Raw genomic sequence first — 56,919 nt, forward strand, 5'->3', positions numbered from 1 at the left:
GCTCCGCTGCGACGGACTGGCCGCCGTCGCCCGCGTCGAGAAGGCGCTGGAACCGCTGCGCGAGCGCGGTGACTTCGATCCGGACAGCACCCGCGACGTGCTCACCGGCCTCGGCTACCCGGCCGGGAAGGTGCGGTCCTACCAGAACGGCGACACCGGGGTCGGCTTCCTCGTCGACGCGGCGACGATGTGCCTGGAGGGCACGATGAACCGCACGGCCACCAAGGCGGACGCCTTCGGCGGCTATCCCGACGGCAGCGACTGCGAACCGCCCAGCGGCGGCCACTGACCCATGGCGGCGACGCGGTCCGGCCGGCGGCGCGGGCCCGCGGGGTGGGCTCCGCGGGGTGATGACGGTCAACGCACCGGGTGAACCGGCCCGGGTGCGGGCGGAGTCGAGACCCGCGGCGTCCCCGCGGGCGGGGGCGGTCCGTGCGCGGGGCGCCGCCGGTTTCCCGGCGGGTGGCGGCCGCCTCCCCCGGACTCCGTGCCGTCCGCCGGAGGGGAGTGAAAGGGCGTGCGGGCCGGCCCTGACGGGCCGGCCCGCACGCCGTGACGGTCAGACCAGGTCGAACCGGTCGAGGTTCATGACCTTCACCCAGGCGGCGACGAAGTCCGTCACGAACTTCTCCTTGGCGTCGTCGCTCGCGTAGACCTCGGCGAGCGCGCGCAGTTCGGAGTTCGACCCGAAGACGAGGTCGGCACGGCTGCCGGCCCACTTGACCTCGCCCGTGGCGGCGTCGCGCCCCTCGAAACCGGTCGCGTCCTCGGACGTCGCCTTCCACGTCGTGCCCATGTCGAGCAGGTTGACGAAGAAGTCGTTGGTCAGCACGCCGGGCGTCGCGGTGAGGACACCGAGCTGCGACTGCTGGTGGGTCGCGCCCAGGACGCGCAGACCACCGACGAGGACCGTCATCTCGGGAGCGCTGAGGGTCAGCAGGTTGGCGCGGTCGATCAGCAGGTACTCGGCCGGGAGCCGGCTGCCCTTGCCGAGGTAGTTGCGGAACCCGTCGGCGGCCGGCTCCAGCGCGGCGAACGACTCCACGTCCGTCTGCTCCTGGGCCGCGTCCACTCGGCCCGGCGTGAACGGCACCTCGACCTCGAAGCCCGCGTCCTTCGCGGCCCGCTCCACGCCCGCGCAGCCGGCGAGCACGATCAGATCGGCGAGCGAGACCCTCTTGCTCCCGCTCTGCGCGGAGTTGAACGCCTCCTGGACGCCCTCCAGGGTGCGCAGGACCGCCGCCAGCCGGTCGGGGTCGTTGACCTCCCAGCCGCGCTGCGGCTCCAGGCGGATCCGGGCGCCGTTGGCGCCGCCGCGCTTGTCGCTGCCGCGGAACGTCGAGGCGGACGCCCACGCGGTGGACACCAGCTCGGACACGGCGAGGCCGGAGTCGAGGACCTTGGCCTTGAGGGAGGCGACGTCCGCCGCGTCGACCAGCTCGTGCGTCACCTCGGGCAGCGGGTCCTGCCACAGCAGCGTCTCGCTGGGGACCTCCGGGCCGAGGTAGAGCGAGACGGGACCCATGTCACGGTGGGTCAGCTTGAACCAGGCCCGGGCGAAGGCGTCCGCGAACTGGTCGGGGTTCTCCAGGAAGCGCCGCGAGATCTGCTCGTACACCGGGTCGAAGCGGAGCGAGAGGTCGGTGGTGAGCATCGTCGGCGCGTGCCGCTTGGACGGGTCGTGGGCGTCGGGGACGGTCCCGGCGCCCGCGCCGTCCTTGGGCCGCCACTGGTTGGCGCCGGCCGGGCTCTTGAACAGCTCCCACTCGTAACCGAAGAGGATCTCGAAGAAGCTGTTGTCCCACGTCGTCGGGGTGGGCGTCCACGTCACCTCCAGACCACTGGTGATCGTGTCCCCGCCCTTGCCGGTGCCGAAGGTGTTCCGCCAGCCCAGGCCGCCCTCCTCCAGCGACGCGGCCTCGGGGTCGGGGCCGACGTGGTCCGCCGGACCGGCGCCGTGGGTCTTGCCGAAGGTGTGGCCGCCCGCGATCAGCGCGACCGTCTCCTCGTCGTTCATCGCCATCCGGCGGAACGTCTCGCGGATGTCGCGGGCCGCGGCGACCGGGTCCGGATTGCCGTTCGGGCCCTCGGGGTTGACGTAGATGAGGCCCATCTGGACGGCGCCGAGCGGATTCTCCAGCTCCCGGTCGCCGGTGTAGCGCTCGTCGCCGAGCCAGGTGGTCTCGGGGCCCCAGTAGACGTCCTCCTCGGCCTCCCAGACGTCCTCGCGTCCGCCGGCGAAGCCGAAGGTGGTGAAGCCCATCGACTCCAGGGCGACGTTGCCCGACAGGATCAGCAGGTCGGCCCACGACAGGTTGCGGCCGTACTTCTTCTTGACCGGCCACAGCAGACGGCGGGCCTTGTCGAGGTTGGCGTTGTCCGGCCAGCTGTTGAGCGGCGCGAAGCGCTGCTGGCCGGCGCCCGCGCCGCCGCGGCCGTCGCTGATGCGGTAGGTGCCGGCGCTGTGCCACGCCATGCGGATGATCAGCGGACCGTAGTGGCCGAAGTCGGCGGGCCACCAGTCCTGCGAGGTCGTCAGCACCTCGGCTATGTCCCGTTTCACGGCCGGCAGATCCAGGGACCGGAACGCCTCGGCGTAGTCGAAGCCGTCACCGAAGGGGTTGGCCACCGCGGGGTTCTTGGCGAGTATCTTCAGGTTGAGGCGCTCCGGCCACCACTGGCGGTTCCCGCCGCCCTGGGTCGGATGCGGGGCGCGGCCGTGCGCGACCGGGCAGCCGCCTGTCTCCTCCGTCTTGGCGTCGGTGACGATTGCGTCGTGGTTCTCGGACATGCGCATCCTTCCAAGCTGGGTGGATCACGGTGCTCAGGAACTGCGGGCGGTGGCACAGCCGGGGCACAGGCCCCAGTAGATGACCTCGGCCTCGTCGATCGCGAAGCCCCGGTCGTCGGCGGCGGTGAGGCAGGGCGCCCCGCCGGCCGCGCAGTCCACGTCGGCGACGGCGCCGCACGACCGGCACACGACGTGGTGGTGGTTGTCCCCGACGCGCCCCTCGAACCGGGCCGGGCTGCCGGCCGGTTCGATCCGGCGGACGAGTCCCGCCGCGGTGAGCGCGTGCAGGGCCTCGTACACGGCTTGCAGGGAAACGTGGCCGACACGGTCGCGCACCCCCGCGGCGATGGCCTCGGCACCGAGGTGGTCACCCTGCCGGACGGTCTCCAGGAGAGCGACCCGGGCGGCCGTCACCCGGAGGCCGGCACCACGCAACTCCTGTGCGGTGGTGGGTGGCTGGGCTGCCGTCATGACCGGCAACCTACCGTCACAAACACGAGCGGTTCAAGAAAACGAACGATGAAGGTCTGTGGCGGGCGGGGGCGGCGCCGACGGAGCGGGGGCGAGGTCCCGTTCGAGGTCGTCCAGGGCCCGGCGGGCCGCCGTGATCCGTTCGAGCAGCAGCCGCCGGTCCTCGGCGGCCGGCTCACGCGGTTCGCCCGGTCCGTCGCGCTCAGCCGGCTCGGACGGCTTGTCGCGCTCCATCTCGCGGGCCTCCTCGAGGGAGGTGAGGACCACGCCGATCAGTACGTTGACCAGGACGAAGGAGGCCAGCAGGACGTAGGAGGCGTAGTAGAGGAGGCTCCAGCGCGACACCTCCAGACCGCCGTGCACGGCGTCGCCGATGCCGTCCAGGGTCATCAGCAGGAAGAGGGTGAGCACGGCACGGCCGATGGAGCCGTAGTGTCCGGGATCCGCGCGGCCGAAGAAGACCCAGCCGACCATGGCGTACACGTACAGCAGGAGCGCGCCGACCAGGAGGAAGCTCAGCGTGCCGGGCAGGCTGCGGGCCACCGCGACCAGCACGATGCGCAGTTGGGGCAGGAAGCGGGCGGTGCGCAGCACGCGTGCCAGGCGCAGCAGCCGCAGCACGGTGGCGTTCTCGCGGACGACGGGCAGGAAGGCGCAGAGCACCACGGCGAGGTCGAAGAGGTTCCAGGGGTCCTTCCAGAAGTCGCGGGGGCGGTCGGCGTGGGCCGCCAGGCGCAGCAGGATCTCCGCGGTGAACGCGGCCAGGCAGACGTGCTCGGCCAGCCGTAACCAACGGTGCCACTCGGCGACCAGTCCGGGATAGGTCTCGACGCCCAGCAGCCCGGCGTTGACGAGGATGACCGCGAAGACCGCCAGGGCGAACCAGCGGGCCTCGGTGACGGTACGGCAGCGCTCGGCCAGTTCCCGACGGGAGGACCGCGGTGCGATGTCGGCTCTCTGGTGGTGCTGCTCCGGCATCTGACGCACTTGCTCCTTCACGCGTGGGACCCGAAACGATCTTCTACAGCACTGTAGATTGCCACAGGTCGCCACTGCCCTCGCCGCCGGATCCCCGCAGCCGTCGGCACCGCGGCGGTTTCCGGGGGGGGGCCGAGGCCGGGCCGGGGCCGGAACCGGGAGCGGTCCGGTTCCGGCCCTGCTGCCGTCGTGCCCGCCGTGCCGCCGCCGTGCCCGGTGGTCGTCCACCCGGCGCCGACGGCGGGAGGACCGCGGTGGCGGGACGGCCGCGGCGGCAGCGATCCTCCGTCCCGACCGCGGCCCCGGTGTCCTCCGCCGCTCGCCGAGCCGCCCGCTCGCGCCCCTCGGCCGGGCCTCTTCCGCGCCTCGGCCGGGCCTCTTCCGCGCCTCGGCCGGGCCTCTTCCGCGCCTCAGCCGCCGAGCGCCGCCAGGACCACCTGCTTGGCCTCGTCCTGCACCTGGCCGAGGTGGTCGGGACCGCGGAAGGACTCGGCGTAGATCTTGTAGACGTCCTCGGTGCCCGAGGGACGGGCGGCGAACCAGGCGTTCTCGGTGGCCACCTTGATGCCGCCGATCGACGCGCCGTTGCCCGGCGCCTCGGTGAGCACGGCGGTGACGGGCTCTCCGGCGAGGGTGTCGGCGGTGACCTGGGCCGGGGACAGCCTGGCCAGGCGGGCCTTCTCCTCCCGGGACGCCGGCGCGTCGATGCGGGCGTAGGCGGGTTCGCCGAAGCGCGCGGTGAGTTCGGCGTAGTGCTGGGACGGCGTCTTCCCGGTGACGGCCGTGATCTCGGAGGCGAGCAGGGCCAGGATGATGCCGTCCTTGTCGGTGGTCCACACCGAGCCGTCCCGGCGCAGGAAGGACGCCCCGGCGGACTCCTCGCCGCCGAAGCCGAGCGAGCCGTCGACCAGCCCGTCCACGAACCACTTGAATCCCACCGGGACTTCGACGAGCCGGCGGCCGAGGTCCGCGGCCACCCGGTCGATCATGCCGGAGGAGACCAGCGTCTTGCCCACGCCGGCGTCGGCGGGCCACCGCGTGCGGTGGGCGTACAGGTAGGAGATGGCGGTGGCGAGGTAGTGGTTGGGGTTCATCAGCCCGCCGTCCGGGGTGACGATGCCGTGCCGGTCGGCGTCGGCGTCGTTGCCCGTGGCGATCTGGAAGCGGTCCCGCTGCTCGATGAGCGAGGCCATCGCGTACGGGGACGAGCAGTCCATGCGGATCTTTCCGTCCCAGTCCAGCGTCATGAACCGCCAGGTCGGGTCTGTGAGCGGGTTGACCACGGTCAGGTCGAGGCGGTGCTGCTCGGCGATCCGGCCCCAGTAGGCCACGGAGGCTCCGCCCAGCGGGTCGGCGCCGATCCGCAGGCCCGCGTCGCGGATCGCGTCCAGGTCGAGCACGCTCGGCAGGTCGGAGACGTAGGCGTCCAGGAAGTCGTGCCGCCCGGTGCCGGGAGCGGTGAGCGCCTGGGCGTAGGGGACGCGGCGTACGTCCTTCAGGCCGCCCGCGATGATCTCGTTGGCCCGGTCCTGGATCCAGGAGGTGGCGTCCGAGCCGGCCGGCCCGCCGTTCGGCGGGTTGTACTTGAAGCCCCCGTCGGCGGGCGGGTTGTGCGAGGGGGTGACCACCACTCCGTCGGCCAGGCCCGAGGCGCGGCCCCGGTTGTGGGTCAGGATGGCGTGCGAGACCGCCGGGGTGGGGGTGTAGCCGTCCGCGACGTCGATCAGGACGGTGATGTCGTTGGCGGCGAACACCTCCAGCGCGGTGACCTTGGCGGGCTCGGACAGGGCGTGCGTGTCCGCGCCGAGGAAGAGCGGCCCGTCGGTGCCCTGCCCGGAGCGGTACTCGCAGATGGCCTGGCTGGTCGCGGCGATGTGGTCCTCGTTGAAGGCCGCGGCCAGGGACGAGCCGCGGTGCCCGGACGTGCCGAACGCCACGCGCTGCCCCGGTTCGGCCGGATCGGGGTGCAGCGCGTAGTACGCGGTCACCAGCCGGGCCACGTCGACCAGGTCCTCGGGCCCGGCCGGCTTGCCCGCTCGTTCCTGCTGCATGACACCCACTCCTCGTGTTCGATCGGGTAACCGCTCGCGATCTCATCTTCCCCCGCCGGGGGACGGCAGGCGCACCGCCCGGCCCCTGGCGCGCCTCGGCAGACGGCACGCGCGCGACGGCGGGGCCGGGTACCGGCCGGCGGCCGTTCCCGCGGCCGGGCCGCGCCAACGGCGGCCCCGGTGCGTGGCGCGGCGGAGGGTGCCGGACCTCGGAGGGGTCCGGCGTCGGGCCCGGCGACGTCCGGCGTCGGGCCCGGCGACGTCCGACGTCGGGCCCGGCGACGTCCGACGTCGTCGACGGGCCGGCGCGGCGGGACGACGGGCGGCGGGGCCGGCGACGCGGCCCACCCGGTGCCGGGCCGTGTCGCCCGGCCGGTCCGGTCACCGTCCGGGGATGCCGTCGGACAGCGCACCGCCGCCCAGTTGCTCGAACCGCTGCTGGACATTGGCGGCGAAGGCCTGCGACTCTGCGCCGCCGTAAGCCTGCCCGGTGGTGTTCATGGCCACCGTGAGGACGCCCTTGAACGGCGCGCTGGGCGAGGTGCGCACCGGGGTGCACAGGAAGTCGAAGTCCTGCGGCGCCGGGGAGTCGTACGTCCTGAGCGAGGCCCGGGGCACCGTGGTGGTCCGGCCGGTGCGCAGGGCGTCGTCCATCGCCCGGAAGACGCCGATCCGGTCCAGGCCGGGCAGCACGTTCCGTCCCAGGCTGAACTGCGGGACCATGCCGAAGGCCTGGCCCTGCTTGCCGTTGGCGTAGCGCAGCAGGTGGTCGGGGCCTTCGGTGAGCATGATGGGGAACGGCGCGCCGTCGAAGACCGCGAACAGCTCCTGCTGCTGGGCGAGGAGGCTGTCGCGCAGCTTGAATTCGGACAGCAGGGTCTCGGTGAGCTGCTGCATGCCCTGCTTGAGCTGGCGGTCCCAGGTGCGCGGCTTGAAGTCCGCGACACACACGGTGCCGAGGATCATGCCGGTGTTGTCGCGCAGCGGAGTGCCCAGGTAGGAGCGCACACCGAGGTCGTTGACCAGGGCGTTGCCCTTGAAGCGCGGGTAGTCGAAGACGTCGTCCAGGGCGAGCTGGGACTGCTGGGCCACGACGTGCGGGCAGAAGCCGTAGTCGCCGGGCATCTCGCGGACGAGGTTGCTCAGGTCGAACGGGATTCCGCCCCCCGAGGCGTCCACGGGGTCCTCGGCGGAGCCGGTGGGCACGAACATGCCGCGGAACATCTGCCGCTCGTCGTTGATGAAGTTGACCATGGCCAGCGGAGCCTGGGTGAACGTGGCCGCGAGCCGCGCGACACGGTCGAACGTGGCTTCGGCCTCGGCCGTGTTGAGGCCGAGAATCCTCAGCCGGTGCGTCCGCTGCTCGCCGGCGGCACGCTGCTGTTCGGGTGACAGGGAATCCATGAGGTCCGATCAAAGCAGAGTTCCGGCCGCCATGGATCACCACTCCTGGTCATTCCGGTCCCGCCTGACTCATCGTCAACCCCGTTGTCAGGACGTCGCTTTGGCGTGCGGGCGATGACGGTCTGCCAGGTCCCGCAGGTCGGGGGGCCGCCGGCAGGTGCCCAATCAGGGAGCCTGTCCAAAGTTCTCGATGTTTCAACATGCGGCGATCAGTTCGCGTCAATCTCTGAACGCGAGTCGAACGGAAACGATTTTCCCCCCGACAATCGTGCGGTGGACTTGGTGCCGACACTGACGCATTCAGTCCGGTACGACACCAGATGCTCGAAGGTCGGTTCGGATTTGGGGTGGTGAGTCGGGTGCACGGTCCCCGGTCGGGGTCCGAGGGGTGGGAGCGTGCAGACCGTCGTCCCCGCTTTCCCGCATGGGTTTTACGCCTCGTTCCTCGCCGTCTGCCGTGACCGCGCGGTCCGGACGGGACGCCCGCCCGTTGACCTGAACGCGGCGAGTCCGCCCCGCGGCGCGCGCCGGCCGGGTTTGCGCCGCCGACCGTGGCGACACCCGGCCGGCCCGGATTCCTCCGCCTTCCACGTCGCTGCGCGGCGGCGCGTTCCGCCGCCTGTCAAGTGGCGCACGCGTGACCAAAGTTGCGTTTGGGCAAGGTCAACTACGCCCACGGCGTGGGGGCCGTGGCAACGTACGAACGGAGTTCTCTCATGAACAGGTCCGACGTGGACCCTCGGTCGGTCGCGGTGATCGGCATGGCCTGCCGGCTGCCCGGCGCGTCCGCGCCCGACGAACTGTGGGCCCTGCTGCGGGACGCCGTGGACGTCACGAGCGAGACGCCTCGTGACCGCTATGACGTCGACGCGCTGCACTCCCCCGAACCCAGACAGGGGCGGATGGCCGCCCGGCGCGGGGGCTATGTCGACCGGATCGCCGACTTCGACGCCGAGTTCTTCGGGATGTCCGCCACCGAGGCCACCGAACTCGACCCGCAACAGCGGCTGTTGCTGATGACCGCCTGGGACGCGCTGGAGGACGCCGGTCAGTGTCCCGACCGGCTGGCGGGCAGCCGCTCCGGCGTCTTCGTCGGCAATGCCCGTGCCGACCACCTCGAACTCGCCCTGCGGCGCGGCCCGGAGACGGTGACCGCCGCCCAGCTCAACAACTTCCGATCGCTGCTGCCCGCCCGCCTGTCCCACTTCTTCGACTTCCGCGGCCCCAGCGTCGTCGTGGACACGGCCTGCTCCTCCTCCCTGGTGGCCGTGCACCAGGCCGTGCAGAGCCTGCGCGCCGGGGAGAGCCCGCTGGCCCTGGCCGCGGGCGTCAACATCGCGCTCCGCCCGGACGAGGGCCTGGTCCTCACCCACGCCGGCGCGATGGCCGGCGACGGGCGCTGCAAGTTCGGCGACGCGGGCGCGGACGGCTACTCGCCGAGCGACGCGGTGGCGGTGGTCGTGCTCAAGCGGCTGACGGACGCACTGGCCGACGGCGACCGGATCCGTGCCGTCGTCCGGGGCAGCGCCGTGGGCAACGACGGCCGCACCAGCGACACGGTGCTCAACCCGTCGCTCCAGGGCCAGCTGGACGTGCTGCGCTGGGCGTACGAGGACGCCGGGGTGGACCCGGCCGACGTCGACTACGTCGAGGCGCACGGCTCCGGTTCGCCGGCCCTGGACCCGCTGGAACTGCGCGCGCTGGGCGAGGTGCTGGGCAAGGGACGGCCCGCCGACCGGCCGCTGCTGGTCGGCTCGGTCAAGACCAACATCGGTCACGCCGAGGCCGCCGGCGGCATGGCGGGGCTCGTCAAGGCGGTGCTGTGCCTGGAGCACGGCCAGGTGCCGGCCAGCCTCAACCTGGACACCCCCAACCCGGGCGTCCCCTGGGAGGACCTGCCGCTGGTCGTGCCGGGCAAGCTGCGGGACCTGCCCGACCTCGGCCGGCCGGCCGTCGTCGGGGTCGGCGGGCAGGGATCCTCCGCGCTCAACGCCCACGTGGTCCTCGGCCAGGCCGCGACCGCGGGCCGGCCGCCGGCCGACGCCCCGGACGGCACGCCGTACCTCCTGGCGATCTCCGCGCACAGCCCGGCCGCCCTGGCGGAGCTGGCCGCCGCGTACGCGCGTTACCTCCGGACCGGCGACGGGGCCCGCCTCCCGCTGCGCGACATCTGCCACAGCGCGGCCACCCGGCGCCGGCACCACGAGCACCGGATCGCGGTCGTCGGCCGCGACCACGAGGAACTGGCGGCGGCGCTCACCGGGGCGCCCGCGCCCGAGGGGCAGCCGCTGTCGGCCGTCGCCGAGCGCTACCGGACGGGCGAGGAGCCGGACTGGGATGCGCTGTTCGGCGAGCCGGGCCGCTGCGTGCCGCTGCCCGCCTACCCGTGGCAGACCCGCCGGTACTGGCCCGTCGAGGAGCCCGACGACGCCCGGGGCGACGCCGAGGACCTGTCGGCGTGGGTGCTGCGCGAACACGCCCGCACCGGCTTCGACGACGGCTCCGCCCTCACCGACATCGGCATCGACTCGCTGGCCAAGCTGCGGATCGTCGTGGAACTCGCCAAGCGGTGCCGGCAGGAGGTCGACCCGGAGGAGTTCGGCCGGCTGCGCACCGTCGGCGAGCTGCGGCGGTGGACCCGGACGCTCGTGGCAGCGGCCCGGTGAACACTCCGCACACCCTCTACGAGTGGTTCGCCCGCTCGGCCGCCGCACACCCCGACGAGCCCGCCCTGGAGGTCGCCGGAACCAGCCTGACCTACGGCGAACTGCGCGACCGGGCCGAGCGGCTCGCCGCCCGCCTGGTCACGGCCGCCGGCGGCGCCCCGCCGCGCCGGGTCGGGCTCCTCGCCTCCCGGTCGGTCACCGCCTACGCGGGCTACCTGGCCGTCCTGCGGGCCGGGGCGGCCGTCGTACCGCTCAATCCCGAGCACCCGGCCGCGCGCACCGCCGGCATCGTCTCGGCGGCCGGCCTGGACCTGGTCCTCGCCGAGACCTCCGGCCCCCACCCGGAACTCGGCGCACCCGTCCTCGCCGACGACACGCTGGACACCGCGGTCGCCCCGCCGGCCGGGACCGGCGGCCCGGAACCGGATGCCGCCTTCCGGCAGGCGGGCCCGGAGGACGTCGCCTACGTCATCTTCACCTCCGGTTCGACCGGCGCGCCCAAGGGAGTGCCGATCCGGCACGGCAACATCTGCGCCTATCTCCAGCAGGTCGCCGGCCGGTACGGCATCGGGCCGGGCAGCCGGCTCTCGCAGACCTTCGAGCTGACCTTCGACGGCTCCGTGCACGACCTGTTCGTCGCCTGGGCCGGCGGGGGCACGCTCGTGGTCCCCGGGCGCGGGCAACTGCTGTCCCCGGTGAAGACGATCAACAGCCTGCGGCTCACCCACTGGTTCTCGGTGCCCTCGCTGATCACCTTCGCCTCCCGTCTGGGCACCCTCGCCCCGGGCAGCATGCCGACCCTGCGGTGGAGCGTCTTCGGCGGCGAGCCGCTGACGCTGCGGGCCGCCCGCGAGTGGCGCGCCGCCGCGCCGCACAGCCGCCTGGAGGTCCTCTACGGGCCCACCGAGCTGACCATCTCCTGCACCGCCTACCGGTTCCCCGAGGAGATCGCCGACTGGCCGCGGACCCCCAACGGCACGGCCCCGATCGGAGCCGGCTACCCGGCCCTGGACCTGCTGCTGCTCGACGAGGAGGGCCGGCCCGGCGACACCGGCGAGCTGTGCGTGCGCGGTCCGCTGCGCTTCGCCGGTTACCTGGACCCGCGGCACGACGCGGGCCGCTTCCTCACCGACGACCTCCGGCCGGCCGGTGACGGCCCGCCCGGTCCGGGGCACTGGTACCGGACGGGAGACCGGGTCGCGGTGCGGGAGGGCAGGCTGGTCCACCTGGGGCGCACCGACCACCAGGTGAAGATCCGCGGCCACCGGATCGAACTCGGTGAGATCGAGGCCGCGTTGCGCGCCCGGCCCGGGGTGCGCGACGCGATCGTCCTCACCGTGCCCGCCGCCGACGGCGAGCCGGAACTCCGGGCGGCGGTCAGCGGCTCCGGCTGCGCGCCCGACCGCTTGTACACGGAGCTGGGGGACCGGTTGCCGCCGTACATGATGCCGAGCCGCATCACGGTCCTGGACGAACTGCCGCTCAATCCCAACGGCAAGATCGACCGCCGGGCGCTGCTCGCCGAACTCGGGCGCCCCCGCTGACCGCCGGCGTCCGCCCTCCCCCGCCCGCCACGTCCTTCCCCGACCCCACCCACCGACCACGACTTTGTTGCGAGGCTCCCGTATGTACGACGCCATCGTTGTCGGGGCGCGCTGCGCCGGCGCGCCCACCGCCCTGCTCCTGGCCCGAGCGGGGTACCGGGTGCTCCTGCTCGACAAGTCGGCGTACGGCTCCGACACCCTCTCCACGCACCTGATCCACCAGCCGGGCGTCGCCGCGCTCGCCCGCTGGGGGCTGCTGGAGCAGGTCCGGGCCTCGGGCTGCCCGCCCATCGAGAGCGCGCTCTACGAGGTCGCCGACATCCACATCGAGGGCTGCGCCCGCGGCGTGGCGGGACAGCGCGCGGCGTTCGCCCCGCGGCGGCACGTCCTGGACGCCCTCCTCGTCGACGCCGCCACCGGGGCGGGCGCCGAATTCCGCGACCGCTGCCGGGTGACGGAACTGCTGCGCGACGACACCGGCCGGGTCGTCGGCGTGGTGGGCAGGCAGAGTGAGCGCACCTTCACCGAACAGGCGCGTCTGGTGATCGGCGCGGACGGGATGCGCTCCGCCGTCGCCCGGCTCACCGGAGCTCCGTACACCGTGCGGGACCCGCGGCTGACCTGCGCGTACTACACGTACTGGCAGGACGTGCCGGCCGGTCTCGAGCTGTACGAGCGGCCCGGCGGCTGGGTGGCCACCGTTCCCACCCACGACGACGCCACCCTGGTCCTGGCCTACTTCCCGCAGTCCCGGTTCGCGGAGGTCCGCACCGACGCCCGCCGCGCCTACCGGGAGCAGATACGCAGCACCGCGCCCGCCCTGCACGAGCGGCTGTGCGGCGCGACACCGGTGGAACGGCTGCGCGGCACCGGGGACCAGCAGAACTTCTTCCGGCAGCCGACCGGGCCCGGCTGGGTCCTCGTGGGCGACGCCGCGCACCACAAGGACTCCATCACGGCGCGCGGGATCAGCGACACCTTCCAGGGGGTCGAGGCACTGGTGGCCGCGCTGGCCGGGACGCTGGGCGGCGATCCCGCCCGGCTCGACACCGCGCTGGCCCGCTACGCCGAGGAGTGCGGGGGCGCTCTGACGCCCGGGTACGAGGCCACCCTCGGCGTCGCGCGACTGGATCCCCACGAACAGCGGCTCTCCCTGCTGCGGGCCGTGCAGTCGGACGACGAACTCACCGCCATCTACCTCGACATGGTGGCCGGGATCGCTTCCGCCAGTGCCCTCTACACCCCTCGGCTGCTGGCCCTGCTCTGATCCGCCGCCGGGGCCGGCCGAGCGTCCGTCGCACCGCCCGTCCGGCCCCGGCGAGTTCAACTGGGGTGAAGATACTGGCCAGTTGCCCTTGGCCATGTGTGACCCTGCGCGATGATCCTGATACCGTGCAGCACGCGCCGACTCCGATCACGGTGAGCCACCAGGCCACAGCGCGGGTGGCGTCGTACGTCGCGCGCACCCCCGACCGCACCGCTGAACCGCTGCTGCACGAGGAACCAGATGCCAGGCACCCGCGACCGGCGGACACGTCACCGCGCCGCTGCTCCGAGATCACTTCGATCCTCGTTCGTCCTGCCCTTCGTCATCCCCGCGGTCTGCGTCAGCGGACTGTGGGGCTACACGGCGGCCGGGCTGGTGGACGACCAGGTCCAGTTGCACACCGACGCCGACCACGTCACCTCCCTCGCCCGGCCGGCCCAGGAGCTGCTGGCACGGCTGCAGGACGAGCGCCGGGAAACCGCCGTGTGGCAGGCCAACCGCTCGGACACCGCCCGCGCCGACCTCGACGCGGCCCGCGCGAAGACCGACACCGCGCTCACCGAGTACCGGCGGCACGCGGGCAGCCCGGACACGGCGGCGCTCCGCCGCCGGGCCGGGGCGCTGGACGGCACGCTGAAGTCGCTGGCGGACCACCGGTCCGCGATCGACGCGCGGAAGGTGTCGTCCGGCGCCGCCTTCGCGTACTTCACCGACGCCACGGCCCAGGGGCTGGCCCTGCTCACCGAGGCCGTGCGCGGCGACGGCGGCCGGACCCAGCGCGCCGGCTCCGCGACGGTGGCCGCGGCGCAGCTCACCGAGATGCTGGCACGCGAGGACGCGCTGCTCTCCGCCGCCCTGCCCGGCCACCGGATCCCGGCCGCCGACCGAGCCCGGTTCGGCCAGTACCTGGCGGTCCAGCAGGCCACCCGGGCCGGGCTGGACGGCCGGGACCTGCCGGGCAAGGCGGCCACGGCGTACGCCCGGCTCACCGCCGGCGGGCAGTGGACCACCGTGGGATCGATCGCGCAGGCCGTCGGTGGCGGCCAGGGCACCGCGTTGCCCGAGCGCGCCACGGCCTGGCCGACGGCCGCGGACAGCGTCGTCGGCGACCTGCGGACGGTGCAGGCCACCTCCCTGACCGCCCTCGCCGACGACGCCGCCGACCGCGCGGACGCACTGCTGCTGGCCACGCTGCTCGGCACGGCGGTCACCCTCGCGGCCCTGGCCGGCGCCGCGGTGCCGGCGCTGCGCACCCGGCGCTCGACGCTACGCCGTCTCGCCGAGCTGGACCGCCTGAGCGGCCTCCAGGCGAGCACCGAACAGCTCGCCACGTCGCGGCTTCCCGAGTACCTGGCCCGCATAGAAAGGGGCGAGCGGGTCGATCCGGCCGCGCTCGCCCCGCACCGGCAGCACGCGGACGACGAGATCGGCCGGCTGTCCTCGGCCATCGACCAACTGGCGGTCGCGGCCGCGGACTCGGCGCTGCGGCAGTCGCAGGGCCGGCAGGGCTCGGACAAGGTCGTCGGTCAGCTCATCCGGCGTGCCCAGGTCCTGATCCACCGGCTGATCGCGCTGCTGGACGACCTCGAGCGCAAGCACGAGGACTCCGACCTGCTCAAGGACATCTTCCGGGTCGACCATCTGGCCACCCGTGTGCGGCGGCACGCGGAGAACCTGATGATCCTCAGCGGGGCGCCGCCGAGCCGCCGTGCGACCCGTCCCGTCGCGCTCACCGACGTGATGCGCGGCGCGGTGGCGGAGACCGAGCAGTACACGCGGGTCCGGGTGAGGAACACACCGGCCGACCGCCGGGTGGCCCTGGCCGGCCGCGCCGTCGCCGACGTCACCCACCTGCTGGCGGAGCTGATCGAGAACGGCACCAGCTTCTCCCCGCCGGACACCCAGGTGACCGTCGGCGTGACCCGGGTCGCCAAGGGACTGGCCGTGCACGTGGAGGACCAGGGCCTCGGCATGCCCGCGGATCTGCTCGCACGGGCGAACGAGCTGCTGGCCCAGCCGCCGCGGGTCGACATGACCGTGTTCGGCGAGGATCCCCGGCTGGGGCACTTCGTGGTGGCCCGGCTCGCCGAGCGGCACGGCATCAAGGTGGTGCTGCGCGAGTCCGACTACGGCGGGACCCTCGCCCTGGTGATGCTGCCCGCCCAATTGCTGGAGGAGGTCTCCTCGCCCGTCGTCGAGCAGCTCCAGTCGGCGGCGGTCGCCGCCGGCCGGGCCGTGGACGACGACGTCCGGACACTGGAGACCGAGGCCGGCGCCGTGCTGACGGACGCCGGGCAGCCCCGGCCGGACGCCGACCGCGGGGTCCTGGTCGGGGCGGGCGCCCGTACCGCCGCCGAGGGAGATCTCGCCGCTCCCGCCCCGCCGCGCGACCACAACGGTTTCCCCGAGTACGGAGGGGCGGGCCTGCTGCCCCCCGCGTCGGACCGGTCCACTGCCCCGGCTCCCGCGCCGGTCGCGGCGGCGCCCGGCGCGGGCCCCGCCCCCTCCTCCGTCCCGCACCGTCCGCGGACCGACGGGTCCGCTTCGCCCGTGGAGCAGCCCCTGTCCGGCGACGTGCGCGCGGACTGGCCGCAGCGCCGGAGGCGGACCGCGCCCGCCGCGGAGCCGTACGGGCGGACCGCGCACCGCTACGAGCCGGCCCCGCAGCCCTCCGGGCAGTCCACGCAGCCGTACCAGTGGGCGCCGGAAACCCCCGCACGTGCAACGAACCCGAACGAGCAGGCAGCGCAGCCGGCCGGTCAGGCCGCCGACGCGCACGGCCGGGCCGGCCGGCCGGACGCTCCCCGTCCGCTGACGACGCCCACGGTCCTGCCGCAACGAGTCAGAGGAGCCAGTCTCGCGCAGCAGTTGCGGAGGGAGGCGGCGCAGGCCGAGGACGAACCCGTGGGCGGGAGCGACGACGACGTCATCTCCCCGGACGCGTCGGCCCGTGCGATGAGCGCCATCCACCAGGGACTCAAGCGGGCCTGGATGTCCCAGGACGACGACACGCCGCACGGTGCGCACGGGCGGCCAAGCGATGCGGCAGGCCCCCTGCCCATGAACGGTGAGGACGTTAACGCATGACTGAGCAGGTACACGCCGGACGTCAGCTGGACTGGCTTCTGGACGGCCTGGTGGACCGGATACCGGAGATCCGCTGCGCCATCGTGCTCTCCGGGGACGGCCTTTTGATCGGCAAGTCCAAGGACATGCTCCGTGACGACGCCGAGCACCTGTCCGCGGTGGCCTCGGGGGTGCACAGCCTGGCCCGCGGCGCCGCCCGGCACTTCCACAGCGGCCGGGTGCAGCAGACGGTCATTCAGATGGACAAGGCGTTCCTGTTCGTGACGGCGGCGGGCAAGGGCGCGCGGCTGGCGGCACTGGCCTCGGAGGAAGTGGATGTGGGGATGATGGCGTACGAGATGGGCACGCTCGTCAAGCAGGTGGGCCAGTACCTCACGGCCGCGCCTCGTGTGCAGTCCCCGTCCGGCGCCCTCGTCCAGGATGCCTGAGCCGCGCCGGCACGACGGCCTGGAGGCCGGACGCTACTTACGGCCGTACGCCATCACCGGCGGCCGGACCCGTCACAGCCAGCACGCGTTCACGCTGATCACGCTGGTCGTGGCGCGGTCCGCACGGCCGACCGGGACCGGCCACCTGGAGCCGGAGGCGGCCCACATCCTCGACCTGTGCCGGGACCGCGCGCTGGCGGTCGCCGAGATCGCCGCGCTGCTGGACCTGCCGGTGAGCGTGGTGAAGGTGCTGTGCGGGGACCTGCTCGACGCCTCGCTGGTCCTGGTGCAGTCGCCGCCCGGGCGGGAGAGCCGGCCGAGCGTGGAACTCATCGAAAGGGTGATGGATGGTATCCGTCAGCTCTGAGCCGATCATGCCGACCGCCTTGAAGGTCCTCATCGCGGGCGGCTTCGGGGTGGGCAAGACCACCATGGTGGCCGCGGTGAGCGAGGTTCCTCCGCTGGAGACGGAGGAGCGGATGACCGAGGCGAGCTACGGCGTCGACGACCTGTCGGGTGTGGAGGGCAAGGCCTCCACGACGGTGGCGATGGACTTCGGCCGCATCACCATCGCGCCGGAGCTGGTGCTGTACCTGTTCGGCACGCCCGGTCAGGACCGGTTCTGGTTCATGTGGGACGACCTGGCCACCGGTGCGCTCGGCGCGGTCGTGCTCGCGGACACGCGGCGACTGGAGGCGTCCTTCGCCTCGATCGACTTCTTCGAGGAGCGGGGCATCCCCTTCGCCGTGGGCGTCAACTGCTTCCACGGCCGGCGAGACTGCACGGCCGAGCAGGTGCGGGCGGCGCTGGACCTGGACCCGGCCACGCCGGTGGTCCTGTGCGACGTGCGCGACCGCGCCTCCGGCAAGCAGGTCCTCCTGGCCGTGCTGGAGGCGGCCCGCGCCCGTGCGATCGCCCATCGCGCCGCGGCGCGCCGGCCCGCCACTTCGCTCCTCGCCCCGGGCTGAGGACGGACGGGCCGAGCCGGCAGGGGCGTACGGTGCCGGGCACGTGGACGGTGCCACCGCGCGCACCGGGCCGGGGCCGTCCGCTGGGCGGTGCGGCGGGGCCGTCCCGGACGACGGAGGGGCCCGGCGGCTCAGCGGCTCAGCCCTCGGTTTCGGCCGCCTCGCTCAGCAGCCCGGCCCAGCTCTCCGCCAGGACGTCCACCAGTTGTTCGCGTTCGGCCCCCCAACGGCCGGGCGTCCAGTTCCGGGCGGCGTGGTCGAGTTGCGCGATGGCCAGCACACCTCGCATGTGCCGGCTCTCCGGTGCGCAACGTCCGGCATGGTCGAGGCCGTCCTCGACGTCGCTGATCGCCTCCTCGAACCAGGCGTCGACCAGCCCGCGCCACTCCGGGTCGACCGCCGCCGCTTCGAACGCGGCCTGAAGGTAGGGGCGGACGGAGTCCCAGCGGGCCGAGATGGCCGTCAGCCACTGGGTGATCGCCCCGCGGCTGCCGTCGCGGACCACCGCCACCAGCCCCCGGGCGGTCGAGCCGTGCGTGGGTGAGTCGATGCGCTCCAGCGCCTCGTTCAGCTCGCCGATCAGCGCCCGCATCAGATCGCTGCGGGAGGGGAAGTACGCGTAGAACGTCACCCGGGTCGTGCCCGCCGCCGCCGCGATGTCGTCCACCGTCGTGGCCGCGTAGCCCTTGGTACGGAACAGTTCCAGCGCCGAGTCGAGCAGGAGCTTGCGGGTCATCGCCTTCTGGGCCTCGCGCAGACCGGCCGTCTCGGCACGCCCTCCCGAGATGGGGGAAAACCTCAGGTCGCAAGGGCGCTCATAAGCCGAATCCCATCGTCGGGAGAGCTCCGGTCCACACCGCGTAAGACGCGGACACAGGGCCCATGGATCGCTGTCGTGGCGTAGGGCGAACCGCCCGCGGGGACAGGACGGGGCCGGCCCGGCCCCGCCGTCCCGCTCCCCTGCCGGGGCGCTCGGGGGGCCTACGCGAGGTCTCGACGCAGTGGGGTCCGTGCGGCGTACGGTCGGCGGGGTCGCCCGGCCGCGGGGGTGTCACCGCCGGCTGGCAACATGGTGTGTCCATACGACTGCCAGGGGTAGGGGCATCATCGGCATGCCACCCAGTTCCACGGTCCCCCAGGGAGTCGCGTCATGAGCTCGCCGTCCGCACACCGGCACCGGGCGTGCCCGCCGCCTACGGCAGCCCGCGCCGTGCCGGACGCGGCAACGGCAACGGCAACGGCGACCGGAACCGAGGCGACACCGCAGCAGTCGCACAACCGGCTGATCGCGCGCGCCACCGTGGCGGCGGCGCAGACCGTGCTGGTGGAGCGGTACCGACTGTCCTCACCGGCCGAGGCGTTCGCGCTGCTGCGGCAGACGTCGCAGCTCCACAATGTCAAACTGCACACCCTCGCCGACGCGCTGACCGCCGCTTCCCCACCGGCTCCGGGCGCCGCGCAGTGGTTCCCCGGCCGCGCCCGGCACGGCTCACCGCCGCTGCCCGGTCTGGGGCTGGACCAGCACGCCCGCGCCCAGCACGGCGCGGTTCTCAAGGCGGCGCTGGACAGGGCGTTGACCATCACCGGGACCACGATGGGCAACGTCCAGCTCGCCGAGGGCGGCCTCCTGCGGATGGCGAAGCACGCGGGTCTGTCCAGCCGGTTCACCGACTACTTCGCCTTCGTCGAGCAGTCCACCACCTCCTGCGCCGAGGCCGCCCGGCAGCGCACCCCGGTGACCGTCGGCGACGTGGCCACCGCCCCCGTCTTCGACGAGACCTCCCGGCGGGTCATCCTCGAAGCCGGCAGCCGCGCCTGCCACAGCGTGCCCCTGCTGACCGGGGAAGGACGGCTCGTCGGTGTCGTCTCCACCCACCACGCACGCCCGCTGTCCGGCCTGACCGGGGCGCAGCACGGCGCGCTGGAGCGAATGGCCGGCCTGGTGGGCCGCTGGCTGTGCTGGCACCGGCGCACCCTGGTCCTCGACGCCCTCGAGCACCTCCACGGCACCGCCACCGCGGTGGCGTCCGGCGCCTGAGCGGGCGTTTTCCACCGAGGCCTACGGGTACGCGGCGGGCGTGGTCCCCACCCCGGTGAACGGCCCGGAGGCCGCCACCGTCACCGTCAGGCCGTACGGCAACCCCCTGCCGCTGGGTTTCTTCTCCTTCGGCATCGGCATGGCCCTGCTCGCCGGAGCCGCGCTCGGCGTGATCAGCGGCGACCAGGTACGCCCGATGGGCATCCTGCTGACGGTCTTCGTCTTCCCTCTGGAGTTCCTCGCCACGGTGATGGCCTTCCTGACCCGGGACACCGCCGCGGCGGCCGCGCTCGGGCTGTTCGCCACCTCGTGGGCGGGGCTGGGCGTGCTGCACGTGGTCGCCCCGGCGCAGCGGACCGGCATCGCCGTCGGCATGTATCTGAGCGCCTTCGCCCTCATGCTGCTGCCCCTGGCGGTGGTCGGCTTCCTGGGCAAGACGCTGCTGGGCGTGGTGCTGAGTGTGTCCACGGTGCGCGCCGCCGTGGCGGCGGCCTATCAGCTCGGTGCGCCGCACGCCCTCGAACTCGCCGACGGCGCCGCCGCGTCGCTGCTGGTGGCGCTGGCCCTGTACGCCGGCACCGCCTTCCTCGTCGAGGATCTGCGGCAGCGCACGGTCCTGCCGATCCTGCGCCGTGGGGAGGCCAGACGGGCCATCGAGGGCGATCCGGGCGACCAGCACTCCCGCCTGCCGCGGGAGCCCGGGGTCCGCAAGCAGCTGTGACGGCCGTTTCGGGCCGGTCGCGTCAGGACCGGGTGACGGCCACGGCGAGCAGGGCGCCGGCGGCGAGGACGGCGAGGCCTGCGATCACGGTCGCCAGGCAGCGGGCGCGCAGCTCGCGGTAGCGTTCCTCGTACTCGCCGCGCAGCTCACGGCAGCGGTCCGCGACACGCTGGAGGTCCGCCCGTGCCCGGCTCAGGCAGTCGCGGACGTAGTGCTCCTCGATCCGTTCCCGCTGGGCCGTGGTCAGCCACTCCAGCGGCTCGGTGAAGGCGCGGGCCCGCTCCTGCGCCTCGGCGACACGGGCCTGCCACAGCAGGTAGCCCTCCACCTGGTTGACCACGTGCCCTGAGCGGCCCGGGTCCCCGCCGGTGCGGCCCGCCGCGTCCGTCATGAGGGCAGGCCCAGGTTCTCCCGCTTGTCCGTGAGCGAGACGTCGGGATGGTTCAGGTCGAACGCCGGGGACTCGCTGCGGATCATGGGCAGGGTGACGAAGTTGTGCCGCGGCGGCGGGCAGGAGGTGGCCCATTCCAGTGAGCGTCCGAAGCCCCACGGGTCGTCGACGCCGACCTTCTGACCGTACTTGGCCGTCTTCCACACGTTGTAGAAGAACGGCAGGAGGGACAGGCCGAGGATGAAGGAGCCGATGGTGGAGATCATGTTCAGCGTGGTGAACCCGTCGGCCGCGAGGTAGTCGGCGTAGCGGCGCGGCATGCCCTCGGCGCCCAGCCAGTGCTGCACCAGGAAGGTGGTGTGGAAGCCGACGAACAACAACCAGAAGTTGATTTTCCCCAGGCGCTCGTCGAGCATCTTGCCGGTCCACTTGGGCCACCAGAAGTAGAAACCGGCGAACATCGCGAAGACGACCGTGCCGAAGACCACGTAGTGGAAGTGGGCGACCACGAAGTAGCTGTCGGTGACGTGGAAGTCCAGCGGCGGCGAGGCCAGGAGGACGCCGGTCAGGCCGCCGAAGAGGAAGGTCACCAGGAATCCGGTGGCCCACAGCATGGGTGTCTCGAAGGACAGCGATCCTTTCCACATCGTGCCGATCCAGTTGAAGAACTTCACACCGGTCGGTACCGCGATCAGGAAGCTCATGAAAGAGAAGAAGGGCAGGAGAACCGCGCCCGTGGGGAACATGTGATGCGCCCACACCGTGACCGACAGACCCGCGATCGAGATCGTGGCGCCCACCAGCCCCATGTAGCCGAAGATGGGCTTGCGGGCGAAGACCGGGATGATCTCCGTGACGATGCCGAAGAACGGCAACGCGATGATGTAGACCTCCGGATGGCCGAAGAACCAGAACAGGTGTTGCCACAGGATCGCGCCGCCGTTGGCCGGGGCGAACACCTGTGCGCCGAATTTTCGGTCCGCTTCCAGCACGAGCAGCGCGGCCGCCAGGACGGGGAAGGCGAACAGCACCAGGACGCTGGTGAGCATCACGTTCCAAGTGAAGATCGGCATGCGGAACATGGTCATTCCCGGCGCGCGCATGCTCACGATCGTGGTGATGAAGTTGACCGCTCCGAGGATCGTGCCGAAGCCGGAGAGTGCCAGACCCATGATCCAGAGATCACTGCCGATGGTGGGCGAGTGATGCGAGTCGTTCAGCGGTGAGTACGCGAACCAGCCGAAGTCGGCCGCGCCGTTCGGGGTGAGGAAGCCGCTCACCGCGATCAGTGAGCCGAACAGGTAGAGCCAGTAGGCGAGCATGTTCAGCCGCGGGAAGGCCACGTCGGGCGCGCCGATCTGCAGCGGCATGATCCAGTTCGCGAAGCCGGAGAACAGCGGCGTCGCGAACATCAGCAGCATGACCGTGCCGTGCATCGTGAACAGCTGGTTGAACTGCTCGTTCGACAGGAACTGAAGGCCCGGGCGGCCCAGCTCCGCGCGGATCAGCAATGCCAGGGCGCCCCCGAACACGAAGAACGAGAACGAGGTGATCAGGTACAGGGAGCCGATCGTCTTGTGATCGGTGGTCGTCACCCATTTCACCACCACGGCTCCGGGCCGGAGGTTACGGCGGGGAGGACCGGCGGTTTCGCGCGTGGAGTGCTGAACGTCTGTCATGCGGCCCGTTACACGCTTTCTCTCAAGACATGGATGCGTGAGTTCCGCGGGACCTCCCGCAGGGCTCCGCCCCATCCTTGCCTCTCGCGCTGCCGAAGCCGCGCCGACTGTCGCCGGGATGGCCCAACGCCGGGCGGAATGCACCCGGTCGGCCTACAGGCCCCCTCGTCGAACCCCCGCCGTCCCGCGACGCCGTGCGCGTGCCTCCCGCCGCACCGGGCCCCGACCCGAGTACATCCCGTACCAGGCTCGGGGACCGGCACACCGGGAGCACGCGTCCGACGCCGCGGGGCCCGCCCTCCGGGCAGGCGAACGGCGCGGGTCCGCCGACCTGGCTCAGTGCCGGCGCGCCCTCGCCCGGGCGGCGGGGTGAGCGGGGCCGTCCGGATCCACCGCGTAGGGCGGGAGCTGGGCGGGGCTGACCCGCTCCCCCAGCACCTCCGTCATGAACTGGACCAGCCAGCGCTGGGAAGGGCTGCGCGAGGCCTCGTGCCGGGCGTAGAGGGCGACCTCCACCGGTTCGGTCTCGAACGGGAGTTGGACCAGGCGCACACGGTGGGAGCCGGTGAAGACCTCTCCGACGTACTCGGGGACGAGCGCGATCAGATCGGTCTGCTCCAGCAGGTAGGGAAGCATCGAGAAGCGGGTGGCGTCCACCGCCACCCGGTCCAGGAGGTCGTGCGCCGCCAGCACGGCCCGCGGCACGACGTGGCCGCTGGGACCGAAGACCGTGGCGTGGTGCTCGGCCGCGAGCTGCTCGAGGGTGACCGAGAATCCCCTCACGCGGGGGTGGTCCGCGGCGACCATGGCGACGTAGCGCTCGTGGAAGAGCGGGATCCGCACGGTCCGGTGGGAGGTCAGCACCGGGGTGGCGACGAAGGCGTCGAGGTCGCCGCGGCGCAGTTGGTGCTCGGCGTCGTCCACGTCGAGCGGCCGGACGGTGAACGACACCCGGGGCGCGCGCTCGCGCGCCGCCGCCAGGAGGCGGGGCAGCAGGGTCGCCTCGCCGAGGTCGGACAGGGCCAGCGTGAAGCGGCCGGGCATGGTCCCGGGGTCGAAGGCCTCGGCCTGGCGGACGGTGCCGTCGATCTCGGCGAGGGCGCCCCGCAGCGGCTCGTACAGCCGGCGGGCGCCCGCGGTGGGTGTCAGCCCGCGGCCCGTGCGCCGGAACAGTTCGTCGTCGAAGTGCCGGCGCAGCTTGCCCAGGCTGTAGCTCACGGTGGGCTGGGTGACGTGGAGCGTCTCGGCGGTGGCCGTGACGCTGCCGGTCTCGTAGAGCAGCACGAAGACGCGGGCGAGGTTGAGGTCGAAGGAGCCCATATCGAAGGACTCTATATCGGAGCGGCGAAACATTTATTGGTGCCCATGTCAGGGCGTTGCCTAGCGTGCGTTGCGTCACTTGGAAAGGAACTTTTGTGCCATCCGTACGTCGTGTTTCCCACGAGTTCCTGGAGCGCCGGGGACTCACCACCGTGTTCGGCAACCCCGGCTCCAACGAGCTGCCCTTCCTCGCGGAGCTGCCCGACGGCTTCCGCTACGTCCTCGGTCTGCACGAGGGCGCCGTCGTCGGCATGGCCGACGGGTACGCCCAGGCCAGTGGCCGGCCGGTGCTGGTCAACCTGCACGCCGCCTCCGGCTCCGGGAACGCGATGGGCGCGCTGACGAACGCGGTGGCCGCGCGGACGCCGCTGGTGGTGGTGGCCGGCCAGCAGGTGCGGTCCGCCGTCGGCCCGGAGGCCAATCTGGCCAACGTCGACGCCCCGGCGCTGATGAAGCCGCTGGTCGGCTGGGCCGCGGAGCCGGCCTGCGCCGAGGACGTGCCGCGCGCGCTGGCGCAGGCCGTCTTCGAGGCCGAGCTGCAGCGCCGGCCGACGTACCTCTCCGTCCCGTACGACGACTGGGCGGCCGACGCCGACGAGAACAGCCTGGCGGTGCTGGACCGGCGGGTCGAGCGCGCCTCGGCGCCGGACGGCGATCAGGGCCGCCGGCTCGCCGAGCTGGTGGCCGCCGCGCGGCGGCCCGCGCTGGTGCTGGGCGGCGACATCGACTCGGCGGGACTGTTCGACGACGCCGTGCGGCTGGCCGAGCGGCTGGGTGGTCCGGTGTGGGCTGCGCCGTCGCTCTTCCGGCTGCCCTTCCCCAACCGGCACCCGCTCTTCCGCGGGGTGCTGCCGGCCGGGATCGCGCCGATCTGCGAGGCGCTGGAGGGCCACGACCTGGTCCTCGTGCTGGGGGCGCCGGTGTTCCGCTACCACGAGTACCTGCCCGGCCGGTATCTGCCGCGGGGCACGCGGCTGGTCCAGGTGACCGAGGACGCCTCCGCGGCCGCCCGGGCGCCGATGGGCGAGGCCCTGGTCGCCGACCCCGGCGCGGTCATCGGCCTGCTGCTGGAGCGGCTCGGCTCGCCCGCCGGGCCGGCCGGACCGTACCGGCCGGTGCCGGAGCCGGCCGCCGGCGAGGGCGGGCGCCTGCATCCCGAGGAGGTCTTCGCCGCGCTGCGCGACGAACTGCCCGAGGACACCGCGTACGTGGTCGAGTCGACCTCGACGAACTCCGCGTGGTGGCGGCAGATGGACCTGCGCCGGCCGGGTTCCTACTACTTCCCGGCGGCCGGCGGGCTCGGTTTCGGGCTGCCCGGCGCGGTCGGAGTGGCGATGGCGCAGCCGGACCGGCCGGTCGTGGGTGTGATCGGGGACGGCTCGGCCAACTACGGCATCACCGCACTGTGGACGGCCGCCCAGCACCGCCTCCCGGTGACGATCGTGCTGCTGCGCAACGGGACGTACGGCGCGCTGCGCTGGTTCGGCGGGCTGCTCGGGGTGCCGGACGCCCCCGGCCTGGACATCCCGGGGCTGGACTTCACCCGGATCGCGGAGGGCTACGGCGTTGGCTCCGTGCAGGTCGGCGGGGCCGAGGAACTGCGGGCCGTGCTCGCCGAGCGTCCGGAGCGGCCGCGGCTCGTCCAGGTGGACACGGCGCTCACCACCCCCTCCTGACCCCGGCCCCGACCGGGTCTGTTCGAAGAAGAAAGGGAAAGCGATGGCACTCCTGGACAGCGACGTCTGGGGCGGGAAGTTCTTCAGCGACGGCTGGCGGGACTCCGCCACCGAGCGGCCGGTGGTCGAGCCCGCCACCGGCGACCGGATCGGGACCGTGGGCCTGGCCTCGGCCTCGGACGCGGGCCGGGCCGCCGCCCGCGCGGCCGAGGCGCAGCGTGCCTGGGCGGCCACCGCCCCGCAGGAGCGGGCGGCCGTCCTGCGCCGGGCCGGCGAGCTGTTCACCGAGCACGCCGCCGAGATCGAGGACTGGCTGGTGCGCGAGGCCGGCTCGGTCCGGGCCAAGGCCGCCTTCGAGGTGCGGCTCGCGGTGGGCGAGTGCTTCGAGTGCGCCGGGCTGCCGACGCACCCGCAGGGCGAGGTGCTGGCCACCGAGGAGGCCCGCTGGTCGCTGGCCCGGCGGCGGCCGGCCGGTGTCGTGAGCGTCATCGCGCCCTTCAACTTCCCGCTCCTGCTCGCCCTGCGCTCGGTGGCGCCCGCGCTGGCGCTGGGCAACGCGGTGCTGCTGAAGCCCGATCCGCGCACCGCGGTGAGCGGCGGTGTCGTCATCGCGCGCGTCCTCCAGGAGGCGGGGCTGCCGGACGGCGTCCTGCACCTGCTGCCGGGCGACGGTTCGGTCGGCCAGGCCGTCGTCGACGCCCCGGAGGTCCGGGTGGTCTCCTTCACCGGGTCCACGCCGGTCGGACGGGCCATCGGCGAGCGGGCCGGCCGGCTCCTGAAGCGGGCCCACCTGGAGCTGGGCGGCAACAACGCGCTCGTGGTGCTGCCCGGCGCGGACGTGGCGAAGGCGGCCTCGGCCGGTGCGTTCGGCTCCTATCTGCACCAGGGGCAGATCTGCATGACGACCGGCCGTCACCTCGTGCACGAGTCGCTGCTGGAGCGGTACACCGCCGCCCTCGCCGCCAAGGCCGACGCGCTGGCGGTCGGCGACCCCGCCCGTGAGGACGTGGCGCTCGGCCCGATCATCGACCGTCGTCAACTGGAGCGGGTGCACCGCATCGTCACCGAGTCCGTCGCCGCGGGCGCCACCCTCGCCGCCGGCGGCGAGATCGTGGGCGCCGGCTACCGCGCGACCGTGCTGACCGGCCTGAGCACGGACATGCCCGCGTGGCGCGAGGAGATCTTCGGTCCCGTCGCACCGGTGATCGGCTTCTCGACGCCGGAGGAGGCCGCACGGATCGTCGACGACTGCGAGTACGGGCTCTCCGTGGGGATCCTCGGGGACGTCGGCACGGCGATGCGGCTCGCCGACCGGATCGAGTCCGGCAAGGTCCACATCAACGAACAGACCGTCGGCGACGAACCCAGCGCCCCGTTCGGCGGGGTCAAGGCCTCCGGCACGGGCTCCCGGTTCGGCGGCGCCGCCGCCAACGTCGAGGCGTTCACCGAGACCCAGTGGGTGACGGTCCGCCCCGACATCGCCGACTATCCGTACTGACACCCGCTCCCACCCCGCCCGCACCCGTCCCCTGGGAGGTATGTCCATGACATCCACCGCCCCGTCCCACGCCCCCGCTCCGGCAAGCGCCGGCGCCCCCGGGAGCAACGCGTGGACCGTGGTCCTGTGCTGGATCACCGTCATGCTCGAGGGCTACGACCTCGTGGTCCTCGGCGCGATCATCCCCGTCCTGCTCAGGACCCACCACCTCGGCATGACCGCCGGTGACGCGACCACGATCGCTACGCTGTCGCTCGTCGGCGTGGCCATCGGCGCCGTCTGCGTCGGCCCGTTGGCCGACCGGCTCGGGCGGCGGCTGCTGCTGATCGGTTCGGTGGTGCTGTTCTCCGTCTTCACCCTGCTGGTCCCGCTGGCCGGCTCGGTGACGATGTTCGCCCTGCTCCGCCTCGTGGCCGGGCTGGGCCTGGGCGCCTGCATGCCGGTGTCGCTCACGATGATGGCCGAGCACATGCCGGCGAGCCGGCGGGCGCGGGCCAGCACGCTGACGATGACCGGCTACCACACCGGCGCCGTGATCACCTCCCTGCTGGCGCTGCAGGTGACCGACGACTGGAAGATCCTCTTCTACGTCCTCGGTGCCGCCGGTCTCGTCATCGCCGCGATCCAGTGGTTCAGGCTGCCCGAGTCGGAGGCCTTCGTCCACGCCAGGGAGACGTCCGGCTCCCAGCGCGTGCCCTTCACCGAGCTGCTCAAGCCGGCCTACCTCCGCGCGGGCATCGGGGTCTGGGTCGCCTCGTTCATGGGTCTGCTGCTGGTCTACGGCCTCAACACCTGGCTGCCGAAGCTGATGAACGACGCCGGCTATCCCGTCCCCACGGCCGTCACCCAGCTGCTGGTGCTCAACGTCGGCGGCGTCGTCGGCCTGGTCCTCGGCGGCTTCGTCGCCGACCGGCGGGGCATCAAGGGCACCACGCTCGTCTGGTTCGCAGTCTCCGTGCTGATGCTGGCGTGCCTGAGCGTGCGGATGCACAGCGACCTGCTGCTCGACGTCGTCGTGTTCCTCACCGGCGTCTTCGTCTTCTCCGCCCAGGTGCTCGTCTACGCCTACGTCACCAACTTCTACCCGGCCGCCGTCCGCGGCACCGCTCTCGGCTCGGCCTCCGGCATCGGCCGGCTCGGCTCGATCGTCGGTCCGTCGGTCACCGGCGCCCTGGTCACCGCCGGGATAGGCCACCCCTGGGGGTTCTACTTCTTCGCCGCGGTCGCGGTCCTGGGTTTCGTCGCCGTGCTGACGCTGCCGCGCCGGGCGGAGGCCGCGCCGGCATAGACCGGGGACTCTCCTCCGGATCAGGCCGGAGCGCCGGCCCCGGGCCGGACCCCGACGCCGTGTCAGGGTTCGGCCCGGGGCCGTTTCGGGGTCCGGACAGGGATCTCACCGATGGTGGCGGCCCGGTGCGCGTCGGCAAGCTGTGATCATGTCGAAGATCAGCGCACGTCGTCCCCGTTCCCGCCCCGCCCGCCGCGCCGCGGCGGCCCTGGCCGGTGCCGCCGCCCTGCTGGGACTGGCGGCGGCGCACCCGGCCGTCTCGGCCGAGGCCGCACCGGTGGACACCGTGACGGTGGGCGCCGCGCCCACCGCGGATTTCGGCGACTGCCCGGCCCTGCCCTCCGGCGTCGACCCGGCCCGGTGGAGGTGCGAGGTGCACAGCGCCGCGCCGCGGCTGACCATGGGCACCGTCACGATGACGCTCGCGCCGATCACCATGACCCACGCCGAGGGCCCGCTGCCCGACGGCACCCCGGGCCAGGTCTGGGGCGCGATGCACAGCCGGCCGACCGCCGTCCCGGGCGGACTGACCGGCATCCCGGCGGCCGGACACGCGCCGCTCGCACGCCTCGCCGTACAGCCGGAGTACGGCGGCCGGTCCGACTTCTACACCGGACGGTTCAGCCTGCGCTTCCGGCTGGTGAGCCCGCTGCTGCCGCGGGAGTGCGCCATCGGCGCGAGCACTCCGGTCGACTTCGCGCTGAAGCGGTCGGGCCCCTCGCGATGGGTGTCCACCGAACCGCCCGTGATCGAGTTCTCGGCGTACGACGACGCCTTCGCGGCCCCGGGCGCGGAGGACTGCGGCCCGTTGACGAGGCCGCTCGACCGGCGTCTCGGCCTGCCGGCGACGGGCGGGAACCTGCTGTCCTACGACGCGACGTACACGTTCCGCACCTACGATCGGCTGCCCGCGCGCTGACCCGACCGCAACCACTTGTGCCCTTACGCAGTTGCTTCCCTGTACCCCCTCTGCAACGGAGGCTTCCCTTGCGTATCACCGACATCCAGCGCTGCGAGGTCCGGCCCGGCCGGCTGGTCGAGTGGACACTCGACCCGGCGTCGGTAGAGGCCGCGACCGGTCTGCCGGACGATTCCCGGCCACCCGCGTACATCCAGGAGTCGCACATCCGTACGGCCAGGACCGTCCGGGAGGGCGGCCTGTTCGTGCCGACCTGGCTGGGTGCGGCGTTCGACATCCCGGGCAGAGTCGATCTCGACGTGCTCGGCGAGGCGCTGCGCGGCTGGATGCTCCGGCACGAGACGCTGCGCAGCGGCTTCCGCTGGGCGGGCGACGAGATGCGCCGCTTCACGCTCGACGCGGAGGACGTGTCACTGCACCGTGAGACCGTCGGCGACTTCGCCGACGCGGAGGCGCTGGTGCGGCACATGCAGGACCGCTTCGACACGACGGCGGACGCGCTGCGCTGGCCGAACTTCCTGTTCGCGGCCGTCGTCCGGGCCGACGGCGCGAGCGTGTACATGGCGTTCGACCACAGCAACGTGGACGCCTACTCCATCTACCGCGTCCCCGCCGAGATCCACGAGCTGTACACCGCGGGTATCGAGGGGGCCAGCGCCGAGCACGAACCCGTCAGCAGCTACGTCGACTTCTGCCGCACCGAGCGGGCCAGCGCGGACGAGCTGGGCGCCACGGACGCGATCGTCTCGCGCTGGCGGGAGTTCATCGGCCGGTGCGACGGCCGGCTGCCGAACTTCCCCCTCGACCTCGGGCTGGAGCCGGAGGGGGAACTGCCCCGCCAGAAGCTCATGCACGAGATGCTCGTGGGGCCGGAGGACGCGGCCGCGTTCGAGGCGTACTGCCGTCCCTTCGGCGGAAGCCTGGTCGGCGTCCTGGCGGCCACCAGCCTGATCGTGCACGAGATCGGCGGACAGCAGGTCTACCGCACGGTCGTTCCCTTCCACACCAGGAGGAAGTCCCAGTGGCTGGACTCCGTGGGCTGGTACGTAGGCGGCGCTCCCGTCGAGATCGACACGGCGCGGACCCCCGATTTCCGGAGCCTGCTGCGGGCGGTGAGCGCGCAGCTCCGGGACAACAGGTCACTGGCCAGGATGCCCCTCGCCCGGGTACTGCGCCTGCTGGGCGCGGACTTCCGCCCGACCTCGCCCGACCTGTACTCCATCGTCTCCTTCACCGACGCCCGGGCGGTGCCCGGCTCCGAACACTGGGCCGAACTGAAGGCCTACGGACTGGTCAGGGTGTCGTACGGCGACCAGGTGTGCGCGTGGATCAACCGGCTCCACGAAGGACTGCAGTTCGCGAGCCGGTACCCGGACACCGACGTCGCGTACAAGAACATGCGGCTGTACGTGGAGCAGTTGCGGGAGGTGATCGTCTCGGTGACCCGTCCTTAGCCCGTGCCGCGGCCGCATCGGTTCACCGGCTCGCGACGCCCGGCACGGCGCTCCGCCGGCTCCCGGCCTGGGGTCACCACGCGCCGGATCGTCGCATCACCCGACCACATCCGGTACGCGGGCGATGCACCGCACCGGACCCCGTGAGCTTGTCGGCGTTTCTTCGGGTCGCGGCAGCGGCGTCGACGCCGGAAACACCAGGCCGGTCGCTCCGGTGGTCCCGGGCGGGGCCGGTTGGGCGTGGATCACCGTGTCCTTCCGGGTGGAGCGGCCGCCCGGCGCCCGGTCCTCCGCGGCGCCACGAGGTGCGCCCCGCGGGTGTCGGCCCGCGCGCCGCGAGCCCTGGTCAGAGGGCGAGGACCGGCCGTGTGGAGAAGTCCTCGCAGAGGTCCTCGCCCTCGGGGCCGTACACGAACTCGGCCAGGGACGGGTTGCGGTTGGCGGTGGCCAGGGGCAGCCAGGCGAGCAGACGGCCGTAACCGCCGCACACCGACTCGCCGCCGTCCCCGCCGTGGACCGCGCCGGTGTCGCTGCTCAGTTCGACGCTGTAGATGTCATGGGCGATCCGCAGGCCGAAGGCGCTCGTCAGGTTGTGCGGGCCGGTGGTGTCGACGCAGGGGACGCGGTCGAGGGGGCAGTCGTCTCCCCACCGGAACAGGGTGTCCGCGCCGGCTCCGCAGGCGTGCTCCCACTCGTCGGGGCTCGGCATCCGCAGGCCCCGGTCCGCGAGCGCCGCGGGCATGCCGGCCGGCGGCTCGGTCAGTTCCTCTGCCTCCACGGCCATGAGGACGGTGGCCAGGAGAACGCTGCGGCGGGGGCTGAGCATCTGCGTGAGGTGGGCGCGCAGGTCGGGGCCGAGCCCGAAGCCCTGCTCCACGCTGTGGGCGTAGTCGGCCTCCTGCTCGGGCGTCGGCTGCCAGGCGACCGGGTCGAAGCCGAGGCTCACCCGGCCGCCGGGTATCAGCGCGAACTCCTGCCCGTCCCGTTCGATGCGGACCCGGTGCAGGGCCGCGCCCAGGTGATCGACGCTCTCTACGCCGGTCACCCGGCCGCCCACCAGACCGGCGGCCTCCTGGGCCACGCGGCGGGCGGTGGGCGGGTCGAAGGACCGCCACTGGTCGAGGGAGAGATCAGCGAGAGGCACGGTCCGCAGTGTCGCAGCCGGGTCGGACAGTGCCGTCCGCGAAGGCGCCGCCCGTGAAGGCGCCGCCCGTGGTGAAGGCCAGTTCGGCGAATCGTTTCCCCATGCGGCGGTGGGTGGCGGCGTCCGGGTGGAGCCGGTCGGGCAGCGGCAGCTCGGCGGCGTCGGCCTCACCGTAGAGGGCGCGGCCGTCGAGGTAGTGCAGGTTCGGGTCCTCGGCGGCCCGCTGCTGAACGATCCGGGCCAGTTCCTCGCGGATGACGGTGAGGGTGAGCTTGCCCGCCGCGCGGTCGGCGGGGTCGCCCGCGGCCCGGAAGCTCAGCCGTCCGGCCTTCAGGGCCGTGAGGTCGGGCGCGCTCGGGCCGGGGGTGTCCTCGTGGATGGGGCAGAGGATCGGCGAGACGACGAGCAGGGGCGTGGTGGGGTGGCCCTCGCGGATGGTGTCGAGGAACCCGTGGACGGCGGGGGTGAAGGCGCGCAGCCGCATCAGGTCGGTGTTGACCAGGTTGATGCCGAGCTTGAGGCTGATGAGGTCGGCCGGGGTGTCGCGCAGGGCGCGAGCCGTGAACGGGTCGAGCAGGGCGCTGCCGCCGAGGCCCAGGTTGATCAGTTCCACGTCGGCAAGGGAGGCGGCGAGCGCGGGCCAGGTGGTGGTCGGGCTGGCCGCGTCGGAGCCGTGGCTGATCGAGCTGCCGTGGTGCAGCCACACCCGGCGGCCCCGGTCCGGTGCGGGCTCGACGGGTGCGTCGGTGCGCAGCACGACGAGTTCGGTCGTCTCGTTGTGCGGGAGCCAGATCTCGACGTCCTTGACGCGCTGGGGCAGGCCGGTGAAGCGGAGGGTGCCGACCGGGCCGGGCGTGTGCTCGGCGGTGCCCGCGGCCATGTCGACGCTCAGGGTGCTGCCGCCCGGCACACTGCCCCGGCCGGCCAGGCGCCCGTCGACGAGCAGGTCGTACACGCCGTCGGGGCGGGGCGCGGCGCCGACGTAGACGCGCTTGGTGGGCAGGGTGTCCAGTTCGACGGCGGTGGCGCGGGTACGCAGCGCCAGCCGTACGCCGGAGGGCTGTGCCTCGGCCATGGCGAGCTGTCCGTCGGCGCACTGGGCGCGGGCCCGGGCGGGCAGGCGGTGCGGCAGCACACCGTGCGCCGTGCGTTCCAGGTCGAGGGCGCCGCGCAGCAGGTCGGCGGTGATCGGGGTGGTGATCCAGTGGGGCTCTGTGCTCATGGTTCGGCCTGTTGATCGGGAGGAGCGGTTCGGGTTCAGGGTGCGGGCAGGTGCCGCAGCAGGGCGTCCAGGCGGTCCAGGACCCACGTCCAGGTCTCCTGCGAGTCGGGCGCGCTGTGGCTGAAGCCGCCGGCCAGTTCCAGGCTGACGTAGCCGTGGAAGACGCTGCCCAGCAGCCGCACGGCGTGCGTCTGGTCCGGCTCGTCCAGGTCGTAGCCGCGCAGGATCGCCCGCGTCATCTGCGCGTGGCGCACCCCGGCGCTGGCGGCCGCCGTCTCCGGGTCGAGCCTGAGCCGTGCCGCGGCGTAGCGCCCGGGGTGTTCGCGGGCGTAGTCGCGGTAGACGTCCGCGTAGGCGGCCAGGGCGTCCCGGCCGGCCCGCCCGGCCAGGGCGTCGGCGGCCCGGTCGGCGAGCTCCTCCAGCGCGAGCAGGGCGATCCTGGTCCGGAGGTCCTGGGAGTTCTTCAGGTGCGAGTACAGACTCGCGACCTTGACGTCGAACCGTCTGGCGAGCGCCGAGACGGTCACCTGGTCGAAGCCGACCTCGTCGGCCAGTTCGGCTCCGGCACGAACCAGGCGTTCGGTGGTGAGTCCAGCGCGTGGCACGACGATCCCTTCAGTTGCCTGAATGGATTATGCGCATACCTAAAGCCATTAGGCAATGCCGCCCAGCCACCCGAACCGGTTACCTATATTGACATACCTATAGTTCCATATGTATTCTACGGGCATGCCCGGAACCCGTATGTCCGCCGACAGCGCGGCCGCCGAACTCGCGGTCGCCCTGCCGGCGCTGCACCGGGCTCTGGACCACCGCATCCGCGCGGACTTCCCGCACGACAAGCTCCCCGACGGCCAGCTCGCGCTGCTGCGGCTCGCCGCCGAGCACGAGGGCGTCACCGTGCGGGAGGCGGCCGACGTGCTGCTGATGAAACCGAACAACGTCAGCGCCCTCGTCTCCCAGCTGACCGGCCGGGGGCTGCTGGAGCGCCGCTCCGACCCCGCCGACAGGCGCGTCGCCCACCTGCACTGCACGGACCTCGCGCGGGAGCGTCTCGCCGTGGCGGACGCCCTCGCCGAACGCCACCTCGCCGCCGCCATGCGTCATCTCGGCGACGGAGAGATGGCCGCGCTGGGCTCGGCCCTGGGCGCGCTGCACTCCCTCGCCGCACATCTGCGGCCCACTGCCGGCCAGGTCTGAACCGCGCCTCAGGCGCGCCGCCGGCCGGCCTCCTCCCGCCCGCTCCCCCGGGCCGCTCGTCACACCGGCACGCCTTCGGCTCCCTTCCGTCCGAAGGCGCGGCCGTGCGTGCCGCACCGGCCCGTCGTCCACCCTTCTCACGCAAGGCAGTTCTCATCGTGTCCTCGCCCAGTGCGACCCTGTCGGCCGCCGCGCCCCAGCAGACGGCCGGCCGCCGCGCCAATCCCTGGCTGACCCTGATCGCCGTGGCGTTCGGCCTGTTCATGGTCGGCCTCGACGGATCGGTCGTCTCCATCGCCAACCCCGAGATCGGCCGTGACCTCGACGCCACGACGGCCGACCTGCAGTGGGTGACCAACGCCTATCTGCTCGCACTCGCCGCCGCGCTCATCCTCGGCGGGAAGCTCGGCGACCGTTTCGGGCGTCGCACCGTCTACCTCGTCGGCGTCGCCGGCTTCACCCTGGCCTCCGTCGCCATCGGCCTGTCCGGCGCCATCGCGCCGGTCATCGTCTTCCGCGCGGCGCAGGGCCTCTTCGGCGCCCTGCTGATGCCCAACACCCTCGGTCTGCTGCGTGCCGTCTTCCCGCCGAAGAAGTTCGGCATGGCGGTCGGCATCTGGGCCATGGTCTCCTCCGTCTCCACCGCGCTCGGTCCGATCGTCGGCGGACTCCTCGTCGAGCACGTCAACTGGGAGTCGGTCTTCTACATCAACGCGCCGATCGGCGTCCTCGCGCTGATCGTCAGCGCCCTGGTCCTGCCGCAGAGCCGCAACGAGGCCGCCCGGCACGAGAGGTTCGACATCCCCGGCGTGCTGCTGCTCGCCGTCGGCGCGCTCCTGGTCGTCTTCGGTGTGGTCAAGGGCGAGACGTGGGGCTGGACTTCGGCCGGCACGCTCGGCTCGATCACCGCCGGGATCGTCGTCCTGCTGCTGTTCGGCCGGTACGAGACCCGGGTGAGCGGCCCGCTGCTGCCGATGCGGCTGTTCCGCAGCCGGGCGCTGACCGTCGGCACCGTGATCACCGGGCTGAACTTCTTCGTCCTGCTGGGCTCCATCTTCTTCGTGATGCTCTATCTCCAGAACGTCCGCGGGTTCTCCCCCGTCGAGGCGGGCGTGCGGACACTGCCGCTGAGCCTCGCCTCGGTCGTCGCCTCCCCGCTCGGCGCCGCGCTGACCGGGCGCTTCTCGGCCCGGTTGACGATGCCGGTGGGCATGGTCCTCCAGGGCGCCGCGTCGTTCCTGATGCTCACCTGGAGCACCGACTCCGGATACGGCGCCCTGTGGCCGCCGTTCATCGCGCTGGGCCTGGGCGTCGGCATGGTGATGTCCGCCTCGTCCGACACCATCGTCGGCAACGCCCCGGTCGCGGACGCCGGTGTCGCGGGCGGACTGCAGGCCACCTCGCTCCAGGTCGGCGGTGCGCTCGGCACCTCCGTGCTCATGTCCCTCATCAGCAGCCGCGTCGGTGCGGGCCTCGGCTCGGCCCTCACCTCGGCCGGTGTGCCGGAGCGGACCGCCCGGCAGCTCGAAGGCGCCAAGGACGCCGTGTCCATGGGCGTCGCACCGGTCTCCGCCGCCATGCCCGCCCGGCTCAGGGAGGCCGTCGTGGAAGGCAGCGGCCACGCCTTCATGGACGGCCTGCACACCGCCGCCCTCACCACGGGCGCGCTCTGCGCGGCCGGCGCCCTCACCGCCGTACTCGGCCTGCGCGGACGCCGCGACGGCTGAACCGCGGCCGTCCCACGAACGCAGGCCCGCCGCCCGTCGCGGGGCCGAACTCCCGCCCGTCGAACGGCCGAAGGCCTGCCCGTCGCGGACGACGCCGCGACGGGCAGGCCTTCACCCACGGAACGACTAGCGATCCGTGGCGGCGGGAGAACTGACGGCGGGTGGTGCGGCCATCAGCTTCCCGAACCGGGCCATGCAGGTGGAACAGTGGCCGGCCCGCTGTGCGCTCGCCCCGTCGACGCGTTGGCCGAGCCGCTGGCCGCACAACGTCCTGGCCGTGTTCTTGGCCATGACGTGCCACACCAGCGCGCCGCCGGGTTTTTCGACTCCAGCACACATCTCATACATGATCGGCTCCCTTGATGGACGCCTCTCCGACTCCAGGAGACACCCGTTCAGCCGCTACCACGCTGCCACGAACAGCCATTCGGGTGACAACGTCCCGCCCGGGGGCGGGGGCCGGGCGCCGGGACCGCGATGGAATCATGGGGCGCATGCGAACAGGCGGTGCGATGCGGACGGCGGCCATGGTGGCCGTGTGCGGTGCGATGACGATGTCCCTGACGGGCTGCGGCGGTTCCGGCCACCGCAGCGGCGGCGCGGCGGGCAGCGGCCGCGGTACCGACGACCCGGCGCCGCGCACCACGGTGTTGAAGCGGGTGCCGGGGGTCGGCGACCGGCTGTGGCGGCGCGTCCCGGCGGGCACCCGCCAGGTCGTCGCCGTCTACGGAGCGGGCCCCGACTCCCCCGACTCCACCGTGGAACTCTTCACCGAGCACGGCTCGACCTGGCAGCGGGTGCGGTCCTGGGCGGCGCACAACGGCCGGCGGGGCTGGACGTCCGACCACCACGAGGGCGACCAGCGCAGCCCGGTGGGCGTGTTCACGCTGAGCGACGCGGGCGGGGTGCTGGCCGACCCCGGGGCCGCGCTGCCGTACACCGAGTCCTCCTCGTTCCAGGCGCCGCACTACTGGAACAAGGCCTACTGGCACGACTTCGACTACGTCATCGCCATCGACTACAACCGGGTCAAGGGCACCCCGCCCAACGACCCCACCCGGCCAGAGGGCCAGTCCAAGGGCGGGAGCATCTGGCTGCACATGGACCACGGCAGCGGGACGTCGGCCTGCGTCAGCCTGCCCGAGTCGGCGATGCGGACCCTGCTGCGCACACTCGACCCGCGACAGCACCCGGTCGTGGTGATGGGCGACAGGAAGGACCTCGAGGCCTGACGGCCGGCCCGGCGCCGGGCAGCGGCGGGGCGCCGGGCAGCGGCGGCGAGCCTACCGGGCCCGGGGTTCCGTCGGCCCTCCGTCCGCTTCGTCCAGCAGGGCGATGCGGGCGATGACGCGCTTGCCCACCGGCTCCCGCCGCACCTCGAACCCCTGCACCACGGCCATCACGATCTCCAGGCCGTGCTGGCCCACCCGGCCCGGATCGGCGGCACGCGCCACCGGCAGCACCGGGTCGCTGTCCCAGACCGCGACCTCGACCGCGTCACCCGCGACCGCCAGGTCCATCAGGATGGGCCCCGAGGCGTACTTGCGGGCATTGGTGACCAGTTCACTGACCACCAGCTGGGTCAGGTCCATGGCACGGGCCGAAACCGGCAGTCCGAACTCGGCCTGCACCCGGGCAAGAAATCCGGCCGCGAGACGACGGGCTTCGGCGATGCACGTGCCGTCCCCGTCGAGGGCCGCCGCCGTCCGTATCACGTCAGCATCCGAGGCCCTTCTCCCACCGCCGAGGAGGACGGAATCCATGTCCACCGCCTTCACCACCCTGTTCACGGGGCTGCATATACCCCTGTTCCGGGAACGCACGCCCCCTCAATTCCTGTCAGCTGCGTCACATCCGCCCCGGTGCTCTCCGCGGCCGGCGAACCGGTTCGCACCGCGTCGTCCCGGCTCCGCTGGGTAGACGCGGTGCAGTCACAGACGACAGGGAGGGCTCACAGTGGACGAGACGTCGCTTCGGGCGGTGGGCTGGGCACGCTCACTGCCGCTGGACAGTGAGGTGAAGGCGGCACGGGACTGGGCCCGCGGGCATCTGGAGACACTGGGCTGGACCACGAACACCCCGGAGACGGTGGACGCCGTGCTGCTGACCGTCTCCGAACTGGTCACCAACGCGCACACGCACGCCCACAGCTCCGCCCAACTGGTTCTCACCTGGGACAACCGCTGCCTGCACATCGCCGTGCACGACTCCTCCAGCGAGGTGCCGGCGCCTCGCGCGCCGAGCACCGAACGGCTGGGCGGACGGGGGATGTTCCTCGTCGACGCGCTGGCCGACTCGTGGGAGACGCGTCCCTGCCCGCACGGCAAGACCGTCATCGCCTGCTTCCGGCCCATGGAGTGAGCCTGCCCGCCTGCCGCCGCCCGCCCACGGGTCACACCTGTTCCTCTCCTCCCGCCTCCGGACTCCGCCCCGCCGTCCGCGTCCCCGGCCACGGGCGCCGCGCCGTCTCCCCTCCGTCCCCGCCTCCCGCCTTCGCCCGGTCGCCCCGGCGCCCGGCCCGGACATGCCGGGTCCGCGTCCACGCACCGGACAGTCCGGCGACAAGGTGCCGGATGCATCTACCGTCGGCGGTGCCGCAGGAGCGGGGCGGAACGCGTCGAGGGGAGTCCGAAGATGGCGGAGGAGAGCACGGAGCACAGGCCGGCGGACCAGGATTCCGTCGTGGCACTCCGCGAGGTGAGCGTGCGCCGGTTCACCACCGACCAGGTGATCCTCGACGGCATCGACTGGACTGTCCGCACCGGTGAGCACTGGGCCCTGCTGGGCGCCAACGGCGCGGGCAAGACCACACTGCTGCGGCTGCTGGGCGCGCAGATGCAGCCCACGACCGGCTCCGTCGAGGTGCTGGGCAGCCGGCTCGGGCGGGTCGACGTACGGGAACTGCGCTCCCGCATCGGGCACGTCACCTCGGCCCAGCGCGTGCCCCAGGACCTGAGCGCGCACACCGTGGTGCTGACCGGCCACACCGGCACGGTGCAGCCGCTGTGGAAGGAGTACGACGAGGAGGTGCGGCAGCGGGCCCACGAACTCCTGGCCGAACTGGGGATCAAGGAGCTCGCCGACCGGCCGTACGGTGTCTGTTCCGGCGGCCAGCGAGCCCGTGTCCTCATCGCCAGGGCGCTCATGGCCGAGCCCGCCCTGCTGCTGCTCGACGAACCGTTCAACGCCCTGGACCTGCCCTCCCGGGAGGACCTGGTCGAGGCCATGCACCGGCTGTCGCGGGGCCGTCCGCGGCTGGCCACCGTCACGGTCACCCACCATCTCGAGGAGCTGTCCCCCGCCGTCGGTCACGCCCTGCTGCTGCGCGAGGGACGGATCCTGGCCGGCGGGCCGGTGGCCGAGGTGCTGACCGGCCCGCGGCTGACCTCCTGCTTCGGCCGGCCCATCTCGGTCAACCGGCACGAGGGCCGCTGGTGGGCGTACTCCGCGCCGCAGGGCCGATAACGGCCGGTCCGTGGCGCTGCGTGGCCGGAAGCCGCTTTCCACTACCGGCAGTAACGTGATCAACTGCGGCTTTAGGTGCTCCTTACAGTCATCCTGAGCGCCTCGCGTACCGTCCGACACCCCCGTGCGAGGATCCTCATGCCGTCCCAGGGCGATGCTCTGCAACAAGCGCATGCCGACTACCAACACCACATGCGCAGCTGCCGCCAGTGCCATGCCGATGCCGTGCCGTGCGCCGTGGCCAAGCATCTGATGCGCGTGTTCAACAACGCCCGCAGGAGCGCCGCCCGCGCCGGCTGACGGGCGGGCGGCGGCGGGCCCGGTGGCGCCGGGCCCGCCGCCGAACGGGTGATCACACCCGGGCGGGAGAGGGCCCTCGACCGGGGATTGCCCGCCGACATCACCGGACGCGCCGCCCCAGTTCTCCCACATATCGTCACAAAACGTGTGTTATTCAGTCATGCACACACATACGCGGCGCACCTTGCTCAGTGCCTCGATCATGGCTGCCGGCTCGGGACTCCTCGGTGCCTGCTCCGGGTCCGACTCGCCCTCGGAGCCCGGTCCGCGTCCGGGTGCCGCAGAGGGACCGGATCCCGCCGCGGGCTCCGGCGCCGCCGACCGCGCCCCCCGCCGCTTCGTGCCCAAGGGGCCCAAGGGGTATGTGAACCCCTCCGACCCCGAGGTCCTGGCCGCCGAGCGGAAGCGCGGCGCGGGCCCGGTGCGCACGTACCGGTTCACCGCCACCGAGACGACGCTGGACCTCGGCGGACGCACCATCAGGACGTGGGCGTACGGGAACATGGCGCCCGGCCGGGCGGTCCGCGTCACCAAGGGCGACGTGCTCGACCTCACGCTGGCCAACCACCTGCCGGTGGCGACGACGCTGCACTCGCACGGTGTGCGCCTGCGCTGCGACATGGACGGCGTACCGGGCCTGACCCAGGAGGGGATCAGACCGGGAGGGCAGTTCACCTACCGCTTCGCCGTGGCCCACCCGGGCACGTATCTGCTCCACTCGCACGAGGGCATGCAGCCGGACCGCGGCCTGTACGCGCCGCTGATCGTGGAGGACCCAAGGGAGCCGCTGAAGTACGACAAGGAGTGGCTGGTCGTCCTGGACGACTGGGTGGACGGCGTGGGCGGCTCCGATCCCGACGCGGTGCTGGCCCAGTTGCACGGCGGCAAGCGCCCGCCGATGAGCATGGACATGGGCGGCGCGTCCGGGCACGACGACTCCTCCGCCGGCCATCACGGATCCGCGGGCAGGCAGGCGCCGCGCCGCACGTCCGGGGGCCCCTCGCGGGTCCTGCGCAAGTCCCACAGCGAGCTGCTGCACGGCATGGGCGGCAACGTCGACCACCCCTACTTCCTGGTCAACGGCCGGCTGCCGCACGCCCCCGCGGTGTTCCGCGCCAAGCCCGGGGACCGGGTCCGGATCCGGATCATCAACGCCGGCGCCGACACCGCCTTCCGGGTGGCCCTGGGCGGCCATCCGATGACGGTGACCCACACCGACGGCTACCCGGTCGAGCACCACCGGACGGACGCCCTGCTCATCGGGATGGCAGAGCGCTACGACGTGATCGTCACCGTCAAGGACGGCACGTTCCCCCTGGTCGCGCTGGCCGAGGGCAAGGGGAAGCGGGCGCTGGCGGTGCTGCGCACCGACAAGGGCAGGACACTGCCCTCGCCCACCGTGCGCCTCGATGAGCTGGACGGGACGCTGGTGCCGGCCAGGCGGCTGACGCCGGACGAGTCGGTGGCCTACTCCGACCGCGAGCCGGACCGGCGGATCAGGATCAGGGCCACCGGCAACATGAAGCGTTTCAACTGGCAGTTCGACCACCGGTCCTACTCCACCGAGCACCGCCATCCGATCCGTCAGGGCGAACGGGTGAGGCTGACGCTCATCAACGCCACCGACATGTGGCACCCCATCCATCTGCACGGCCACACCTTCGCGCTGACCGGCCTCGGCGACGTCGGCACCCGCAAGGACACGGCCATCGTGCTCCCGCACCGCAAGCTGGTGTGCGACTTCTACGCCGACAACCCCGGTCTGTGGATGCTGCACTGCCACAACCAGTACCACTCCGAGTCCGGCATGATGACCATCCTCGGCTACCGCAAGTGACGCGGGGGCGCCGGCCGGGCGTCCAGCCGCGTCGGCTTTCCGTGTCGGGGCTCCGCACCGCGCCGGCACCGCTGCCCGTCGCCCCCGCGCGCCATGGGCCGGCCGGTCGTCCCCGTCCGGTGACCGGTGCCGAGCGGCCGCGTCCTGGTGGCCGGCGGCCCCCGCGTCCGGACCGGCGCCGCCCCGGCGCGGTGACGCCCGCCCGGGTCCCGGTCCGTCACTCCTTCGGCGGGTCCCGGCGAGCGGGCGGCCCGCCGCGCCTTCGATCCTGGCAGGGGAGATGACCGCCGTCCGAGGGCACCTCGCCGAGCGGCGTGGTCGCCCAGGACCTGGCCGCCGGAAAGGGCGGGTCGCCAATGAGGCTTGTCGTCGATCTCAACAGGTGCCAGGGGTACGCCCAGTGCGCCTTCCTCGCGCCGGACGTGTTCACCATGCACGGCGAGGAGTCGCTCGTGTACGGCCCCTGGGCCGACGACGAGCAGCGGGAGAAGGTGGCCCGCGCCGTCGCCGCCTGTCCGGTGCAGGCCATCACCACGGACGGGCCGGCCGACGGCGGGTCCGCCAGGGCCGGGCGGGAGGTCCCCGATGCCCGCTGAGCAGTTCCACGAGTGGCTCAGGCGCGAGGGACGCATCGTCGTCGTGGGCGCCTCGCTGGCCGGGCTGCGGGCCGCCGAGACGCTGCGGGCCGAGGGTTTCACCGGCTCGCTGACCATGATCGGGGACGAGCCGTACCCGCCGTACGACCGGCCGCCGCTGTCCAAGGCGGTGCTGCTCGGCATGGCGGCGCCGGACCGCACCGAGCTGCCCCGGCGCCGTGAGATCGACGCGACGTGGCGGCTGGGCGTCGCCGCCACCGGGCTCGACCTCGCGGGCCACCTGGTGCGGCTGGCCGACGGCGACGAGGTGCCCTACGACCGGCTGCTCATCGCGACCGGGGTGCGTGCCCGGCCCTGGCCGAAGGAGGAGGAGGCCCAGCTCGACGGTGTCTTCGTGCTGCGCACCCGGGACGACGCGGTCCGGCTGCACCGGCGGATGAAGGCCTCGCCGCGCCGGGTGTTCGTCATCGGCGCCGGGTTCACCGGGTCGGAGATCGCCTCCGCCTGCCGGCACCAGGGCGTCCCGGTCACCGTGGCGGAGCGCGCCGACGCCCCGTTGGTGGGCGCCCTCGGCGGGGTGATCGGCGCGGTGGCCGCCGAGCTGCACCGCGACAACGGGGTGGATCTGCGCACAGGGGTCATGGTCACCGGTCTGGAGGGCGACTCGGTCGGCCGGGTGCGGGCCGTCCACCTCTCCGACGGCTCCGTCGTCGACACGGACGTCGTGGTGGTCTCGCTGGGCGCGACCCGCAACACCGACTGGCTGGCCGGGTCCGGGCTGGGCGCCGGGCCGCGCGGCATCGCCTGCGACGCCGGCTGCCGGGCCTTCGACTTCCGGGGCATCGTCACCGACGACGTGTACGTGGCCGGCGACGTCGCCCGCTCCCCGCATCCGCTGTTCGGCTACCAGTTCCTCTCGCTGGAGCACTGGGGAAACGCCGTCGCGCAGGCGGAGGTGGCCGCCCACAACATGATCAGTGCCAGCGCCGACCGGATCCCGCACATGTGGGTGCCCGCCTTCTGGTCCTCGCAGTTCGGCGTCAACATCAAGTCGGTGGGCGTGCCGTCCATGGGCGAGGAGATCATGATCACGCAGGGCTCGCTCGCCGAACGCCGGTTCGTCGGGGTGTACGGCTACCAGGGCCGGGTCATCGCGGCGGTGAGCTTCGACAACACGCGGTGGCTGGACTTCTACGAGCGGCAGATCGAGCGGGGCGCGCCGTTCCCCGTGGATTACCCGACGCTGGACCGCCGTCCCGAGGGCCGCAAGCCGGTTGCCGCCGACTTTCCCGACCCGTCCCTGCCGACCCACGGCCCCACCGTGACCCTCAGCGGTTACTCCCCCGCGGACCGGCGGCTCGTCTTCACACCGGCCCGGCACTGACCGGCGCCGCTCCCCTCTCGCCGCATCACCACGCCCGAAGGACCCGCCATGCCGCAAGCCTCGCTCCTGCGCCGGATCACCGACTTCGCCAACCGCGCCGACCCGTACCCGCTGTACGAGGAACTCCGCAGCACTCCCGTGCTGCACGAGGAGGAGGGCGGCCCGTACGTCGTCAGCTCGTACTACGACATCCTGGGGCTGCTGCACGATCCGCGGATCAGCTCGGACGCCTCCAACCTCGACGACCCGGGCGCGGACGAGCTGTCGGGGGCGGAGGCCACGGGGCTGCCGCCGAGCTTCCTGCGGCTCGACCCGCCCGAGCACGACCGGCTGCGCCGGATCGCCAACAGCTCCTTCGGGCCGCCGCACCGGCCCCGCCGGATCGACTCGATGCGCGAGGAGCTGGCCGCGATCGTCGCCGAACTCGTCGACGGGCTCGGCGACAGCCGGCAGATCGACCTCGTCGACCAGTTCGCCTACCCGTTCCCGGTGATCGTCATCTGCCGGCTGCTCGGAGTGCCGCGCGAGGACGAGCCGCGCTTCCGCGCCTGGGTCGACCCGATCGTGGCCGGCCTGGACCCGGACAGCCGCATGGAGCCCGACGCCCCGGCCCAGCGCGCCGCGCAGGAGGCCCGGGTCCAGCTCGGCATGTACCTGGCCGGGCTGGTCGAACAGCGCACCCGCGAACCCCGCGACGACCTGCTCTCCGACCTGGTGGCCGGTCACGGACCGGATGGCGCCATGTCGACGATGGAGGTGCTCAGCACGGCCGTGCTGCTGCTGATCGCCGGACACGAGACGACGGTCAACCTGATCACCAACGGCATGCTCACCCTGCTGCGCCACCCGGAGGTCCTCCAGCGGCTGCGCGAGGAGCCCGGCCTGTCCGCCAGGATCGTGGAGGAGCTGCTGCGCTACGAGCCGCCGGTGCAGCTGGTGCCGCAGCGCACCTGCATCACCGACATCGAACTGCGCGGGGTGACCATCCCCAAGGGCTCGCGGATCTGGCTCGTCCTCGGCGCGGGCAACCGGGATCCGGAGCGGTTCGACGACCCCGACCGGTTCGACCCGGACCGCGAGGACATCCAGCACCTCGGCTTCGGCAGCGGCATCCACAGCTGCTTCGGCGCGCCCCTGGCACGCATGGAGACCCAGCTCGCGCTCACCGCGCTGGCCCGCCGCCTGGACAACCCACGTCTGGCCGAGGACCCGCCGCCGTACCGGCAGAACGCGGTGCTGCGCGGGCCGCGCCACCTGCGCGTCGACGTCGACGGCGTCCTCCCCTGAGCACCCCGCGTCCGCCCGGCCGCGCCCATCGCACGATGTCCGGTCACGGAGCGTGCGGCGACGACCACTTTCAATGACTTTCTGGACATCTCGGAAAAATCAGACAAAATGGTGAGTATCGTCACAGCGACTTCGAGGAGCCGCCCCCGCATGGCCTACGGAGCCCACCACAGCCCCACCCCGCCCCGCCCCGACCTGGGCCTGGCTCGCGACTGCGAGCAGTGCCTGGGCTGGGGGACCGTCATCACACGCGACGGAAACCACGAGCTGTGCGACACCTGCCAGCCGGACACGGACGGAGACGCTCCCCCGCCGGACGCGCCCGCGGGCCGGGGGCTGTCCGGCTGAACGCTGCGCCGCCGCGCACGAGTGGTGCATCGTCCGGCGCGGTCGTAGCGTCTTTACAGAGTCACCGTCGTCGGACGGGAGCGAACATGGGCAAGCACACAGTGAGGACAGCGGTCACGCTCGGTGTCACCGTACTGCTCGGCGCGGGCCTGGGAACGGCCTCCGCGGCGCCCGTGACGCCGGCTTCACCGGCGGGCGCGCACCCGGTGCACCAGCCGAAACCCGTGCTCGTGGACTGCTCCATGAAGTCACGGGTGCGCCCCGACGAGTTCATCCTCGCCTGCGGCGACGGCAACAGCCGTCTCCTCTCCCTGCACTGGTCCAAGTGGAGCGGCCGGACCGCGCTGGCCAAGGGGGTCAACGCCGTCAACGACTGCAAACCCTACTGCGCGGCCGGCACCTTCCACTCGTATCCGGTCGTCGTGCGCCTCGACAGCCCGGAGCCCTGGAAGAAGGACCCCCAGCTGCGCCAGTTCACCCGGCTCAGCCTCCTCTTCACGGGCGCCAGGCCCGAGGGGTACCAACGGGTCGTCACCTACCAGCTGGCGAACTGAGCCGGAACGGGTGCCCGCGGGCGCGGGCACCCGTCGGCGTCCGTCGCCGGGCCCCCGGACCGTGGCGGCGCGCCGCCCGGCGGCCGAGCGCGGCGGCGCTACGCCGGACGTCCCCCTCGCCGCGGGAGACGATGACACCGCCCCCGCGGGGCGTCCGGCGCCGCACCGGCACTCCCCCGTCGCCCGTCGTTTCGCCGCCGTCACGGGGGAACCCGGAGGTCCCGCCCGACACCCCGGCCGCCGCCGTTCCAACCTCCTCAGCGCACCACCGCACCACGCGACCAAGGGAGCGTCCCGGGATGCACTCGATCACCAAAGGCCTGCTGGCAGGCGCCGCGGGCACCCTCGCACTCGACGTGGTCACCTACGGCGACATGCTGTTGCGCGGCCGGCCGTCCAGCTCCGTCCCGGCACAGGTCGCGGACCGTCTCGCCGGCCGCGCCGGAGTGCCGCTGGGCGACGGCGAGGAGAGGGACAACCGCACCCAGGCGGCCGGCGCGCTCATGGGGTACGCCACCGGTGTCGCCGCCGGAGCGGCGTACGGGCTGCTCCGGGACCGTCGACCGCCGCTGCCGGACTGGGCCGCCGGACCGCTGCTCGCCGCAGCCGTGATGGCGGGCGCCAACGCCCCGGCCACCGTCCTCGGTCTGACCGACCCCACCTCGTGGGACATGCCGTCATGGGTGTCCGACGTGGTGCCGCACCTCGTCTACGGTCTGACGACCGCCGCCGCCTACCGGGCGCTGCGCTGAGAGCGGCCGACATGCTGCGCCTCGGGGCCGAGGAGGAGTTCCACCTGGTGACGGCGGAAAGCGGCCGCCTGGCGCCGCGGGCCGGCGCCGTACTCGGCCGGCTGCCCCGTCCCGGGTTCACGCCCGAACTCCAGAAGTCGGTCGTGGAGAGCAACAGCGGTGTGCACGACACCCTGGAGGCCCTGCACGCGGATCTGGCCGCGTCCCGGCGCCGGCTGGACGAGGCGGCCTCCTCCCTGGGGCTCGCGGCGGTGGCCGCGGGCACCGTCCCACTGGCCGCCCTCGGCCCTGGCAACATCACCCCCGGATCCCGCTACCAGCACATGGCCGACGAGTACCGCAGGGTCGCCGAGGAGCAGCTGATCTGCAGCGCCCAGGTGCACGTGGACGTACCGGACCGGGACACCGCGGTACGCGCCATGTGCCTCGTCTCGCCCTGGCTGCCGCCGCTGCTCGCCCTCTCGGCCAGCTCGCCGTTCTGGCTCGGCGCCGACACCGGCTACGCGAGCTGGCGCACGATGCTGTGGCAGCGCTGGCCCACCGCCGGGCCGGCCGGCTGCCACTCGGACGCCGCCGACTACGACGCGATGCTCGAGGAGCTGATCCGCTCGGGCGTCATCAGCGACGCCGGAATGCTGTACTACGACATCCGGCCCTGCGCGCACCAGCGGACGCTGGAGCTGCGGATCTGCGACGCCTGTCCGCGCGCGGAGACGGTCGTGCTGGTCGCCGGACTGTTCCGGGCCCTCGTGCACGACGCGTGCGTCCGGCTGTCCCGGCGCGACGGCCCAGCGTGCGACGGCCACCACGAATGGCTGCGCGCCGCCACCTGGCGCGCAGCCCGGTCCGGCCTCGAAGGCCCCCTGGTCGACCCGGTCACCCGGCGCGCCGTTCCCGCCCGGGTGGCACTGCACGGCATGCTGGCCCGGCTGCGTCCGGCGCTGGAGGCGTCCGGCGACTGGCAGACGGTGCACGAACTGCTGGACCGGGCCCTGTCCGACGGCAGCGCCGCGCACCGGCTGCGCCGGACGGCCGGGAGTGAGGGGCTGCCCGCCGCCGTGCGCCTGCTGGCCGCCGAGACCCGCGGCGCCGTGTCCGGCGACGGTGTTTCGCACCCGGCCGGCGGGGCGACTCCTGTGTCCTCGAGGGGAGCACGTACGGGGAGTGACGATGTGGAAGCGCAGGACACGGAGCCGGGGCCGGCGCGGACGGCCCGCTGAGCCGTCGCCGCTGGAACTGTGCGACCTGTGTGCCGCGGCGTTCCCCGCGGACGAGGCGGTGCGCGGGTACGTGGCCGACTCCTCGGCCGTCCATCCCACCGACGAGTGGATCGACGGGCTTCGACCCGTCACCGCGTGCTGCGACGCGCATTTCGCCCTGGTCCAGGACAGCTACCGGCGCCGCCCCTTCGTGCCGGAGGAGTTCTGGGCCGCGAAGATCGACCGGGCCCTGACCGGCGGCACTCCGGTCCTCACCATGGAGCAGCTCGGCTGCCGTACGGGACTGCACGAACCGGAGATCCGACGCGCCATCGCCTGGCACAACGAGCACATGGGGTACGGGACCCCGCTCTTCTGATCACCGTTCTCCTGATCCTCGCTCCCCGATCCCCGCTCCTCCGATCCCCGCTCCTCCGACCCCCGCTCCCCCTTCTCCTGATCCCCACGCTGTCGCGGTTCCCGCCGGACCCGCCGGTCCGGCATCCGAGGTCGGGCGCTCCTCGGCGTGCCCTCAGTCCAGCGCGTGCAGCAGGGTCCGGCAGGCCTGTGCGCAGCGCCGGCAGGCCTCGGCGCACACCGCGCAGTGCTCGTGGCGCCGCTCGTGCCGCGCGCAGTGCTCGGCACCGGACTCGCAGGCCGCCGCGCAGGCCGCGAGGACGTCACGGACGAGGTCCTCGCCGTAGCCCGTGCGGCGGGAGAGGATGCGGGCGGTGGCGTCGCAGATGTCCGCGCAGTCGAGGCAGGTGCGGATGCAGGCGCGCAGTTGGGTGACCATGTCCTCGGCCAGGCAGGCGCCGGCGCAGGCCGTGCAGGCCTGGACGCAGTCCAGGCACCGGTCGATGCAGTCGGCGAGCGTCTCGCGGTCGGCCGCGCCGGGACCGGCGGGGACGGCCTGGAGCATGTCTGAGGTCACGGTCATGTACCACTCCTCGGTCGGTCGGGTCGCGCCGCGTGCACGGGGCGCGTCGGGCGTCCGTGGGGTTTCCGGCGCGCGGTCGCCGAAACCGGAGCGGCCGGCGTTCACCCAGGTGGGCGCGGACGGCACCGGTTCTCGGCCGGTCGCGCGCACCGGCCGGGAACCGCCCCCACGGCCGCGTACCGGCCGGCCCACCACACCCCGCGCGGCCGCGTACCGGCCGGACCACGGCACCCCGCGGCCGTGCGCCGGGCCGGACGGATCCCGGTCGGTCGTCGTCGCCGGGCGGGCGGCACGCTGCTGGGACGGGCGCGCCGCGAGGACCGGTCGGATGGACCGCCACCCGACGGGCGGCGCCGACCCGTTCGCGACGGACCCGCCGGCGCGGACGGGGCGGCCGCCCGGCGCCGCACGGCCGCGGCCCCCACGCGGTGGCCGGGCCGCCGTTCCCCGGCGCCGTTTCGGGCGCGCGCCCCGCGGGCACTCGTGCCAGGCTCGTTGACGAGCACCGGACCTGGAGGCTCAGCACGGCGACGGAAAGGCGGGCACGGCGTGACGGAGTCCCGCGAGCCTCCTCTCCGGTCGCACCCGCTCCCGCGGCGCGCGGCCGGCGACCGTGCCGGACGAACCCGTGCGACACGGCGCGGCGGGCGGGTGGTCGCCGGGCAGGGCGCCGGCGGTCCCCGGCCAGTGGCCGTTCCCGACGGGCGGGCGGGCCCGGTACGGTCCGGGCTCGCCCTGCCGGCGGGCTCGTGCCGCCCGCCGCACTGCGCCGCGCCGTCCGACGACGGCCCCCCGTCCGGCGACACCCCGCCGTCCGGCGACGGCCCGCGAGCGGCCGCGCCGACCGGCGTACCGAGCCGGACCCGCCCCGCGGGTCCGGCTCGGTACGCCCTGAGCCGATACCGCGCCGAGCGGGTGGAACTGCCCGTCGCCGCACGACGGCGGCGGATCGAGGCAGCCCGGGCCGGGCGAGGCCACGGGCGGCGGCGAGTGCCGAGCGAGGAGGCCGGAGGATGACCGAGGGCAAGACGGCGGCGGCGCACGCGGCGGGCGGCGATCCCCCTGCCGGGAACCTGCTGTTCGGGCCGCAGCCGGACGTGGCACGGGCGGCCGGCTACAACGACCCGCCGCCGCGCATGGGCTTCTTCACCGACACCTCGGTGTGCATCGGCTGCAAGGCGTGCGAAGTGGCGTGCAAGGAGTGGAACTCCGTGCCGGAGGACGGCCTGGAGCTGACCGGCATGTCCTACGACAACACCCAGGGGCTGGGCGCGGACACCTGGCGGCACGTGGCGTTCATCGAGCAGCGCAAGCCGCTGGGCGGCCAGGAACCGGGCGTCGACCACGGCGGGTTCGACGTGTTCGAGGCGGCCCGGAACCTCGGCCGCTCCCCGGCGTCCCCCGGTCCCGGCGCCACGGCGCCGCCGCCCGGTTCGGCCCCCGCCGCCGCGCCGGCCGGCGAGATCTCGCCGGTGTCGCCCGACGGAAGGACCGAACTGCGCTGGCTGATGGCCTCCGACGTGTGCAAGCACTGCACGCACGCCGCCTGCCTGGACGTGTGTCCCACCGGGGCGCTGTTCCGCACCGAGTTCGGCACGGTCGTGGTGCAGGAGGACGTGTGCAACGGCTGCGGCTACTGCGTGCCCGCCTGCCCCTACGGGGTCATCGACCAGCGCGAGGAGGACGGCCGGGCCTGGAAGTGCACGCTCTGCTACGACCGGCTCGGGGTCGGGATGGAACCGGCCTGCGCCAAGTCGTGCCCCACCGACTCCATCCAGTTCGGCCCGCTGGAGGAGCTGCGCGAGCGGGCGGCGGCCCGGGTGGCGCAGCTGCACTCGACCGGCGTCACCGACGCCCGCCTGTACGGGGAGAGTCCGGACGACGGGGTCGGCGGCGACGGCGCGTTCTTCCTGCTGCTCGACGAGCCGGAGGTCTACGGCCTGCCGCCGGACCCGGTGGTCACCACCCGGGACCTGCCCGCGATGTGGCGGCACGCGGCGATGGCCGCCGTCTCGCTCGCCGCGCTGGGCGTCGCCAGTTTCGTCAGGAGGCCCCGATGAGCGGATCGGACGTGACCCGCGGCGGTGTGCGGGGAGAGCGGCCGGGGCGCATGGCGCCGACGGGGGACGCGGCCGGGCGGCGCGGGCGGCGACGGCGCGGACGCGGCGAGCAGCCGATGGTCCCCGACGCCCGGTTCTCGTCGTACTACGGCAAACCCGTTCTCAACAAGCCCACCTGGGAACCCCTCGACATCGCCGGCTACCTGTACCTCGGGGGGCTCGCCGGGGCGTCCTCGCTGCTCGCGGCCGGCGGACACGCCACCGGGCGGCCGGGGCTGGCCCGGGTGACCAAGCTGGGGGCCGCGGGCGCCATCACCATGTCGCTGGCCGCTCTCGTGCACGATCTCGGGCGGCCGGCCCGTTTCGTCAACATGCTGCGCGTCTTCAAACCCACCTCGCCGATGAGCGTGGGTTCATGGCTGCTGGCCGGGTACGCGCCGCTGACGATGGCGGCGGCGGCAGCCGACGTGGCGCGGCGGTACCGTCTCCTCGGCGCGGGCGCGACAGCGGCGGCAGCCGTCCTGGGCCCGGCGGTCGCCACCTACACCGCCGTGCTGCTCTCCGACACCGCGGTGCCGTCCTGGCACGAGGGCTACCGGGAACTGCCGTTCGTCTTCGCCGGCTCCGCCGCCACGGCGGCGGCCGGGCTCGCGCTGACCGGCGCGCCGACGGCTCAGACCGGTCCGGCACGCCGCATGGCGGTGTGCGGCGCCGTGCTGGAGCTGGGCGCCTTCCGGCTGATGAGGCGACACATGGGCCTGGCGGCCGAGCCGTTCGAGCAGGGCGGGCCGCACCGGCTGCTGCGGGCCGCGGAGTCGCTCACGGTGGGCGGCGCCGCGCTGGCCGCGTACGCGGGACGGCGCCGGAGCCGGGCTCTCTCGGTGGCCGCCGGTACGGCCCTGCTGACCGGTTCGGCCGCACTGCGGTTCGGCGTGTTCCACGCCGGGGTGGTTTCCGCCGAGGACCCCAAGTACACGGTGGTACCGCAGCGGGAGCGGCTGCGGGAGCGCGCCGGCTGACGGCGGGGGCCCGGCCCGTACCGCCTCGCGCCCGCGAGGCGCCCGGCGAGGCGCCTCGCCGCCGCCCCGGCGGCCGCCGGATCCTTCCGGGCGACCGCCGGTCTCACCCGGCACGCCCCGGGTACTTCGCAGCAGCGCCTGATCGCAAGGAGAGGAGTGTGCGCCCGGCCGGACCTCGGGCGGGGCGCCGGCTCGCCCCGGGCCGTGCCGCCGGACGGCGGAGGCTCGGCGAACGGGCCGGGCCGCCGGGCACCCGAGCGCACCGGCACCGAGACCTCGGGGATGCCGTCTGCGCTGGGATGCACGAGAATCTGCGGCAGGACGAACGCGACCAGCCGGACGGGCCCGCGTACGCACGGCCGGGGAACGACGCGGCCGCACGACGGTACGGCGGAACGGCCGACGGGCGAGGCACCGGGACGGCCGGGAGACAGAACAGCAGGACCCGGGCAGCAGCGAAAGGGCTCACGTCATGGGCGTACGCACCTGGATCGACTCCTGGCCGGTCTACCGCCAGCTCAAGGGCGCCGATTCCCTGGGCCGCGGGGCCGCCGCCAAGAGCGGGCCCAGCGCGCGGCTCACCCCCCGGGTGGCCTCGGCCGACCGGGTGGTCAAGTCGATCTGCCCCTACTGCGCCGTGGGCTGCGGCCAGAACGTCTACGTCGAGGACGACCGGGTCACCCAGATCGAGGGCGACCCCGACTCCCCCGTCTCGCGCGGCCGGCTCTGCCCCAAGGGCGCGGCCAGTCTCCAGCTGACCACCGGCGGCGCCCGTGAGCACCACGTCCTGTACCGGCGCCCGCACGGCACCGAGTGGGAGCGCCTGGACCTCGAAACCGCCATGGACATGATCGCCGACCGGGTGATCGAGGCCCGGCGGACCGGCTGGCAGTGGGAGGTCGACGGCGTCCGCACACGGCGCACGCTCGGCATCGCCAGCCTCGGCGGCGCGACGCTGGACAACGAGGAGAACTACCTGATCAAGAAGTTGTTCACCGCCCTGGGAGCGATTCAGATCGAGAACCAGGCACGTGTTTGACACTCCTCCACCGTCCCCGGTCTGGGGACCTCGTTCGGCCGCGGCGGCGCGACCACCTTCCAGCAGGACCTGCAGAACTCCGACTGCATCGTCATCCAGGGCTCGAACATGGCCGAGTGCCATCCGGTCGGGTTCCAGTGGGTGATGGAGGCCAAGGCCCGCGGGGCGAAGGTGGTGCACATCGATCCGCGGTTCACCCGCACCAGCGCGCTGGCCGACGTGCACGTGCCGCTGCGCGCGGGCTCCGACATCGCCTTCCTCGGCGGGATCATCAACTACGTCCTGCGCAACGACAAGTACTTCCGTGACTACGTGGTGGCCTACACCAACGGGCCCGTGGTGCTGCGCGAGGACTTCCGGGACACCGAGGACCTCGACGGCGTGTTCTCCGGCCTGGACGCCGACAGCCGCAAGTACGACAACAGCAGCTGGCAGTACGAGGGCACGGAGATGCAGGCGGCCTCCGGGGAGCGCGACGAGGAGTACGACAAGCGCACCGGCGGCGGGAGTTCGGTGAGCGAGGCGGCGCGCGGCGAGGCCCACGGTTCGGGCGGCGCGGACATCGGCGAGGTCGAGCCCGAGCGCGACGAGGGCATGACCCACCCGCGGTGCGTGTTCCAGGTGCTCAAGCGCCACTACGCCCGCTACACCCCCGAGATGGTGGAGCGGATCTGCGGTGTGCCCAAGGACCTGTTCCGCCAGGTGTGCGAACTGGTCACGGAGAACTCCGGGCGGGAGCGGACCACCGCGTTCGCCTACGCGGTCGGCTGGACCCAGCACACCGTCGGCGTGCAGTACATCCGTGCCGCCGCCGTGCTGCAGAGCCTGCTGGGCAACATCGGCCGGCCGGGCGGAGGCATCCTGGCCCTGCGCGGGCACGCATCCATCCAGGGCTCGACGGACATCCCCACACTGTTCAACCTGCTGCCTGGGTACATCCCGATGCCGCACGCGCACAAGCAGGAGGACCTGGACGCCTTCGTCCGCGCCGAGGCGGCGCGCAAGGGTTTCTGGGGCGACATGCGCTCGTACACGGTGAGCCTGCTCAAGGCCTACTGGGGCGAGGCGGCCACCTCCGACAACGACTTCTGCTTCGACTACCTGCCGCGGCTGACCGGTTCGCACTCGACCTACGAGACGGTGACGACCCAGCTGGAGCGGGTCTGCAAGGGCTACTTCCTGATGGGCGAGAACCCGGCCGTCGGCTCGGCCAACGCCAAGATGCAGCGCCTGGGCATGGCCGCCCTGGACTGGCTGGTCGTACGGGACTTCTCCCTCATCGAGTCGGCCACCTGGTGGAAGGACGGCCCGGAGATCGAGACCGGGGAGCTGCGCACCGAGGACATCGGCACCGAGGTGTTCTTCCTGCCGGCCGCCGCGCACACCGAGAAGGACGGCAGTTTCACCAACACCCAACGGCTGCTGCAGTGGCACCACCAGGCCGTCGAACCGCCCGGCGAAGCGCGCAGCGACCTGTGGTTCACCTTCCACCTCGGCCGGATCATCCGGCACAGGCTCGCCGGTTCAGCCGATCCGATGGACCGGCCGGTGCTGGACCTGACCTGGGAGTACCCCACCAAGGGACGGCTCGCCGAGCCGGTGGCGGAGTCGGTGCTCGCCGAGATCAACGGCCGCGACGCCGAGGGCCGCCCGCTGGCCTCCTACGAGCAGTTGAAGGACGACGGTTCCACCGCGTGCGGCTGCTGGATCTACTGCGGTGTCTACACCGACGGCGTCAACCAGGCCGCCCGCCGCAGGCCGGGCGAGGAGCAGAACTGGGTGGCGGGCGAGTGGGGCTGGGCCTGGCCGGCCAACCGCCGCATCCTGTACAACCGGGCGTCGGCGGACCCGGACGGCAGGCCGTGGAGCGAGCGCAAGGCGCTGGTGTGGTGGGACGAGGAGAAGGGCGAGTGGACCGGCCACGACATCGCCGACTTCTCCAAGGACAAGTCGCCGCACCATCGGCCGCCGCCGGGCGCTCGGGCCGCCGAGGCCCTGTCGGGCACCGACGCCTTCGTGATGCAGGCCGACGGCAAGGCCTGGCTGTACGTGCCGTCCGGACTCGTCGACGGCCCGCTGCCCACGCACTACGAACCGCAGGAGTCGCCCTTCCCCAACCTGCTCTACGACCAGCGGCGCAACCCGGTGCGGCACATGATGCCGCCGTACCCGGACAACCGCTACCAGCCCAGTGGCGGCGAGCCGGGCACCGAGGTGTTCCCGTACGTGGCCACCACCTACCGGCTCACCGAGCACCACACGGCCGGCGGCATGTCGCGCTGGCAGCCCTACCTGGCCGAGCTGCAACCGGAGTTCTTCTGCGAGGTGTCGCCGGAACTGGCCGCCGAGCGCGGTCTCGAGCACATCGGCTGGGCGACGATCGTCAGCGCCCGGGGCGTGATCGAGGCGCGGGTCCTGGTGACCGACCGGATGGCGCCGCTGACCGTGCACGGCCGCACCCTGCACCAGGTGGGGCTGCCCTACCACTGGGGTCCGAACGGCTACAGCACGGGAGACGCGGCGAACGAGCTGGTGCACATGTCGCTCGACCCGAACACCCACATCCAGGAGACCAAGGCGTTCGCCGTGGACATCCGGCCCGGGCGCCGCCCCCGGGGTCCGGCCGCGCCGGCGCTGGTGCGGTCGTACCGGGAGCGGGCGGGCATCGACGAGCGCACCGGGACCGATCCCTGACCGGCCGACGGCGCCCGGTGCGCGGGGCTCACCGCAGGACGACCGAGTGGGGACCGCGCGGGACGAGTTCGCCGATCACCGGGGCACCGGGGACCTCGCCGGCGACGAGCAGGCCGCCGGAGGTCTGGGCGTCGGCCAGCAGGAGCCGGGTGTCTTCGTCCGCGTCGCCGAAGTCGGTGAACGGCGCCACCCAGTCCAGGTTGCGCCGGGTGCCGCCGCTGACGTAGCCGTCCCGTACGGCCTCGCGGGCTCCGTCCAGGCAGGGGACGGCGGAGGTGTCGAGCACGGCGGTCACGTTCGAGGCGCGGGCGAGCTTGTGCAGGTGGCCGAGGAGTCCGAAGCCGGTCACGTCGGTGGCGCAGCGCGCGCCGCCGGCCAGGGCCGCCTCGGACGCGTCCCGGTTGAGGGCCACCATGGTCGCCACCGCCTGCTCGAACCGTTCCCCGGTGGCCTTGTGCCGGTTGTTCAGCACGCCCAGGCCGAGGGGCTTGGTCAGGGAGAGGGGCAGACCGGGCCGGCCGGCGTCGTTGCGCAGCAGGCGTGCCGGGTCCGCGAGTCCGGTGACCGCCATGCCGTACTTGGGTTCGGGGTCGTCGACGCTGTGGCCGCCGCCGACGTGGCAGCCGGCCTCGGCGGCGATCTCCAGCCCGCCGCGCAGCACCTCGCGGGCCAGGTCGAACGGGAGCACGTCGCGCGGCCACGCCAGGAGGTTGACGGCGAGCACCGGTCGGCCGCCCATGGCGTACACGTCGGACAGGGCGTTGGCCGCCGCGATGCGGCCCCAGTCGAACGGGTCGTCGACGACCGGGGTGAAGAAGTCCGCGGTGCACACCATCGCCTGCGCGGGGCCGCCGCCGGGCGCGGGCAGGGTGACGACGGCCGCGTCGTCGCCGGTGGCCAGCCCGACCAGCAGCGGGGTGTCGGTCGGGGCCGGGAGCGCGGCGGTCAGCGGGCCGAGCACGTCCTCCAGTTCGCCGGGCGGGATCTTGCAGGCGCAGCCGCCGCCGTGGGCGAACTGGGTGAGCCGGACAGGGGTTTCGCGGGTGGTGGTCATGCCGGATCTCTCTGGGTCGTCGGGTGCCCGCTCCGGGAGGGCGGACTCTGGGTGCGTGCCGCGCCGGGACGCGGCCGCGCGCGGGTGCCGCCGGGTCCGTCCGGTAGCCTTGCCGGTGGTGGAGGCGTGTGGGTGCCTGGTGGCCCTCCCGGTCTTCAAAACCGAGGTGTCCGAGGATCTCGGGCAGGCGGGTTCGATTCCCGTCCGCCTCCGCTCCGAACGGCGTCCCACCCGCGCGGACTTTTGTAACCCGCCGACAGCTCGGCCAAACACTCGGCTGCTTCACGCCCCGCCGCCCCGGCGGCATCCGCCCCCGACCGTGGGACCCGCGCGGCGGACGACCCCTCTCCGCAGCAGATCCCGGTGGTCCCGCGGACGCGCTCGGTGGACCGCGGGTGCCGTCACGGCGTCACATGGAGCTCCGCCCACCGTCCGGAGGTCCGGTGCCGAGCCCCCGTG

General features: G+C 73.2%; 50 protein-coding genes and 1 tRNA gene (2 of these 51 running past the window's edge). 34 read left to right on the forward strand and 17 right to left on the reverse strand.

The window, feature by feature from the left end:
- Positions 1–289, forward strand: partial view of a hypothetical protein gene (locus ACF061_RS26955; RefSeq protein WP_392269560.1) — the 3' portion only. The gene continues 284 nt to the left of window position 1, outside the view; 289 of the gene's 573 nt are visible here — the last part of the coding sequence; its start codon lies off the left edge, out of view; its stop codon occupies positions 287–289.
- Positions 290–559: 270 nt separating this feature from the next.
- On the opposite strand, the gene katG is transcribed toward ACF061_RS26955, so the two are convergent.
- From katG to ACF061_RS26980, 5 genes are all read right to left on the reverse strand, one after another.
- A complete protein-coding gene (gene katG, locus ACF061_RS26960; protein ID WP_392269561.1) occupies positions 560–2,791 on the reverse strand; it encodes a catalase/peroxidase HPI in 2,232 nt (743 codons plus the stop codon).
- A gap of 33 nt (positions 2,792–2,824) precedes the next feature.
- A complete protein-coding gene (locus tag ACF061_RS26965) occupies positions 2,825–3,262 on the reverse strand; it encodes a Fur family transcriptional regulator (protein WP_392269562.1) in 438 nt (145 codons plus the stop codon).
- A gap of 33 nt (positions 3,263–3,295) precedes the next feature.
- A complete protein-coding gene (locus tag ACF061_RS26970) occupies positions 3,296–4,240 on the reverse strand; it encodes an ion transporter (protein WP_392269563.1) in 945 nt (314 codons plus the stop codon).
- A gap of 410 nt (positions 4,241–4,650) precedes the next feature.
- Positions 4,651–6,291 carry a phosphoglucomutase (alpha-D-glucose-1,6-bisphosphate-dependent) gene (gene pgm, locus ACF061_RS26975; RefSeq protein WP_392269564.1) on the reverse strand — a complete coding sequence of 547 codons (1,641 nt, stop codon included), beginning with the start codon at positions 6,289–6,291 and terminating at the stop codon, positions 4,651–4,653.
- 381 nt (positions 6,292–6,672) lie between these two features.
- Positions 6,673–7,695, reverse strand: a complete 1,023-nt coding sequence (locus ACF061_RS26980) for a GAF domain-containing protein (RefSeq protein ID WP_392269565.1) — start codon at positions 7,693–7,695, stop codon at positions 6,673–6,675.
- Between the two features lie 716 nt (positions 7,696–8,411).
- Between ACF061_RS26980 and ACF061_RS26985 the strand changes: the two genes are divergently transcribed.
- The 7 genes from ACF061_RS26985 to ACF061_RS27015 all read left to right on the forward strand — a co-directional run bounded on the left by ACF061_RS26985 (position 8,412) and on the right by ACF061_RS27015 (position 17,655).
- The gene (locus ACF061_RS26985; RefSeq protein WP_392269566.1) at positions 8,412–10,361 is read left to right on the forward strand and encodes a beta-ketoacyl synthase N-terminal-like domain-containing protein; all 1,950 of its coding nucleotides are present in this window, start codon (positions 8,412–8,414) and stop codon (positions 10,359–10,361) included.
- On the forward strand, positions 10,358–11,905 hold the full coding sequence (locus ACF061_RS26990; protein ID WP_392269567.1) for an amino acid adenylation domain-containing protein: 1,548 nt from the start codon (positions 10,358–10,360) through the stop codon (positions 11,903–11,905). Before ACF061_RS26985 ends, ACF061_RS26990 begins: the two co-directional genes overlap by 4 nt.
- Before the next feature lie 82 nt (positions 11,906–11,987).
- A complete protein-coding gene (locus ACF061_RS26995; protein WP_392269568.1) occupies positions 11,988–13,172 on the forward strand; it encodes an NAD(P)/FAD-dependent oxidoreductase in 1,185 nt (394 codons plus the stop codon).
- Between the two features lie 240 nt (positions 13,173–13,412).
- Positions 13,413–16,259, forward strand: coding sequence for a nitrate- and nitrite sensing domain-containing protein (locus ACF061_RS27000; RefSeq protein ID WP_392269569.1), 2,847 nt, complete (start codon positions 13,413–13,415; stop codon positions 16,257–16,259).
- A complete protein-coding gene (locus tag ACF061_RS27005; RefSeq protein WP_392269570.1) occupies positions 16,256–16,687 on the forward strand; it encodes a roadblock/LC7 domain-containing protein in 432 nt (143 codons plus the stop codon). Before ACF061_RS27000 ends, ACF061_RS27005 begins: the two co-directional genes overlap by 4 nt.
- Positions 16,680–17,054, forward strand: coding sequence for a DUF742 domain-containing protein (locus tag ACF061_RS27010; RefSeq protein ID WP_392269571.1), 375 nt, complete (start codon positions 16,680–16,682; stop codon positions 17,052–17,054). Before ACF061_RS27005 ends, ACF061_RS27010 begins: the two co-directional genes overlap by 8 nt.
- A complete protein-coding gene (locus ACF061_RS27015) occupies positions 17,035–17,655 on the forward strand; it encodes an ATP/GTP-binding protein (protein WP_392269572.1) in 621 nt (206 codons plus the stop codon). The genes ACF061_RS27010 and ACF061_RS27015 overlap by 20 nt, the downstream gene beginning before the upstream one ends.
- 139 nt (positions 17,656–17,794) lie before the next feature.
- Here ACF061_RS27015 and ACF061_RS27020 read toward each other — a convergent pair whose 3' ends face one another.
- Positions 17,795–18,391 carry a TetR/AcrR family transcriptional regulator gene (locus ACF061_RS27020; RefSeq protein ID WP_392269573.1) on the reverse strand — a complete coding sequence of 199 codons (597 nt, stop codon included), beginning with the start codon at positions 18,389–18,391 and terminating at the stop codon, positions 17,795–17,797.
- A 414-nt stretch (positions 18,392–18,805) separates the two neighbouring features.
- Between ACF061_RS27020 and ACF061_RS27025 the strand changes: the two genes are divergently transcribed.
- Both ACF061_RS27025 and ACF061_RS27030 read left to right on the forward strand, forming a co-directional pair.
- On the forward strand, positions 18,806–19,693 hold the full coding sequence (locus ACF061_RS27025; RefSeq protein WP_392269574.1) for a GAF and ANTAR domain-containing protein: 888 nt from the start codon (positions 18,806–18,808) through the stop codon (positions 19,691–19,693).
- Between the two features lie 40 nt (positions 19,694–19,733).
- The gene (locus ACF061_RS27030) at positions 19,734–20,414 is read left to right on the forward strand and encodes a hypothetical protein (protein WP_392269575.1); all 681 of its coding nucleotides are present in this window, start codon (positions 19,734–19,736) and stop codon (positions 20,412–20,414) included.
- A gap of 22 nt (positions 20,415–20,436) precedes the next feature.
- On the opposite strand, the gene ACF061_RS27035 is transcribed toward ACF061_RS27030, so the two are convergent.
- From ACF061_RS27035 to ACF061_RS27045, 3 genes are all read right to left on the reverse strand, one after another.
- On the reverse strand, positions 20,437–20,805 hold the full coding sequence (locus ACF061_RS27035) for a cytochrome C oxidase subunit I (RefSeq protein ID WP_392269576.1): 369 nt from the start codon (positions 20,803–20,805) through the stop codon (positions 20,437–20,439).
- Complete coding sequence (gene ctaD / locus ACF061_RS27040; protein WP_392269577.1) at positions 20,802–22,484, reverse strand: cytochrome c oxidase subunit I; 1,683 nt, start codon at positions 22,482–22,484, stop codon at positions 20,802–20,804. Before ctaD ends, ACF061_RS27035 begins: the two co-directional genes overlap by 4 nt.
- A gap of 336 nt (positions 22,485–22,820) precedes the next feature.
- Positions 22,821–23,804 carry a LysR family transcriptional regulator gene (locus ACF061_RS27045; RefSeq protein WP_392269578.1) on the reverse strand — a complete coding sequence of 328 codons (984 nt, stop codon included), beginning with the start codon at positions 23,802–23,804 and terminating at the stop codon, positions 22,821–22,823.
- Positions 23,805–23,899: 95 nt separating this feature from the next.
- Here ACF061_RS27045 and mdlC point away from each other — a divergent pair, with 95 nt between their 5' ends.
- The 5 genes from mdlC to ACF061_RS27070 all read left to right on the forward strand — a co-directional run bounded on the left by mdlC (position 23,900) and on the right by ACF061_RS27070 (position 30,639).
- Entirely contained in the window at positions 23,900–25,480 is a 1,581-nt protein-coding gene (mdlC, locus tag ACF061_RS27050; RefSeq protein WP_392269579.1) for a benzoylformate decarboxylase, read from the forward strand.
- Positions 25,481–25,523: 43 nt separating this feature from the next.
- Positions 25,524–26,978, forward strand: a complete 1,455-nt coding sequence (locus ACF061_RS27055; protein WP_392269580.1) for an aldehyde dehydrogenase family protein — start codon at positions 25,524–25,526, stop codon at positions 26,976–26,978.
- A 46-nt stretch (positions 26,979–27,024) separates the two neighbouring features.
- On the forward strand, positions 27,025–28,266 hold the full coding sequence (locus tag ACF061_RS27060) for an MFS transporter (RefSeq protein WP_392269581.1): 1,242 nt from the start codon (positions 27,025–27,027) through the stop codon (positions 28,264–28,266).
- Between the two features lie 148 nt (positions 28,267–28,414).
- On the forward strand, positions 28,415–29,185 hold the full coding sequence (locus ACF061_RS27065) for a hypothetical protein (RefSeq protein ID WP_392269582.1): 771 nt from the start codon (positions 28,415–28,417) through the stop codon (positions 29,183–29,185).
- 68 nt (positions 29,186–29,253) lie between these two features.
- Positions 29,254–30,639 (forward strand): condensation domain-containing protein, encoded by a 1,386-nt coding sequence (locus tag ACF061_RS27070; protein ID WP_392269583.1) that lies wholly within the window; start codon positions 29,254–29,256, stop codon positions 30,637–30,639.
- 346 nt (positions 30,640–30,985) lie between these two features.
- On the opposite strand, the gene ACF061_RS27075 is transcribed toward ACF061_RS27070, so the two are convergent.
- From ACF061_RS27075 to ACF061_RS27085, 3 genes are read right to left on the reverse strand one after another with little or no spacing between them, the layout of a single operon-like run.
- Complete coding sequence (locus ACF061_RS27075) at positions 30,986–31,783, reverse strand: hypothetical protein (RefSeq protein ID WP_392269584.1); 798 nt, start codon at positions 31,781–31,783, stop codon at positions 30,986–30,988.
- On the reverse strand, positions 31,770–33,005 hold the full coding sequence (locus ACF061_RS27080; protein ID WP_392269585.1) for a GDSL-type esterase/lipase family protein: 1,236 nt from the start codon (positions 33,003–33,005) through the stop codon (positions 31,770–31,772). The genes ACF061_RS27075 and ACF061_RS27080 overlap by 14 nt, the downstream gene beginning before the upstream one ends.
- Before the next feature lie 35 nt (positions 33,006–33,040).
- Entirely contained in the window at positions 33,041–33,610 is a 570-nt protein-coding gene (locus ACF061_RS27085) for a TetR/AcrR family transcriptional regulator (RefSeq protein ID WP_392269586.1), read from the reverse strand.
- Positions 33,611–33,734: 124 nt separating this feature from the next.
- On the opposite strand from ACF061_RS27085, the gene ACF061_RS27090 reads away from it, so the two are divergent.
- Entirely contained in the window at positions 33,735–34,205 is a 471-nt protein-coding gene (locus ACF061_RS27090; protein WP_392269587.1) for a MarR family winged helix-turn-helix transcriptional regulator, read from the forward strand.
- A gap of 158 nt (positions 34,206–34,363) precedes the next feature.
- Complete coding sequence (locus ACF061_RS27095) at positions 34,364–35,932, forward strand: MFS transporter (RefSeq protein ID WP_392269588.1); 1,569 nt, start codon at positions 34,364–34,366, stop codon at positions 35,930–35,932.
- Positions 35,933–36,058: 126 nt separating this feature from the next.
- Here ACF061_RS27095 and ACF061_RS27100 read toward each other — a convergent pair whose 3' ends face one another.
- The gene (locus ACF061_RS27100) at positions 36,059–36,271 is read right to left on the reverse strand and encodes a hypothetical protein (protein WP_392269589.1); all 213 of its coding nucleotides are present in this window, start codon (positions 36,269–36,271) and stop codon (positions 36,059–36,061) included.
- A 155-nt stretch (positions 36,272–36,426) separates the two neighbouring features.
- Between ACF061_RS27100 and ACF061_RS27105 the strand changes: the two genes are divergently transcribed.
- Positions 36,427–37,164 carry a hypothetical protein gene (locus tag ACF061_RS27105; protein WP_392269590.1) on the forward strand — a complete coding sequence of 246 codons (738 nt, stop codon included), beginning with the start codon at positions 36,427–36,429 and terminating at the stop codon, positions 37,162–37,164.
- Positions 37,165–37,215: 51 nt separating this feature from the next.
- Here the strand turns inward: ACF061_RS27105 and ACF061_RS27110 are convergent, their stop codons facing one another.
- Positions 37,216–37,695: an ATP-binding protein gene (locus ACF061_RS27110; protein WP_392269675.1), complete on the reverse strand. Its 480-nt coding sequence runs from the start codon at positions 37,693–37,695 to the stop codon at positions 37,216–37,218.
- Positions 37,696–37,888: 193 nt separating this feature from the next.
- On the opposite strand from ACF061_RS27110, the gene ACF061_RS27115 reads away from it, so the two are divergent.
- The 12 genes from ACF061_RS27115 (at position 37,889) to ACF061_RS27170 (ending at position 48,033) form a co-directional block, all read left to right on the forward strand.
- The gene (locus ACF061_RS27115) at positions 37,889–38,293 is read left to right on the forward strand and encodes an ATP-binding protein (RefSeq protein WP_392269591.1); all 405 of its coding nucleotides are present in this window, start codon (positions 37,889–37,891) and stop codon (positions 38,291–38,293) included.
- A 273-nt stretch (positions 38,294–38,566) separates the two neighbouring features.
- On the forward strand, positions 38,567–39,397 hold the full coding sequence (locus tag ACF061_RS27120; RefSeq protein WP_392269592.1) for an ABC transporter ATP-binding protein: 831 nt from the start codon (positions 38,567–38,569) through the stop codon (positions 39,395–39,397).
- 138 nt (positions 39,398–39,535) lie between these two features.
- Positions 39,536–39,697, forward strand: coding sequence for a hypothetical protein (locus ACF061_RS27125; protein ID WP_392269593.1), 162 nt, complete (start codon positions 39,536–39,538; stop codon positions 39,695–39,697).
- Between the two features lie 160 nt (positions 39,698–39,857).
- The gene (locus tag ACF061_RS27130) at positions 39,858–41,534 is read left to right on the forward strand and encodes a multicopper oxidase family protein (protein WP_392269594.1); all 1,677 of its coding nucleotides are present in this window, start codon (positions 39,858–39,860) and stop codon (positions 41,532–41,534) included.
- 356 nt (positions 41,535–41,890) lie between these two features.
- Complete coding sequence (locus ACF061_RS27135) at positions 41,891–42,130, forward strand: ferredoxin (RefSeq protein ID WP_392269595.1); 240 nt, start codon at positions 41,891–41,893, stop codon at positions 42,128–42,130.
- Positions 42,120–43,514: an NAD(P)/FAD-dependent oxidoreductase gene (locus tag ACF061_RS27140; protein ID WP_392269596.1), complete on the forward strand. Its 1,395-nt coding sequence runs from the start codon at positions 42,120–42,122 to the stop codon at positions 43,512–43,514. Before ACF061_RS27135 ends, ACF061_RS27140 begins: the two co-directional genes overlap by 11 nt.
- Before the next feature lie 48 nt (positions 43,515–43,562).
- The gene (locus ACF061_RS27145) at positions 43,563–44,801 is read left to right on the forward strand and encodes a cytochrome P450 (RefSeq protein WP_392269597.1); all 1,239 of its coding nucleotides are present in this window, start codon (positions 43,563–43,565) and stop codon (positions 44,799–44,801) included.
- Between the two features lie 150 nt (positions 44,802–44,951).
- Positions 44,952–45,149, forward strand: a complete 198-nt coding sequence (locus tag ACF061_RS27150) for a hypothetical protein (RefSeq protein ID WP_392269598.1) — start codon at positions 44,952–44,954, stop codon at positions 45,147–45,149.
- 86 nt (positions 45,150–45,235) lie between these two features.
- Entirely contained in the window at positions 45,236–45,703 is a 468-nt protein-coding gene (locus ACF061_RS27155; RefSeq protein ID WP_392269599.1) for a hypothetical protein, read from the forward strand.
- A 299-nt stretch (positions 45,704–46,002) separates the two neighbouring features.
- Positions 46,003–46,455: a hypothetical protein gene (locus tag ACF061_RS27160; RefSeq protein ID WP_392269600.1), complete on the forward strand. Its 453-nt coding sequence runs from the start codon at positions 46,003–46,005 to the stop codon at positions 46,453–46,455.
- 11 nt (positions 46,456–46,466) lie between these two features.
- Positions 46,467–47,675 (forward strand): YbdK family carboxylate-amine ligase, encoded by a 1,209-nt coding sequence (locus ACF061_RS27165; protein WP_392269601.1) that lies wholly within the window; start codon positions 46,467–46,469, stop codon positions 47,673–47,675.
- Entirely contained in the window at positions 47,626–48,033 is a 408-nt protein-coding gene (locus tag ACF061_RS27170) for a hypothetical protein (protein ID WP_392269602.1), read from the forward strand. Before ACF061_RS27165 ends, ACF061_RS27170 begins: the two co-directional genes overlap by 50 nt.
- A gap of 153 nt (positions 48,034–48,186) precedes the next feature.
- Here ACF061_RS27170 and ACF061_RS27175 read toward each other — a convergent pair whose 3' ends face one another.
- The gene (locus ACF061_RS27175; RefSeq protein ID WP_392269603.1) at positions 48,187–48,594 is read right to left on the reverse strand and encodes a four-helix bundle copper-binding protein; all 408 of its coding nucleotides are present in this window, start codon (positions 48,592–48,594) and stop codon (positions 48,187–48,189) included.
- Positions 48,595–49,607: 1,013 nt separating this feature from the next.
- Here ACF061_RS27175 and ACF061_RS27180 point away from each other — a divergent pair.
- From ACF061_RS27180 to fdh, 3 genes are all read left to right on the forward strand, one after another.
- Positions 49,608–50,654 (forward strand): 4Fe-4S dicluster domain-containing protein, encoded by a 1,047-nt coding sequence (locus tag ACF061_RS27180; RefSeq protein ID WP_392269604.1) that lies wholly within the window; start codon positions 49,608–49,610, stop codon positions 50,652–50,654.
- A complete protein-coding gene (nrfD, locus tag ACF061_RS27185; RefSeq protein WP_392269605.1) occupies positions 50,651–51,673 on the forward strand; it encodes an NrfD/PsrC family molybdoenzyme membrane anchor subunit in 1,023 nt (340 codons plus the stop codon). The genes ACF061_RS27180 and nrfD overlap by 4 nt, the downstream gene beginning before the upstream one ends.
- A gap of 472 nt (positions 51,674–52,145) precedes the next feature.
- Entirely contained in the window at positions 52,146–55,406 is a 3,261-nt protein-coding gene (gene fdh, locus ACF061_RS27190; protein ID WP_392269606.1) for a formate dehydrogenase, read from the forward strand.
- A 28-nt stretch (positions 55,407–55,434) separates the two neighbouring features.
- Here fdh and selD read toward each other — a convergent pair whose 3' ends face one another.
- Entirely contained in the window at positions 55,435–56,460 is a 1,026-nt protein-coding gene (selD, locus tag ACF061_RS27195) for a selenide, water dikinase SelD (protein ID WP_392269607.1), read from the reverse strand.
- A gap of 120 nt (positions 56,461–56,580) precedes the next feature.
- On the opposite strand from selD, the gene ACF061_RS27200 reads away from it, so the two are divergent.
- A tRNA-Sec gene (locus ACF061_RS27200) sits at positions 56,581–56,673 on the forward strand.
- 188 nt (positions 56,674–56,861) lie between these two features.
- On the opposite strand, the gene ACF061_RS27205 is transcribed toward ACF061_RS27200, so the two are convergent.
- Positions 56,862–56,919 carry the 3' portion of a DUF2776 family protein gene (locus tag ACF061_RS27205; RefSeq protein ID WP_392269608.1) on the reverse strand. The gene runs 1,103 nt beyond the window's last position, so 58 of the gene's 1,161 nt are visible here — the last part of the coding sequence; its start codon lies beyond the right edge, outside the window; it ends in the stop codon at positions 56,862–56,864.

This window comes from Streptomyces sp. NPDC015220 (assembly GCF_043079345.1).
Classification (GTDB): Bacteria; Actinomycetota; Actinomycetes; order Streptomycetales; family Streptomycetaceae; genus Streptomyces.

Excerpts from the sequence above, each read along its gene's own strand:
- ACF061_RS27165 (WP_392269601.1), top strand. The coding sequence starts at position 46,467 with ATGCTGCGCCTCGGGGCCGAGGAGGAGTTCCACCTGGTGACGGCGGAA.
- ACF061_RS27060 (WP_392269581.1), top strand. The coding sequence starts at position 27,025 with ATGACATCCACCGCCCCGTCCCACGCCCCCGCTCCGGCAAGCGCCGGC.
- ACF061_RS27065 (WP_392269582.1), top strand. The coding sequence starts at position 28,415 with ATGTCGAAGATCAGCGCACGTCGTCCCCGTTCCCGCCCCGCCCGCCGC.
- ACF061_RS27130 (WP_392269594.1), top strand. The coding sequence starts at position 39,858 with ATGCACACACATACGCGGCGCACCTTGCTCAGTGCCTCGATCATGGCT.
- ctaD (WP_392269577.1), bottom strand. The coding sequence starts at position 22,484 with ATGACAGACGTTCAGCACTCCACGCGCGAAACCGCCGGTCCTCCCCGC.
- ACF061_RS27090 (WP_392269587.1), top strand. The coding sequence starts at position 33,735 with ATGCCCGGAACCCGTATGTCCGCCGACAGCGCGGCCGCCGAACTCGCG.
- ACF061_RS27035 (WP_392269576.1), bottom strand. The coding sequence starts at position 20,805 with ATGACGGACGCGGCGGGCCGCACCGGCGGGGACCCGGGCCGCTCAGGG.
- ACF061_RS26995 (WP_392269568.1), top strand. The coding sequence starts at position 11,988 with ATGTACGACGCCATCGTTGTCGGGGCGCGCTGCGCCGGCGCGCCCACC.
- ACF061_RS27010 (WP_392269571.1), top strand. The coding sequence starts at position 16,680 with ATGCCTGAGCCGCGCCGGCACGACGGCCTGGAGGCCGGACGCTACTTA.
- ACF061_RS27080 (WP_392269585.1), bottom strand. The coding sequence starts at position 33,005 with ATGAGCACAGAGCCCCACTGGATCACCACCCCGATCACCGCCGACCTG.
- ACF061_RS27160 (WP_392269600.1), top strand. The coding sequence starts at position 46,003 with ATGCACTCGATCACCAAAGGCCTGCTGGCAGGCGCCGCGGGCACCCTC.
- ACF061_RS27120 (WP_392269592.1), top strand. The coding sequence starts at position 38,567 with ATGGCGGAGGAGAGCACGGAGCACAGGCCGGCGGACCAGGATTCCGTC.
- ACF061_RS27145 (WP_392269597.1), top strand. The coding sequence starts at position 43,563 with ATGCCGCAAGCCTCGCTCCTGCGCCGGATCACCGACTTCGCCAACCGC.
- ACF061_RS27140 (WP_392269596.1), top strand. The coding sequence starts at position 42,120 with ATGCCCGCTGAGCAGTTCCACGAGTGGCTCAGGCGCGAGGGACGCATC.
- selD (WP_392269607.1), bottom strand. The coding sequence starts at position 56,460 with ATGACCACCACCCGCGAAACCCCTGTCCGGCTCACCCAGTTCGCCCAC.
- ACF061_RS27180 (WP_392269604.1), top strand. The coding sequence starts at position 49,608 with ATGACCGAGGGCAAGACGGCGGCGGCGCACGCGGCGGGCGGCGATCCC.
- katG (WP_392269561.1), bottom strand. The coding sequence starts at position 2,791 with ATGTCCGAGAACCACGACGCAATCGTCACCGACGCCAAGACGGAGGAG.
- nrfD (WP_392269605.1), top strand. The coding sequence starts at position 50,651 with ATGAGCGGATCGGACGTGACCCGCGGCGGTGTGCGGGGAGAGCGGCCG.
- ACF061_RS27025 (WP_392269574.1), top strand. The coding sequence starts at position 18,806 with ATGAGCTCGCCGTCCGCACACCGGCACCGGGCGTGCCCGCCGCCTACG.
- ACF061_RS26965 (WP_392269562.1), bottom strand. The coding sequence starts at position 3,262 with ATGACGGCAGCCCAGCCACCCACCACCGCACAGGAGTTGCGTGGTGCC.
- ACF061_RS26980 (WP_392269565.1), bottom strand. The coding sequence starts at position 7,695 with ATGGATTCCCTGTCACCCGAACAGCAGCGTGCCGCCGGCGAGCAGCGG.
- ACF061_RS27000 (WP_392269569.1), top strand. The coding sequence starts at position 13,413 with ATGCCAGGCACCCGCGACCGGCGGACACGTCACCGCGCCGCTGCTCCG.
- pgm (WP_392269564.1), bottom strand. The coding sequence starts at position 6,291 with ATGCAGCAGGAACGAGCGGGCAAGCCGGCCGGGCCCGAGGACCTGGTC.
- ACF061_RS27005 (WP_392269570.1), top strand. The coding sequence starts at position 16,256 with ATGACTGAGCAGGTACACGCCGGACGTCAGCTGGACTGGCTTCTGGAC.
- ACF061_RS26970 (WP_392269563.1), bottom strand. The coding sequence starts at position 4,240 with ATGCCGGAGCAGCACCACCAGAGAGCCGACATCGCACCGCGGTCCTCC.
- ACF061_RS27045 (WP_392269578.1), bottom strand. The coding sequence starts at position 23,804 with ATGGGCTCCTTCGACCTCAACCTCGCCCGCGTCTTCGTGCTGCTCTAC.
- ACF061_RS27150 (WP_392269598.1), top strand. The coding sequence starts at position 44,952 with ATGGCCTACGGAGCCCACCACAGCCCCACCCCGCCCCGCCCCGACCTG.
- ACF061_RS27170 (WP_392269602.1), top strand. The coding sequence starts at position 47,626 with ATGTGGAAGCGCAGGACACGGAGCCGGGGCCGGCGCGGACGGCCCGCT.
- ACF061_RS27135 (WP_392269595.1), top strand. The coding sequence starts at position 41,891 with ATGAGGCTTGTCGTCGATCTCAACAGGTGCCAGGGGTACGCCCAGTGC.
- ACF061_RS27055 (WP_392269580.1), top strand. The coding sequence starts at position 25,524 with ATGGCACTCCTGGACAGCGACGTCTGGGGCGGGAAGTTCTTCAGCGAC.
- ACF061_RS27100 (WP_392269589.1), bottom strand. The coding sequence starts at position 36,271 with ATGTGTGCTGGAGTCGAAAAACCCGGCGGCGCGCTGGTGTGGCACGTC.
- ACF061_RS27105 (WP_392269590.1), top strand. The coding sequence starts at position 36,427 with ATGCGAACAGGCGGTGCGATGCGGACGGCGGCCATGGTGGCCGTGTGC.
- ACF061_RS27020 (WP_392269573.1), bottom strand. The coding sequence starts at position 18,391 with ATGACCCGCAAGCTCCTGCTCGACTCGGCGCTGGAACTGTTCCGTACC.
- ACF061_RS27125 (WP_392269593.1), top strand. The coding sequence starts at position 39,536 with ATGCCGTCCCAGGGCGATGCTCTGCAACAAGCGCATGCCGACTACCAA.
- ACF061_RS27110 (WP_392269675.1), bottom strand. The coding sequence starts at position 37,695 with ATGGATTCCGTCCTCCTCGGCGGTGGGAGAAGGGCCTCGGATGCTGAC.
- ACF061_RS27015 (WP_392269572.1), top strand. The coding sequence starts at position 17,035 with ATGGTATCCGTCAGCTCTGAGCCGATCATGCCGACCGCCTTGAAGGTC.
- ACF061_RS27175 (WP_392269603.1), bottom strand. The coding sequence starts at position 48,594 with ATGACCGTGACCTCAGACATGCTCCAGGCCGTCCCCGCCGGTCCCGGC.
- ACF061_RS26985 (WP_392269566.1), top strand. The coding sequence starts at position 8,412 with ATGAACAGGTCCGACGTGGACCCTCGGTCGGTCGCGGTGATCGGCATG.
- ACF061_RS27155 (WP_392269599.1), top strand. The coding sequence starts at position 45,236 with ATGGGCAAGCACACAGTGAGGACAGCGGTCACGCTCGGTGTCACCGTA.